The 57,671-nt window shown below is 53.9% G+C and carries 53 protein-coding genes and 1 pseudogene; 29 read left to right on the forward strand and 25 right to left on the reverse strand.

The annotated features are described in order from the left end of the window. Positions 1-128 (reverse strand): annotated as a pseudogene (locus C3708_RS20580) (IS481 family transposase); the annotation flags it as partial. Positions 129-345: 217 nt separating this feature from the next. On the opposite strand from C3708_RS20580, the gene malZ reads away from it, so the two are divergent. From malZ to C3708_RS20600, 4 genes are all read left to right on the forward strand, one after another. Then, a complete protein-coding gene (gene malZ, locus C3708_RS20585) occupies positions 346-2,163 on the forward strand; it encodes a maltodextrin glucosidase (protein WP_103950102.1) in 1,818 nt (605 codons plus the stop codon). 200 nt (positions 2,164-2,363) lie between these two features. Further along, positions 2,364-3,005 (forward strand): hydrolase, encoded by a 642-nt coding sequence (locus C3708_RS20590; RefSeq protein WP_095280967.1) that lies wholly within the window; start codon positions 2,364-2,366, stop codon positions 3,003-3,005. A gap of 53 nt (positions 3,006-3,058) precedes the next feature. Beyond that, a complete protein-coding gene (locus tag C3708_RS20595) occupies positions 3,059-3,604 on the forward strand; it encodes an antibiotic biosynthesis monooxygenase (RefSeq protein ID WP_103947630.1) in 546 nt (181 codons plus the stop codon). Positions 3,605-3,624: 20 nt separating this feature from the next. Beyond that, positions 3,625-5,493 (forward strand): amidohydrolase, encoded by a 1,869-nt coding sequence (locus C3708_RS20600; protein ID WP_103950103.1) that lies wholly within the window; start codon positions 3,625-3,627, stop codon positions 5,491-5,493. 161 nt (positions 5,494-5,654) lie between these two features. Here C3708_RS20600 and C3708_RS20605 read toward each other — a convergent pair whose 3' ends face one another. Together C3708_RS20605 and acpH are read right to left on the reverse strand one after the other, a co-directional pair. Beyond that, positions 5,655-6,257: a peroxiredoxin gene (locus C3708_RS20605; RefSeq protein ID WP_012016277.1), complete on the reverse strand. Its 603-nt coding sequence runs from the start codon at positions 6,255-6,257 to the stop codon at positions 5,655-5,657. A 127-nt stretch (positions 6,258-6,384) separates the two neighbouring features. Next, positions 6,385-6,966, reverse strand: coding sequence for an ACP phosphodiesterase (acpH, locus tag C3708_RS20610; RefSeq protein WP_095280970.1), 582 nt, complete (start codon positions 6,964-6,966; stop codon positions 6,385-6,387). A 91-nt stretch (positions 6,967-7,057) separates the two neighbouring features. Here acpH and queA point away from each other — a divergent pair, with 91 nt between their 5' ends. The 6 genes from queA (at position 7,058) to C3708_RS20640 (ending at position 14,015) form a co-directional block, all read left to right on the forward strand. Next, the gene (gene queA / locus C3708_RS20615) at positions 7,058-8,128 is read left to right on the forward strand and encodes a tRNA preQ1(34) S-adenosylmethionine ribosyltransferase-isomerase QueA (protein WP_103947628.1); all 1,071 of its coding nucleotides are present in this window, start codon (positions 7,058-7,060) and stop codon (positions 8,126-8,128) included. A gap of 54 nt (positions 8,129-8,182) precedes the next feature. Beyond that, a complete protein-coding gene (gene tgt, locus C3708_RS20620) occupies positions 8,183-9,310 on the forward strand; it encodes a tRNA guanosine(34) transglycosylase Tgt (protein ID WP_095280972.1) in 1,128 nt (375 codons plus the stop codon). 21 nt (positions 9,311-9,331) lie between these two features. Further along, positions 9,332-9,664 (forward strand): preprotein translocase subunit YajC, encoded by a 333-nt coding sequence (yajC, locus tag C3708_RS20625; protein ID WP_095280973.1) that lies wholly within the window; start codon positions 9,332-9,334, stop codon positions 9,662-9,664. A 26-nt stretch (positions 9,665-9,690) separates the two neighbouring features. After that, positions 9,691-11,538, forward strand: coding sequence for a protein translocase subunit SecD (secD, locus tag C3708_RS20630; protein ID WP_095280974.1), 1,848 nt, complete (start codon positions 9,691-9,693; stop codon positions 11,536-11,538). A gap of 10 nt (positions 11,539-11,548) precedes the next feature. Continuing rightward, a complete protein-coding gene (gene secF, locus C3708_RS20635) occupies positions 11,549-12,520 on the forward strand; it encodes a protein translocase subunit SecF (protein ID WP_095280975.1) in 972 nt (323 codons plus the stop codon). Positions 12,521-12,629: 109 nt separating this feature from the next. Beyond that, positions 12,630-14,015, forward strand: a complete 1,386-nt coding sequence (locus C3708_RS20640) for a Xaa-Pro peptidase family protein (protein ID WP_103950104.1) — start codon at positions 12,630-12,632, stop codon at positions 14,013-14,015. A 77-nt stretch (positions 14,016-14,092) separates the two neighbouring features. On the opposite strand, the gene C3708_RS20645 is transcribed toward C3708_RS20640, so the two are convergent. Together C3708_RS20645 and C3708_RS20650 are read right to left on the reverse strand one after the other, a co-directional pair. Further along, on the reverse strand, positions 14,093-14,971 hold the full coding sequence (locus C3708_RS20645; RefSeq protein WP_095284190.1) for a nucleoside-specific channel-forming protein Tsx: 879 nt from the start codon (positions 14,969-14,971) through the stop codon (positions 14,093-14,095). Between the two features lie 267 nt (positions 14,972-15,238). Then, positions 15,239-15,778 (reverse strand): DUF3251 domain-containing protein, encoded by a 540-nt coding sequence (locus C3708_RS20650; protein WP_095280977.1) that lies wholly within the window; start codon positions 15,776-15,778, stop codon positions 15,239-15,241. A 153-nt stretch (positions 15,779-15,931) separates the two neighbouring features. On the opposite strand from C3708_RS20650, the gene nrdR reads away from it, so the two are divergent. The 5 genes from nrdR (at position 15,932) to thiL (ending at position 19,536) form a co-directional block, all read left to right on the forward strand. Continuing rightward, complete coding sequence (gene nrdR, locus C3708_RS20655) at positions 15,932-16,381, forward strand: transcriptional regulator NrdR (protein ID WP_064325018.1); 450 nt, start codon at positions 15,932-15,934, stop codon at positions 16,379-16,381. Between the two features lie 4 nt (positions 16,382-16,385). After that, the gene (gene ribD / locus C3708_RS20660; RefSeq protein ID WP_103950105.1) at positions 16,386-17,489 is read left to right on the forward strand and encodes a bifunctional diaminohydroxyphosphoribosylaminopyrimidine deaminase/5-amino-6-(5-phosphoribosylamino)uracil reductase RibD; all 1,104 of its coding nucleotides are present in this window, start codon (positions 16,386-16,388) and stop codon (positions 17,487-17,489) included. Between the two features lie 87 nt (positions 17,490-17,576). Next, complete coding sequence (gene ribE, locus C3708_RS20665) at positions 17,577-18,047, forward strand: 6,7-dimethyl-8-ribityllumazine synthase (protein ID WP_095280979.1); 471 nt, start codon at positions 17,577-17,579, stop codon at positions 18,045-18,047. Positions 18,048-18,068: 21 nt separating this feature from the next. Next, on the forward strand, positions 18,069-18,488 hold the full coding sequence (gene nusB, locus C3708_RS20670; RefSeq protein WP_095280980.1) for a transcription antitermination factor NusB: 420 nt from the start codon (positions 18,069-18,071) through the stop codon (positions 18,486-18,488). Between the two features lie 76 nt (positions 18,489-18,564). Beyond that, the gene (gene thiL, locus C3708_RS20675) at positions 18,565-19,536 is read left to right on the forward strand and encodes a thiamine-phosphate kinase (RefSeq protein WP_103950106.1); all 972 of its coding nucleotides are present in this window, start codon (positions 18,565-18,567) and stop codon (positions 19,534-19,536) included. Positions 19,537-19,665: 129 nt separating this feature from the next. On the opposite strand, the gene C3708_RS20680 is transcribed toward thiL, so the two are convergent. The 4 genes from C3708_RS20680 to xseB all read right to left on the reverse strand — a co-directional run bounded on the left by C3708_RS20680 (position 19,666) and on the right by xseB (position 23,738). Next, positions 19,666-20,640 carry an aldo/keto reductase gene (locus tag C3708_RS20680; protein ID WP_103950107.1) on the reverse strand — a complete coding sequence of 325 codons (975 nt, stop codon included), beginning with the start codon at positions 20,638-20,640 and terminating at the stop codon, positions 19,666-19,668. A 68-nt stretch (positions 20,641-20,708) separates the two neighbouring features. Continuing rightward, entirely contained in the window at positions 20,709-22,571 is a 1,863-nt protein-coding gene (gene dxs, locus C3708_RS20685) for a 1-deoxy-D-xylulose-5-phosphate synthase (protein WP_103950108.1), read from the reverse strand. 24 nt (positions 22,572-22,595) lie between these two features. Further along, positions 22,596-23,495: a (2E,6E)-farnesyl diphosphate synthase gene (ispA, locus tag C3708_RS20690; RefSeq protein ID WP_103946810.1), complete on the reverse strand. Its 900-nt coding sequence runs from the start codon at positions 23,493-23,495 to the stop codon at positions 22,596-22,598. After that, positions 23,496-23,738 (reverse strand): exodeoxyribonuclease VII small subunit, encoded by a 243-nt coding sequence (gene xseB, locus C3708_RS20695; protein ID WP_100777420.1) that lies wholly within the window; start codon positions 23,736-23,738, stop codon positions 23,496-23,498. 192 nt (positions 23,739-23,930) lie between these two features. Here xseB and thiI point away from each other — a divergent pair, with 192 nt between their 5' ends. Then, complete coding sequence (thiI, locus tag C3708_RS20700; RefSeq protein WP_095280986.1) at positions 23,931-25,379, forward strand: tRNA uracil 4-sulfurtransferase ThiI; 1,449 nt, start codon at positions 23,931-23,933, stop codon at positions 25,377-25,379. Positions 25,380-25,523: 144 nt separating this feature from the next. Next, positions 25,524-26,249 carry a GntR family transcriptional regulator gene (locus C3708_RS20705; RefSeq protein WP_095280987.1) on the forward strand — a complete coding sequence of 242 codons (726 nt, stop codon included), beginning with the start codon at positions 25,524-25,526 and terminating at the stop codon, positions 26,247-26,249. Between the two features lie 27 nt (positions 26,250-26,276). Here the strand turns inward: C3708_RS20705 and C3708_RS20710 are convergent, their stop codons facing one another. The 5 genes from C3708_RS20710 to panE form a co-directional block, all read right to left on the reverse strand. Beyond that, positions 26,277-26,999 carry a glucosamine-6-phosphate deaminase gene (locus C3708_RS20710; RefSeq protein ID WP_103950109.1) on the reverse strand — a complete coding sequence of 241 codons (723 nt, stop codon included), beginning with the start codon at positions 26,997-26,999 and terminating at the stop codon, positions 26,277-26,279. A 9-nt stretch (positions 27,000-27,008) separates the two neighbouring features. Next, the gene (locus C3708_RS20715) at positions 27,009-28,319 is read right to left on the reverse strand and encodes a 6-phospho-beta-glucosidase (protein ID WP_103950110.1); all 1,311 of its coding nucleotides are present in this window, start codon (positions 28,317-28,319) and stop codon (positions 27,009-27,011) included. A gap of 12 nt (positions 28,320-28,331) precedes the next feature. Next, a complete protein-coding gene (locus C3708_RS20720) occupies positions 28,332-29,600 on the reverse strand; it encodes a PTS sugar transporter subunit IIC (protein WP_103950111.1) in 1,269 nt (422 codons plus the stop codon). A gap of 217 nt (positions 29,601-29,817) precedes the next feature. Next, positions 29,818-30,411, reverse strand: coding sequence for a protein deglycase YajL (yajL, locus tag C3708_RS20725; RefSeq protein WP_103950112.1), 594 nt, complete (start codon positions 30,409-30,411; stop codon positions 29,818-29,820). Then, on the reverse strand, positions 30,374-31,285 hold the full coding sequence (gene panE, locus C3708_RS20730; protein ID WP_103950113.1) for a 2-dehydropantoate 2-reductase: 912 nt from the start codon (positions 31,283-31,285) through the stop codon (positions 30,374-30,376). The genes yajL and panE overlap by 38 nt, the downstream gene beginning before the upstream one ends. Before the next feature lie 127 nt (positions 31,286-31,412). Here panE and C3708_RS20735 point away from each other — a divergent pair, with 127 nt between their 5' ends. Then, a complete protein-coding gene (locus C3708_RS20735) occupies positions 31,413-31,904 on the forward strand; it encodes a YajQ family cyclic di-GMP-binding protein (protein ID WP_103950114.1) in 492 nt (163 codons plus the stop codon). A 31-nt stretch (positions 31,905-31,935) separates the two neighbouring features. Here C3708_RS20735 and C3708_RS20740 read toward each other — a convergent pair whose 3' ends face one another. The 8 genes from C3708_RS20740 to C3708_RS20775 all read right to left on the reverse strand — a co-directional run bounded on the left by C3708_RS20740 (position 31,936) and on the right by C3708_RS20775 (position 40,876). Beyond that, on the reverse strand, positions 31,936-33,297 hold the full coding sequence (locus tag C3708_RS20740; protein WP_103950115.1) for an MFS transporter: 1,362 nt from the start codon (positions 33,295-33,297) through the stop codon (positions 31,936-31,938). A gap of 214 nt (positions 33,298-33,511) precedes the next feature. Then, on the reverse strand, positions 33,512-34,399 hold the full coding sequence (cyoE, locus tag C3708_RS20745) for a heme o synthase (protein WP_095280995.1): 888 nt from the start codon (positions 34,397-34,399) through the stop codon (positions 33,512-33,514). 11 nt (positions 34,400-34,410) lie between these two features. Then, a complete protein-coding gene (locus tag C3708_RS20750; protein WP_064325048.1) occupies positions 34,411-34,737 on the reverse strand; it encodes a cytochrome o ubiquinol oxidase subunit IV in 327 nt (108 codons plus the stop codon). Then, positions 34,737-35,351 (reverse strand): cytochrome o ubiquinol oxidase subunit III, encoded by a 615-nt coding sequence (locus tag C3708_RS20755; RefSeq protein WP_095280996.1) that lies wholly within the window; start codon positions 35,349-35,351, stop codon positions 34,737-34,739. The genes C3708_RS20750 and C3708_RS20755 overlap by 1 nt, the downstream gene beginning before the upstream one ends. Further along, positions 35,341-37,332, reverse strand: coding sequence for a cytochrome o ubiquinol oxidase subunit I (cyoB, locus tag C3708_RS20760; protein ID WP_095280997.1), 1,992 nt, complete (start codon positions 37,330-37,332; stop codon positions 35,341-35,343). Before cyoB ends, C3708_RS20755 begins: the two co-directional genes overlap by 11 nt. A gap of 16 nt (positions 37,333-37,348) precedes the next feature. Continuing rightward, positions 37,349-38,296 (reverse strand): cytochrome o ubiquinol oxidase subunit II, encoded by a 948-nt coding sequence (gene cyoA / locus C3708_RS20765; RefSeq protein WP_095280998.1) that lies wholly within the window; start codon positions 38,294-38,296, stop codon positions 37,349-37,351. Positions 38,297-38,775: 479 nt separating this feature from the next. Further along, entirely contained in the window at positions 38,776-40,251 is a 1,476-nt protein-coding gene (gene ampG / locus C3708_RS20770; protein ID WP_103950116.1) for a muropeptide MFS transporter AmpG, read from the reverse strand. 46 nt (positions 40,252-40,297) lie between these two features. After that, positions 40,298-40,876, reverse strand: a complete 579-nt coding sequence (locus C3708_RS20775; protein WP_095281000.1) for a lipoprotein — start codon at positions 40,874-40,876, stop codon at positions 40,298-40,300. Between the two features lie 305 nt (positions 40,877-41,181). Here C3708_RS20775 and bolA point away from each other — a divergent pair, with 305 nt between their 5' ends. From bolA to C3708_RS20825, 9 genes are all read left to right on the forward strand, one after another. Next, on the forward strand, positions 41,182-41,499 hold the full coding sequence (gene bolA, locus C3708_RS20785) for a transcriptional regulator BolA (protein WP_095281001.1): 318 nt from the start codon (positions 41,182-41,184) through the stop codon (positions 41,497-41,499). Between the two features lie 332 nt (positions 41,500-41,831). Beyond that, complete coding sequence (gene tig / locus C3708_RS20790) at positions 41,832-43,130, forward strand: trigger factor (protein ID WP_095281002.1); 1,299 nt, start codon at positions 41,832-41,834, stop codon at positions 43,128-43,130. 260 nt (positions 43,131-43,390) lie between these two features. Beyond that, on the forward strand, positions 43,391-44,014 hold the full coding sequence (clpP, locus tag C3708_RS20795; protein ID WP_003021624.1) for an ATP-dependent Clp endopeptidase proteolytic subunit ClpP: 624 nt from the start codon (positions 43,391-43,393) through the stop codon (positions 44,012-44,014). 127 nt (positions 44,015-44,141) lie between these two features. After that, complete coding sequence (gene clpX, locus C3708_RS20800; RefSeq protein ID WP_095281003.1) at positions 44,142-45,416, forward strand: ATP-dependent protease ATP-binding subunit ClpX; 1,275 nt, start codon at positions 44,142-44,144, stop codon at positions 45,414-45,416. A gap of 181 nt (positions 45,417-45,597) precedes the next feature. Further along, positions 45,598-47,952 carry an endopeptidase La gene (lon, locus tag C3708_RS20805; RefSeq protein WP_095281004.1) on the forward strand — a complete coding sequence of 785 codons (2,355 nt, stop codon included), beginning with the start codon at positions 45,598-45,600 and terminating at the stop codon, positions 47,950-47,952. A gap of 210 nt (positions 47,953-48,162) precedes the next feature. Then, the gene (hupB, locus tag C3708_RS20810; protein ID WP_010428111.1) at positions 48,163-48,435 is read left to right on the forward strand and encodes a nucleoid-associated protein HU-beta; all 273 of its coding nucleotides are present in this window, start codon (positions 48,163-48,165) and stop codon (positions 48,433-48,435) included. Between the two features lie 211 nt (positions 48,436-48,646). Continuing rightward, positions 48,647-50,521, forward strand: coding sequence for a peptidylprolyl isomerase (ppiD, locus tag C3708_RS20815; RefSeq protein ID WP_103950117.1), 1,875 nt, complete (start codon positions 48,647-48,649; stop codon positions 50,519-50,521). A gap of 148 nt (positions 50,522-50,669) precedes the next feature. Continuing rightward, complete coding sequence (locus C3708_RS20820) at positions 50,670-51,056, forward strand: helix-hairpin-helix domain-containing protein (RefSeq protein ID WP_103950118.1); 387 nt, start codon at positions 50,670-50,672, stop codon at positions 51,054-51,056. Between the two features lie 98 nt (positions 51,057-51,154). Next, positions 51,155-51,553 (forward strand): YbgC/FadM family acyl-CoA thioesterase, encoded by a 399-nt coding sequence (locus tag C3708_RS20825; protein WP_095281007.1) that lies wholly within the window; start codon positions 51,155-51,157, stop codon positions 51,551-51,553. 42 nt (positions 51,554-51,595) lie between these two features. On the opposite strand, the gene queC is transcribed toward C3708_RS20825, so the two are convergent. From queC to C3708_RS20840, 3 genes are all read right to left on the reverse strand, one after another. Beyond that, on the reverse strand, positions 51,596-52,291 hold the full coding sequence (gene queC / locus C3708_RS20830) for a 7-cyano-7-deazaguanine synthase QueC (protein WP_095281008.1): 696 nt from the start codon (positions 52,289-52,291) through the stop codon (positions 51,596-51,598). A gap of 66 nt (positions 52,292-52,357) precedes the next feature. Next, the gene (locus C3708_RS20835) at positions 52,358-54,058 is read right to left on the reverse strand and encodes an SgrR family transcriptional regulator (protein ID WP_103950119.1); all 1,701 of its coding nucleotides are present in this window, start codon (positions 54,056-54,058) and stop codon (positions 52,358-52,360) included. A gap of 24 nt (positions 54,059-54,082) precedes the next feature. Continuing rightward, positions 54,083-54,988 carry a LysR substrate-binding domain-containing protein gene (locus C3708_RS20840; protein WP_095281010.1) on the reverse strand — a complete coding sequence of 302 codons (906 nt, stop codon included), beginning with the start codon at positions 54,986-54,988 and terminating at the stop codon, positions 54,083-54,085. A 191-nt stretch (positions 54,989-55,179) separates the two neighbouring features. Here C3708_RS20840 and C3708_RS20845 point away from each other — a divergent pair, with 191 nt between their 5' ends. Beyond that, positions 55,180-56,376: an MFS transporter gene (locus C3708_RS20845; RefSeq protein ID WP_103950120.1), complete on the forward strand. Its 1,197-nt coding sequence runs from the start codon at positions 55,180-55,182 to the stop codon at positions 56,374-56,376. Beyond that, a complete protein-coding gene (locus C3708_RS20850; RefSeq protein ID WP_103950121.1) occupies positions 56,366-57,550 on the forward strand; it encodes an amidohydrolase in 1,185 nt (394 codons plus the stop codon). The genes C3708_RS20845 and C3708_RS20850 overlap by 11 nt, the downstream gene beginning before the upstream one ends. Positions 57,551-57,671: the final 121 nt, after the last annotated feature.

Raw genomic sequence — 57,671 nt, forward strand, 5'->3', positions numbered from 1 at the left:
GTAGCGGGCGAAATGCCGTAGTGACGGCAAAGAGAACGGATGTTCGCCCCGTCTTGCGAGGCGAACAGAACAAACTCGGTACGTAATGACATGGTATCTCTCGCATCCCAGGGCATAAGCGACTCCAAAAACGGGTTCGTATGCCTTAGTTGTAAGTGTCTACCATGTCCCCGAACAAGTGTTCATGATGTCCCCGGACCGTACAGGGAGAGGGTCAGGGTGAGGGCATCGGGCTGCACCGATCCCTCCTCCCTCCACCTCATCCCCCAATAAACCTTTTCATGATGAGTTATCCTCCACTACGCTGTGGCAAGGTGGCCTCAATTTCATCAAAGGGGATTCGTGATGTTGAACGCCTGGCACCTTCCGGTTGCCCCATTTGTTAAGCAAAACAAAGATAATTTAGTGATTACGCTCTGGCTGACAGGAGAAAATCAGCCGGAGCGCGTCATGCTGCGCGCCGAAGTCGATAACGAAGAGACGGCGCTGACGATGCACAAACTGCGCAGTCAGCCGCAGCCTGGCGTCACCGCCTGGCGGGCGACTATCGATCTGTCTCAGGGGCAGGCGCGTCGACGTTACAGCTTTAAGCTGCTGTGGAATAACCGCCAGCTGTGGTTTACCCCGCAGGGCTTTAGCCGTTTTCCTCCTGCGCGGCTCGAGCAGTTTGCCGTCGATTATCCGGACCACGGCCCGCAGTGGGTCAACGATCAGGTCTTCTATCAGATCTTCCCCGATCGCTTTGCCCGAAGCCAGCAGCGCACGACGCAGCAGGATCAGGTTTATTACCACCATGCGGCAGGCCACGACATTATCCGTAAAACCTGGGACGAACCGCTGACGGCGCAGGCGGGCGGCTCGACGTTTTACGGCGGCGATCTCGATGGGATCAGCGAAAAACTGCCGTACCTGAAAAAGCTGGGTGTGACGGCGCTGTACCTGAATCCGGTGTTTAAGGCCCCGAGCGTACACAAATACGATACCGAAGATTATCGCCATGTCGACGGGCAGTTTGGCGGCGATGAGGCCTTGCTGCGTCTGCGGGAAAACACCCGCCGCGAGGGGATGCGCCTGATCCTCGACGGCGTGTTTAACCACAGCGGGGATTCTCACGCCTGGTTTGATCGTCATAACCGCGCCACTGGTGGGGCCTGTCACAACCCGGAATCCGCCCAGCGCGACTGGTACAGTTTTAACGAAGAGGGCCGGGCGCTCGACTGGTTGGGTTATCCCAGCCTGCCGAAACTCGACTTTCAGTCGCCGACTCTGGTGGAGGAGATTTACGGCGGGGAAGACAGCATCGTTCGCCACTGGCTGAAAGCGCCGTGGAACATGGACGGCTGGCGGCTCGACGTGGTGCATATGCTCGGTGAAGCGGGTGGCGCGCGAAACAATCTTCAGCACGTGACTGGCATCACTCAGGCAGCAAAAGCTGCAAAGCCCGACGCCTTTGTGTTCGGCGAGCATTTTGGCGATGCGCGTCAATGGCTTCAGGCCGATGCAGAAGATGCCTCGATGAACTATCGCGGGTTTACCTTCCCAGTGTGGGGCTTCCTCGCCAATACCGATATCTCTTACGATCCGCAGCACATCGATGCGGAAACCTGCATGGCGTGGATGGACAACTATCGCGCCAGCCTGTCGCATCAGCAGCAGCTGCGGATGTTTAACCAGCTCGACAGCCACGATACCGCGCGCTTTAAATCCCTGTTGGGCAAAGACGTGGCGCGCTTGCCGCTGGCCGTCACCTGGCTCTTTACCTGGCCGGGCGTGCCGTGCATTTATTACGGCGACGAAGTGGGGCTGGACGGCAACAACGATCCGTTCTGCCGCAAGACTTTCCCGTGGGAGAGCGAGAAGCAGGACAAAAACCTGCTGGCGCTGTATCAACGTCTGGCGAAATTGCGTAAGCATAATCAGGCGCTGCGCTACGGTGGTTGTCAGGTGGTCTATGCGCACAATCATGTGGTGGTGTTTGCCCGCGTCTATAACCAGCAGCGCGTGCTGGTGGCGATCAACCGTGGCGAAGCCTGTGAAGTGGTGCTCGATGATTCCCCACTGCTCAATCTCCAGACCTGGCAGTTGAAAGAGGGTAAAGGCGATATACAGGAAGGCGTGCTGTCGCTACCTGCGATTTCCGCCTCTATCTGGTTCGGTAATTAACGCTTTTCTGCAACGGGCATTTGCCGCTCGTTGCAGAATATTCCCGCATGTTGTTCTGTTTAATTAAACAGAGCGGACAAATATCTTTAATATCCCGTCAATCAATACTCGCTATACTCAATTTGCTTTATCAGTCAGGGCCCGACCTCATATAGCATACATTTAGTTTTCTTTTAACATCTTGATTAAAAGGTACATTTATGTCTATCCGCGAACTGATTGACCCATCAAACTCGACGCTTATTTTTATAGACCACCAGCCGCAAATGTCTTTTGGCGTGGCGAATATTGACCGCCAACTCCTTAAGAATAATACGGTTGCGTTGGCGAAAGCGGGCAAAATATTTGATGTGCCGGTTATCTATACCTCGGTCGAAACAAAAAGTTTTAGCGGTTATATCTGGCCGGAATTACTGGCGGTTCACCCGGATGTGAAGCCGATTGAACGCACCTCGATGAACTCCTGGGAAGATGATGCGTTTGTTGCGGCGGTTAAAGCAACGGGCCGCAAAAAACTCATCATCTCGGCCCTGTGGACCGAAGTGTGCCTGACCTTCCCGGCGCTGATGGCGCTGGACGAAGGGTTCGAAGTCTACGTGGTGACCGACACCTCCGGCGGCACTTCTGTGGATGCCCACGAACGCTCCATCGACCGCATGGTGCAGGCTGGTGCGGTTCCGGTGACCTGGCAGCAGGTGCTGCTGGAGTACCAGCGCGACTGGTCTCGCAAAGAGACTTACGACGCGGTGATGGATCTGGTGCGTGAGCACAGCGGCGCTTACGGGATGGGCGTCGATTATGCCTATACCCTGGTTCACGGCGCGCCTGAGCGTAAAGCCTAACCCTCCCGGCGGGTCGATTTGACCCGCCATTTTCATCAGACCTGGACATCCTCATGGCGCAAAATTCACATGTGACGCTGGTGATCACCCATACCTTGCTGGCAGGACAGGCGGCGCGCTACGAACAGTGGCTCGGCAAAATCATGCCCGTTGCCGCGGAATTCCCCGGACATCTTGGCGCGAATGTCATTCGCCCGACAGAAGGACAGAATCTGTGGACGGTCATCATTCGCTTCGACACCATCGAGCATTTATACGCCTGGACGCAGTCCGACACGCGTTCGGTACTGGTGAAGGAAATTGAACCGCTGCTAGCCGAAGGGGATAAAACGGAAGTGCGCACCGAGGCCGCGTTCTGGTTTACGCCGCCGGAAACGCACGTGCGTAAACCCAAGCAGTGGAAACAGTTTCTGGTCACGCTGATGGTTATTTTCCCCAGCACGCTTGTGGTGCCGCAACTCACCGGGGCGTTACTTCCAGGCCTGAAAGGGTCTCTTTTCCTGCATTTGATTAACGATGCTTGTGTGGTCGCGCTGGTGGTCTGGCTGTGGATGCCCATCGTGACCCGCCTGTTCGCCGGGTGGCTGAAAAAAGCCTGACCGGCTCAAAGGAGTACGTTATGTCTCAAACTGCCACACTGATCTTAACCAAAGGTCAGATCCACACCCTGGATCGTGAAAATCCGCTTGCCGAAGCGGTGGCTATTGCCAACGGCAAGATCCTCGCCACCGGCAATCACGATCGGGTGATGAGTTATGCCACTGAAGGCACGCAAATTGTCGATCTGAAAGGGAGCACGGTGATTCCTGGACTCAACGATTCGCACCTGCACCTGATTCGTGGTGGGCTGAATTACAACCTCGAACTACGCTGGGAAGGCGTGCCATCCCTTGCCGATGCCCTGCGGATGCTCAAAGAGCAGGCCGATCGCACCCCGACACCGCAGTGGGTACGCGTGGTCGGCGGCTGGAGTGAATTTCAGTTTGCCGAACGGCGGATGCCTACGATTCAGGAGCTGAACGACGCCGCGCCAGACACGCCGGTGTTTGTGCTGCATCTCTACGATCGCGCGCTGCTCAACCGCGCGGCGCTGAAAGCCGTCGGCTACACCAAAGAGACGCCGAACCCGCCGGGCGGTGAGATCGTGCGGGACAACAACGGCAACCCGACCGGGATGCTGATCGCCAAACCGAACGCGATGATCCTCTATTCGACGCTGGCGAAAGGGCCGAAACTGCCGCTGGAACAACAGGTAAACTCGACTCGCCAGTTTATGCGTGAACTCAATCGTTTAGGATTAACCAGTGCGATTGATGCGGGCGGCGGTTTCCAGAATTACCCGGAAGATTACGAAATCATCGAAGAGCTGCATGCCAAAGAGCAGATGACGATCCGCATCGCCTATAACCTCTTTACCCAGCGTCCGAAGCAGGAGCTGGAAGATTTCGAGCGCTGGACCGATATGCTCAAACCGGGGCAGGGGACTGACTTCTATCGCGCCAACGGGGCGGGTGAAATGCTGGTCTTCTCGGCGGCGGATTTTGAAGACTTCCTCCAGCCGCGCCCGGATCTGCCGGAAGGGATGGAAGACGAGCTGGAACGCGTGGTGCGTCATCTGGTGGAGCAGCGCTGGCCGTTCCGTCTGCATGCGACGTACGACGAGTCCATCAGCCGTATGCTGGACGTGTTCGAGAAAGTGAACCGCGATATTCCGTTTAACGGCCTGCACTGGTTCTTCGATCACGCAGAAACCATTACTGAGCGCAACATCGAACGCGTCAAAGCGCTGGGTGGTGGCATCGCGGTGCAGCATCGCATGGCGTTCCAGGGTGAGTATTTTGTCGATCGTTACGGTAAAGAGGCGGTGAAACACACGCCGCCGGTGGCGAAAATGCTGGAGCTGGATGTGCCGGTAGGTTTAGGCACCGATGCCACTCGTGTGGCGAGCTACAATCCGTGGACCGCGCTGTACTGGCTGGTTTCCGGTCGCACTGTTGGCGGATTGTCGATGTATGACGACAGCAACCGCCTGCCACGTGATATCGCACTGGAACTGTGGACGGCGGGCAGCGCGTGGTTCTCCAGCGAGCAGGGCAAGAAAGGACGCATCGTCGAAGGGCAGCTCGCGGATCTGGTGGTGTTGTCGAAAGATTACTTCAGCGTGGCGGAAGAGGAGATCAAAGGCATTGAGTCGGTGTTGACGGTGGTGGGCGGGAAAGTGGTGTACGCCGCCGGGCAGTTTAGCCCGCTGTCGCCGCCGCCGATCCCTGTTCTGCCCGAGTGGTCACCGGTGGTGAAGGTGCCGGGGCATTATCGCTCTGCGCCGCCGGTTGCCTCAAATGTCGGTGCTGTAGTGCAGATGCATCAGTGCATCGGTAGCTGCGGTGTGCATGGGCATCAGCACGGCATTGCTCGCCAGTCTGGCATTCCGGTGTCGGACGACCAGGCGTTCTGGGGCGTACTGGGGTGTTCGTGTTTCGCGTTTTAGTGTGACAATTTACGGTTTTGTAGGCCGGATAAGGCGAAGCCGCCACCCGGCGCAAGGGCGGGATTGGTGCGGCCTGGTGCCCTCACCCCAACCCTCTCCCACGGGGAGAGGGAGAAACAAAAAAGGCTCGCATTTGCGAGCCTTTTATCATCCGTTGCCGATTACAGGCTGGATACGTTCTCAGACAGGTATTTAGCCACGCCGTCCGGAGACGCGTTCATGCCTTCTTTCCCTTTTTCCCACTGAGCCGGGCACACTTCGCCGTGCTCTTCGTGGAATTGCAGCGCGTCAACCATGCGCAGCATTTCGTCAACGTTACGGCCCAGTGGCAGATCGTTTACTACCTGGTGACGCACAATGCCGTTCGCGTCGATCAGGAAGGAGCCGCGCAGTGCCACGCCAGCGTCTGGGTGTTCGATACCGTATGCCTGCTGGATTTCACGTTTGATGTCCGCAACCATTGCGTATTTCACTGCACCGATGCCGCCTTTGTCGACAGGGGTGTTACGCCATGCGTTGTGTACAAATTCGGAGTCGAAGGAAACACCGACAACTTCAACGCCACGTTTCTGGAATTCTTCGTAACGTTTGTCGAATGCGATCAGTTCTGATGGGCAAACGAAGGTGAAGTCCATTGGCCAGAAGAACAGAACGGTAGCTTTACCGTTGGTGTGCTGTTTGAAGTTGAAGTTCTCAACGATTTCACCGTTACCGAGAACGGCAGCAGCTGTAAAATCCGGAGCCGGACGAGTGACCAGAACCATGTGATTCTCCTGTAGTTACTGAGGTTATTTGGAACGCAACGCGGGCCAGTATAGAGAGTGTTCAGGGTTAAGACAAAGAGGCACGGGCAATCGTTCAGCCAGTTTTTACCTATCAATCACACTTCTATTAAAGTTGTTTGTTTTTCGCCTGCGCCATCATACGCGGATAGAACTGCCAGAAGCGAGCTTCCAGTGCATCATAATGGGTATCCAGATCCTGCCAGGAGTCGCGCAGGGCATCGAGTCGCGGACGACGACTGGCCATGCCGTTCAGCACCCGCTGGATAAACTCCATATCGCGATAGCGCTCAAGCCAGCGTTCAGACCACAGATAATCATTCAGATTCACAAAGCGCGGCGGCGACTCCGGCAAAATTAACGCTACCTGCGAATGGGCATAGCGGACAAATTCAGGTAGTGGCATGTCTGGCGACAGTTGCGCCCAATGGCGAGACAGAAAGTGATCCCACATCACATCCAGCGTAATGGGTGCGACGCGCCGCGTTTCGGGACGAAACCACGCTTTGGCTTCTTTCACTTCCGGTAGGTTATCGGTCAATACATCAATGCGACGATGCATGAAAATACCGTCCACCACCTCGGCAGAATAGTCGTCTGCCGGGTTGCCGCGAACAAAATCGGCCAGCAAATTACCGGAAAGTGAGCTGTCAGCGAGGTGGGCGAGGTGCAGGTGAGCGAGAAAATTCATGCGTTTTGGTATCCGGATACGGCTAGTTGTTGCAGCAAAGAGGTGTGAGCACTAGACTAAGCCGCCTGTTTTTAAGTCACGAGTATAAGTCATGCGCGTCGCCGATTTCTCCTTTGAATTACCTGAATCCCTGATTGCCCACTATCCGCAGCCGGAGCGCAGTGGTTGCCGCTTGCTGTCACTGGACGGGCCAACGGGCGCGCTGACGCACGGTACTTTCACCGATTTGCTCGACAAGCTCAACCCTGGCGATCTGCTGGTCTTTAACAATACCCGCGTGATCCCGGCGCGCCTGTTTGGCCGTAAAGCCAGCGGCGGCAAGATTGAAGTGCTGGTTGAGCGCATGCTCGATGACAAACGTATTTTGGCACATATTCGCGCCTCCAAAGCGCCAAAGCCGGGTGCGGAACTGCTGCTGGGCGATGATGAAAGCATCAACGCGACGATGACGGCCCGCCACGGCGCGCTGTTTGAAGTCGAGTTTAATGATGAACGCCCGGTGCTGGATATTCTGAATGCTATCGGCCACATGCCGCTGCCGCCGTATATCGACCGCCCGGATGAAGATGCTGACCGCGAGCTGTATCAGACGGTCTACAGCGAAAAACCAGGCGCTGTCGCGGCACCGACCGCCGGTCTGCACTTTGACGAACCGCTGTTGGAAAAACTGCGTGAGAAAGGCATCGAGATGGCGTTTGTGACGCTGCACGTCGGCGCGGGGACCTTCCAGCCGGTGCGCGTAGACTCTATCGAAGATCACATCATGCACTCCGAATATGCCGAAGTGCCGCAAGAGGTGGTTGACGCAGTACTGGCGGCGAAAGCGCGCAACAGCCGTGTGATTGCCGTCGGCACCACGTCCGTTCGATCGCTTGAGAGCGCAGCGCAGGCGGCAAAAACTGACCTGATCGAGCCCTTCTTCGGTGATACGCAGATCTTCATCTATCCAGGTTATCAATACAAAGTGATTGATGCGCTGGTGACTAACTTCCATCTGCCTGAATCGACTTTGATTATGCTGGTGTCGGCATTTGCCGGTTATCAGAACACTATGAATGCCTATAAGGCTGCGGTAGAACAAAATTATCGCTTTTTTAGTTACGGTGACGCGATGTTTATCACGTACAATCCGTCCGCTATTCAGGAACGCGTTGGGGAATAACTTCCGCTACGCTTGGTTTACACGTCGGACTGTTTTTCTGACGCGGGAGAAAAAATGAAATTTGAACTCGATACCACCGACGGACGCGCTCGCCGTGGCCGCCTGGTGTTTGATCGCGGCGTCGTTGAAACGCCAGCATTTATGCCTGTCGGCACCTACGGCACCGTAAAAGGGATGACGCCGGAAGAAGTTGAAGCCACTGGCGCACAGATTATCCTCGGTAACACCTTCCACCTGTGGCTGCGCCCAGGCCAGGAAGTGATGAAACTGCACGGCGATCTGCATGATTTCATGCAGTGGAAAGGCCCGATCCTCACCGATTCCGGCGGTTTCCAGGTGTTCAGCCTCGGTGATATTCGTAAGATCACCGAACAGGGCGTGCACTTCCGTAACCCAATCAACGGCGATCCGATCTTCCTCGATCCCGAAAAATCCATGGAAATTCAGTACGATCTCGGCTCAGACATCGTGATGATCTTCGACGAATGTACGCCATATCCTGCGGACTGGGATTACGCGAAGCGTTCGATGGAGATGTCATTGCGTTGGGCGAAACGTAGCCGCGACCGTTTTGACGGCCTTGAAAACAAAAATGCACTGTTCGGTATTATTCAGGGCAGCGTTTACGAAGATTTACGTGATATCTCTGTTAAAGGTCTGGTAGAGATAGGTTTTGATGGCTACGCTGTCGGCGGTTTGGCTGTGGGTGAGCCGAAGGAAGACATGCACCGTATTCTGGAGCATGTTTGCCCGCAAATCCCAGAGGATAAACCACGATACCTGATGGGTGTGGGTAAACCAGAGGATCTGGTAGAAGGCGTGCGTCGTGGCATCGATATGTTCGACTGCGTCATGCCGACCCGCAACGCGCGTAACGGCCACCTGTTTGTGACCGATGGTGTGGTGAAAATCCGTAACGCGAAGCATAAAAATGACACCAGCACGCTTGATGCCGAGTGTGATTGCTATACCTGTCGTCATTATTCTCGCGCGTATCTGTATCATCTTGATCGTTGCAATGAGATTTTAGGCGCGCGTCTCAATACCATTCATAACCTTCGTTATTATCAGCGTTTAATGGCTGGTTTACGTAAGGCTATCGAAGAGGGTAAATTAGAGAGCTTCGTGACTGATTTTTACCAACGTCAGGGTCGTGATGTTCCACCTTTGAACGTTGACTAATTTAATAATGAGGGAATTTGAATGAGCTTTTTTATTTCTGATGCGGTAGCAGCAACTGGCGCACCGTCGCAGGGCAGCCCGATGTCTCTGATTCTGATGCTGGTGGTGTTTGGTCTGATCTTCTATTTCATGATCCTGCGTCCACAGCAGAAACGCACCAAAGAACACAAAAACCTGATGAGCTCCATCGCGAAAGGCGATGAAGTGCTGACGAGTGGCGGTCTGGTGGGTCGCGTGACGAAAGTGGCTGAAACCGGCTACATCTCTATCGCGCTGAACGATACCACTGAAGTGGTTATCAAACGTGACTTCGTTGCTGCCGTACTGCCGAAAGGCACGATGAAGGCGCTGTAATCTAACTTTTCCCATAGGGAACTGCCGTGTTAAACCGTTATCCTTTGTGGAAGTACATCATGCTGGTCGTCGTGATTATCGTCGGCCTGCTGTACGCACTTCCCAACCTGTATGGTGAGGATCCGGCCGTTCAAATCACTGGCGCGCGCGGTGTCGCCGCCAGTGAGCAAACGCTGATCCAGGTCCAGAAAACGTTACAAGAAGAAAAAATTACCGCTAAGTCTGTGGCACTGGAAGAGGGCGCAATTCTTGCTCGCTTCGACACCACCGACACGCAGCTCCGCGCACGTGAAGCGCTGATGGGCGTGCTGGGTGACAAATATGTCGTGGCGTTAAACCTTGCTCCTGCAACCCCGCGTTGGTTAGCCTCCATCAATGCAGAGCCGATGAAACTCGGTCTTGATCTGCGTGGCGGCGTTCACTTCCTGATGGAAGTGGATATGGATACCGCGCTCGGCAAGCTGCAGGAACAGAACATTGATAGCCTGCGCAGCGATCTGCGTGAAAAAAGCATTCCTTACACCACCGTGCGTAAGGAAGATAACTACGGTCTGAGCATTACGTTCCGTGACGCCACGGCGCGCGATCAGGCAGTGGATTATCTGACTGCTCGTCACCGCGATCTGGTGATTTCTCGCCAGGGTAGCAATCAGCTGCGTGCGGTCATGACCGATCAACGTCTGAGCGAAGCGCGTGAATATGCGGTTCAGCAGAACATCAACATCCTGCGTAACCGTGTGAACCAACTGGGTGTTGCTGAGCCACTGGTGCAGCGCCAGGGTGCTGACCGTATCGTGGTTGAGCTGCCGGGTATTCAGGATACCGCGCGTGCCAAAGAGATTTTGGGTGCGACGGCAACGCTGGAATTCCGTCTGGTGAACACCAATGTGGATCAATCCGCAGCGGCGTCCGGGCGTGTACCGGGTGATTCCGAAGTGAAACAGACCCGTGAAGGCCAGCCAGTTGTGCTGTACAAACGCGTGATTCTGACCGGTGACCATATCACCGACTCCACTTCCAACCAGGATGAATACAATCAGCCGCAGGTTAACATCTCGCTTGATAGCGCAGGTGGTAACATCATGTCCAACTTCACGAAGGATAACATCGGTAAACCGATGGCGACCCTGTTCGTGGAGTACAAAGACAGCGGTAAAAAAGATGCCAACGGTCGTGCGATTCTGGTGAAAGAGGAAGAGGTGATTAACATCGCCAACATCCAGTCTCGCCTGGGTAACAGCTTCCGTATTACCGGTATCAACAACCCGAACGAAGCGCGTCAGCTCTCTCTGCTGCTGCGTGCCGGTGCGCTGATTGCGCCAATTCAGATTGTTGAAGAACGCACCATTGGTCCTACTCTGGGTATGCAAAACATCACTCAGGGCCTGGAAGCGTGTCTGGCTGGTCTGGCGGTATCCATCATCTTCATGCTGTTCTTCTATAAGAAGTTTGGCCTGATTGCGACCTCCGCGCTGCTGGCAAACCTGGTGTTGATCATCGGGATTATGTCTCTGCTGCCAGGGGCGACGCTGACTATGCCGGGTATTGCGGGTATCGTTCTAACCCTTGCGGTGGCGGTCGACGCCAACGTATTGATAAACGAACGTATCAAAGAAGAACTGAGCAACGGTCGCTCCGTACAACAGGCGATTGATGAAGGCTATAAAGGCGCTTTCAGCTCCATCTTCGATGCGAACGTAACAACACTGATTAAGGTTCTGATCCTGTACGCAGTGGGTACCGGCGCGATCAAAGGCTTTGCTATCACTACCGGTATCGGTGTGGCAACGTCGATGTTTACCGCTATTGTCGGCACCCGTGCCATCGTGAACCTGCTGTATGGCGGCAAGCGCGTCAAAAAGCTGTCTATCTGAGGAGTGCGTTGTGGCACAGGAATATACTGTTGAACAATTGAACCACGGCCGTAAAGTCTGGGACTTTATGCGCTGGGACTACTGGGCCTTCGGCATTTCAGGTTTCCTCCTGATTCTGTCGATTGTCATTATCGGTGTCCGTGGGTTTAACTGGGGTCTGGATTTCACCGGTGGTACGGTGATTGAAATCTCTCTGGAAAAACCGATTGATATGGACCATATGCGCGAATCCCTGCAGAAAGCGGGCTTCGAAGAGCCGCTGCTGCAGAACTTCGGCAGCAGCCGCGACATCATGGTGCGTATGCCTCCGGTTCACGATGCCAATGGCAGCCAGGAGCTGGGCAGCAAAGTTGTTAAGGTCATTAACGACACCACCAGCCAGGAAGCGACGGTTAAGCGTATTGAATTCGTTGGCCCAAGCGTAGGTGCGGATCTGGCTCAAAACGGTGCGATGGCACTGCTGGCGGCGTTGATCTCAATCCTGGTATACGTTGGTTTCCGCTTCGAATGGCGTCTGGCGGCGGGTGTAGTTATCGCCCTGGCGCACGACGTGGTCATTACGATGGGCGTGCTGTCGCTGTTCCACATTGAGGTTGACCTGACTATCGTGGCATCGTTGATGTCGGTTATCGGTTACTCACTGAACGACAGCATCGTGGTCTCTGACCGTATTCGTGAAAACTTCCGTAAGATTCGTCGCGGTACGCCGTACGAAATCTTTAACGTGTCGTTGACCCAAACGTTGCACCGTACGTTGATCACCTCCGGGACAACCTTAATGGTTATCCTGATGCTGTTCCTGTTTGGCGGCCCGGTTCTGGAAGGCTTCTCGCTGACCATGCTGATCGGTGTGTCCATCGGTACAGCGTCCTCTATCTACGTCGCGTCCGCGCTGGCGTTGAAACTGGGCATGAAGCGTGAGCACCTGCTGCAGCAGAAAGTTGAAAAGGAAGGGGCGGATCAGCCGTCCATCCTGCCGTAACGGCAACAGCATTCTGATTACGGAATCCCGGTCGCAAGGCCGGGATTTTTTTATTACAGCTCCAGCCAATTTGGTTACTCTCCTTGTAGACGTCAAACGACATGGAGTATTGCCGATGGTCACCCTCTCTTCTGTTCCCCAGCCTGCCGTCTGGCACGGCGTTCCTTCTGTAATTCTGAGTGACGAAACCCTGCTTCAACGTAAAGCAAAAGTGCTGAGCAATATGCGCCAGCTTGGGCTTGATACGCTGATTGTCTACGCTGACAAAGAGCACGGCGGCAACTTTGAGTATCTCACGGGTTTTATCCCCCGCTTTGAAGAAGCGCTGCTGGTGCTGCATTCGACGGGCGAAGCTGTTCTGGTGCTGGGGAATGAAAACCTGAAGCTCGCGACCCACGCGCGACTCGATAATCGGGTTGTCCACGCGCCGTGGTTCTCACTGCCTAATCAGCCGATGAACAATCAAAAATCGCTGCCGGAACTGCTGACAGAAGCGGGCGTGACGGCGGGTAAAACGCTAGGGCTGGCGGGCTGGAAGCTGTTTACGGGCGTGGGCGATGATGTGAACCAGATGTTTGATTTACCGGCCTTTATCGTCGATGCGATTCGCCAGGCGGGTGAGGGAACGCTGCAACTGCGTAATGCTACCGGCATTTTTATCGACCCTGACGGCGGAGCCCGCACAACCAACTCTGCCAATGAAATCGCGCACTACGAATATGGCGCGAACCTGGCTTCCACGGCGATCCTCACGGCGCTAAACGCCATCGCACCCGGTAAAACCGAAAAAGAGATCGCTTCTCTGCTGGCGGCAGAAGGTCAGCCGAACACTGTGGTGACGATCGCGGCGACGGGCGATCGCTTCGCCCACGCCAATCTCTACCCCAGCGACAAGGTCATTCAACGCGGGGACAAATTCTCGCTCACCACCAGCTACAAAGGCGGTTTAAGCAGCCGGGCGGCTTACGTCGTGGCGGATGCATCGGAGCTTGCGCCCGCGGTAGCGGACTATCTCGACGTGGTGGCAAAACCCTATTTTAGTGCGGTGGTCGCCTGGCTTGAACATCTGCATATCGGGATGCGCGGGGGGGAGATGTATGACCTGATCGAACGGTTTTTGCCAAAAGCGGAATATCACTGGCACCTGAATCCAGGGCATCTGGTGGCGGATGAAGAGTGGCTTTGCTCGCCGATTGGCCCGAAATCAGACGCTCTCTTGCGAAGCGGGATGATGCTGCAGATCGATATTATTCCTTCCCGAGCGGGGTATGCCGGGGCAAGCATTGAGGATACGGTGGCGCTGGCGGATGAGCCGCTGCGTCAGAAGCTTGCGAGTGAGTATCCTTCGCTTTGGGAGCGGGTGGTGGCGCGCCGTAAGTACATTGGGGAGCATATCGGCATCAGGCTGCCGGAAGAGGTGCTGCCGATGTCTAACACCGTGGGCTATTTGCGTCCGTGGCTGCTGGATCAGGGACGGGCATTGACCTGCAAATAGCAAAAAGCCAGCAGTTAGCTGGCTTTTGCTGCCGGATGACGCTTTGCTTATCCGGCCTACGGTTCGTGCGGTTGTAATTAGAAGTTGTAACCTACAACCAGGTAACCACCCCAACCGGTAGAGCGGACGTTCTCTTTCATCCATGCCAGGTCGGCATCGTCGTTCCACTGACCACCGTTATGCCAGTAACGGGCAACCACAGAGTAATGCCAGTGATCGTAGTTCAGTGCCAGAATGTGGCTGGAGGCAATGGAATCATTGGTACGTTGTTTAATACCATTCTCAGCATACTGGCTCTTATCGCCCAACTCTGAACCCCAGTCGAAGTTCGTAAAGCCGATATAGCTCAGGTTACCGCCCCACAGCTGGGTGATCGGGACGAAGTATTTAACTTTGAAACGGTAGCCATCCCACTCGTTTTCGTTCTCGGCCAGGTAGTTCTGCCACTGGTATTTAGCATACACGTTCATGGACAGGCTCATTGGCAGACCGGTGTCGATGTCCGTGCCCAGACCCATGTACCAGGTGCTCTGACGACCAGATGCGTTGCGGCCCATGTCGTAGATGTAGTTGTTCGCGAAATACCACTCTTTGAACGGACCGAAGCTCAGGTCTGCACCGGTCAGCTTGTCGATAGAGAAGCGCGGTTCAATTTCCATGAACAGCGGAGAACCGTGGTTCCAGATACCTTTCGCATCGGTGTTACCGCCGAAGAAGACCGGTGCATCCATGTAGCCATAGAAATCAAACCAGTCTTTTTTGGCGAAAGCTTCGTATTCCAGGTAGGTATCGTTGCGGAGTTGTGGTCCGAAGCGGGTGTGATAGCTGCCCACCACGTTAACGCTCTGATGCCACCAGTCGGAAACATATTCAGGTTTTGAATTTTCAGCTGCGTTAACAGCGAAAGAGGAAGAAAGTGCCAGAACTGCACCGGCCGCTAATAATGTTTTTTTCATAATCATGCCACTGATTGAAAATCCCTTCCGGGATGTGAAAGATGCGCGAATTGCGTTTCTAAATATTTCGTGTTTCTGCGGAGCCTATTATAGGAATCCCTGCTCACAAAAATATGTGTTGTTTCACATATCTCTCATGTGCGTAATCGATTGCGTTCACGTTTGCGTACTTTAAACTGCGGGGATTGTAGCGGCAATCATTCATGTTGCCAATATTTGCGAAATGTAAGGGAGGGCGGAACGCGGTAAGCGTTCCGCTGGGAAGTGTTACTGAACGGCGGGTTGAATGTCGTGGATACGAATGAAACCTAACTGTTCCGGCGTTGTGCCGTTCAACTGTAGCGGGATATCGACATCGCTGGGTGCCAGTACGCTGGCCGGAGCTGTCACCAGCTGATTTTGCACGTTCACTTCCTGGTAGCTCTCGGTCGTGCCCTGCAATTGGCCCCACTCGACAGTGCCGCTAAACGCCGGTAGTGGATCGTTGGACTGGCCCTGAATACGCAGAGTCGCACGCGTACCGTCGGCGTTTGGCGCGACGTTGACCAGCGACATCCGCAGCGTGCCGATTTGGCTTTTCAGCAGTGCAGGCGTGTTTGCGCCCGGCAGGAGGTAAACGCCGCTGCTGGATTTGGCATTCAGTGCATTTTGCTGGGTGATCTTAACCGTTTCCTGATTCAGCTTGGTCATTGCCGTATTGAGCGTGTTGACGCTCTGTTTCATCTGGCGAACTTCGCTTTGCTGGGCGCAGGCACTGAGGGTGAAGAGGCTTCCCACCACGAGAATTCTTAGGTAACGTCTTGTCATTGCGTTTAATTCCTTGAAATAACGGATTGTCCTAATGGTAGTCAGTAACCTGCCGTCAGGTATAGATCCTTTGTCTCAAAAACGCTCTTCCTTTGTTGTCGGCCCAGTTCAGGGTAAAATAGAGTTCAGTTAACCAGATAGCCAGGACACCGTATGCATTGCCCATTCTGTTCCGCTGTGGATACCAAAGTAATCGACTCTCGTCTTGTAGGTGAAGGCTCCTCGGTCCGCCGTCGTCGGCAGTGTCTGGTGTGCAACGAACGTTTCACCACCTTCGAAGTGGCTGAGCTGGTCATGCCGCGTGTGGTGAAAAGCAACGATGTACGCGAGCCGTTCAACGAAGAGAAACTGCGCAGAGGGATGCTAAAAGCACTGGAAAAACGGCCAGTCAGCGCAGATGACGTCGAAATGGCGCTGAACCACATCAAATCGCATCTGCGCGGCACTGGCGAACGTGAAGTGCCGAGCAAGATGATCGGCAACCTGGTGATGGAGCAGCTTAAAAAGCTCGATAAAGTGGCCTACATCCGCTTCGCGTCTGTCTATCGCAGCTTCGAAGACATCAAAGAATTCGGCGAAGAGATCGCCCGCCTACAGGATTAAGCGCATGCAAGATGAGATTTACATGGCGCGAGCGATGAAGCTGGCGCAGCGCGGTCGATTCACCACCCATCCTAACCCCAATGTCGGCTGCGTGATTGTTAAAGACGGCGAGATTGTCGGCGAAGGTTTTCATTATCGCGCCGGTGAGCCGCACGCCGAAGTCCATGCCTTGCGCATGGCGGGCGAGAAAGCGCGTGGTGCAACGGCCTATGTAACGCTGGAGCCATGCAGCCATCACGGGCGCACGCCGCCGTGCTGCGAAGCACTCATTGCAGCGGGTATTGCGCGCGTCGTCACGTCCATGCAGGACCCGAATCCGCAGGTAGCAGGGCGCGGATTATATCGCCTGCAACAAGAGGGCATCGATGTCAGCCACGGGCTGATGATGAACGATGCCGAGGCATTGAATAAAGGTTTTCTCAAGCGGATGCGTACCGGCTTTCCGTACATTCAGCTAAAACTCGGCGCATCCGTTGACGGGCGTACGGCGATGGCCAGCGGTGAAAGCCAGTGGATTACTTCTACTCAGGCAAGGCGCGATGTGCAACGTCTGCGCGCGCAAAGCCATGCTATTCTCACCAGCAGTGAAACGGTGCTGGCGGACGATCCGGCGATGACCGTGCGCTGGGACGAGCTCGACGCCGATACCCAGGCGCTCTATCCGCAGGAGAATCTGCGCCAGCCGCTGCGCATTGTGCTGGATCGTCAGAATCGTGTGACGCCCGCGCACCGCATCGTGCAGCAGCCTGGAGAAACCTGGATTGCGCGCACGCAGGAAGACAGCCGCGAATGGCCGGACGCGGTACGCCATTTTATGGTGCCAGAACATAACGGCCACATCGATTTAGTGGTGATGATAATGCTGCTCGGCAAACAGCAGGTGAATAGCATCTGGGTCGAAGCGGGTCCGACGCTTGCCGGTGCGCTGTTGCAGGCAGGGCTGGTGGATGAACTGATTGTGTACGTTGCGCCTAAACTGTTAGGTAGTGATGCGCGCGGCCTGTTTGTGCTGCCCGGCCTTGAAAAACTGGCCGATGCACCTCAACTCAAATTTAGTGAAATTCGGCAGGTTGGCCCGGACGTGTGCCTGCATTTAACCCCTGCGTGAGGCTTTCTGAAATAGAGAAGCAGTGCGTGAAGTATTATGATAAAATCCGCCCCCCTGCGGGGCCAAATGAACCCGTAAAGGAAGAGTATGAACATTATTGAAGCTGCTGTTGCTACCCCGGACGCTCGCGTCGCCATCACTATTGCGCGTTTCAACAACTTCATTAACGACAGCCTGCTGGATGGTGCGATTGACGCCCTGAAACGTATTGGCCAGGTCAAAGATGACAATATTACCGTTGTTTGGGTTCCAGGTGCCTACGAACTGCCGTTGGCAGCGGGTGCTTTGGCGAAAACCGGTAAATATGACGCGGTGATTGCGCTGGGTACGGTAATTCGTGGCGGCACTGCTCACTTCGAATACGTTGCGGGTGGTGCAAGCAATGGTCTGGCGCACGTGGCACAGGATTCTGAAATCCCTGTCGCATTCGGCGTGCTGACTACCGAAAGTATTGAACAAGCCATCGAACGCGCTGGCACCAAAGCCGGTAACAAAGGTGCAGAAGCTGCACTGACCGCGCTGGAAATGATCAACGTATTGAAAGCCATTAAGGCCTGATTTTTTTGTAAGGGGAATTCCGTGAAACCTGCTGCTCGTCGCCGCGCCCGTGAGTGTGCCGTCCAGGCGCTTTACTCCTGGCAGTTGTCCCAGAACGACATCTCTGATGTTGAATACCAGTTCCTGGCGGAACAAGACGTCAAAGACGTTGACGTCCTGTACTTCCGTGAACTGCTGTCGGGAGTGGCGACTAATAGCGCGTATCTCGACGGTCTGATGAAGCCGTACCTGTCCCGTCTGCTCGAAGAGTTGGGTCAGGTTGAGAAAGCAGTGCTGCGCATCGCGCTGTTTGAGCTGTCTAAACGTCAGGATGTGCCATATAAAGTGGCCATCAACGAAGCTATCGAACTGGCGAAAACCTTCGGTGCTGAAGACAGCCACAAATTTGTGAATGGCGTGCTGGATAAAGCCGCACCTGCGATCCGTCCCCACAAAAAGTGATCCGCAAACCGGAGTTTCGCACCGCCGCCTGGCTGTGCGGCTCCGGTTTTTTATTTTATTTGCTGAGGCATAACGTATGGCATGCGGCGAATTCTCCCTGATTGCCCGTTATTTTGACCGTGTTCGTACCTCCCGTCTTGATGTTGAAACGGGCATTGGCGACGACTGCGCACTTCTTAATATTCCCGAAAAACAGACCCTGGCGATCAGTACCGACACCTTAGTGTGCGGGCGTCACTTCCTCGCGGATATCGATCCTGCCGATCTGGCGTACAAAGCGCTGGCGGTCAACGTGAGCGATCTGGCGGCGATGGGTGCCGATCCGGCATGGCTGACGCTGGCCCTGACGTTGCCGAACGTCGATGAAACCTGGCTTGAAGCCTTCAGCGACGCGCTGTTTGAACAACTCAACTATTACGATATGCAGCTGATTGGCGGTGATACTACGGCTGGTCCGCTGTCGATGACGCTGGCGATCCACGGTTATGTGCCGATAGGTCGCGCGTTGAAACGCTCGGGCGCGAAGCCGGGCGACTGGATTTATGTCACCGGTACGCCGGGCGACAGCGCCGCGGGGCTGGCGATTTTGCAGGACCGCCTTACTGTTAACGACGCAGACGATGCGGCGTATCTGGTGAAGCGCCATTTGCGCCCGACGCCGCGGATTTTGCACGGTCAGGCGCTGCGTGAACGCGCCAGTTCGGCGATCGATTTGTCCGATGGTTTGATTTCCGATCTCGGCCATATTCTGAAAGCCAGCGGCGTGGGTGCGCGTGTCGATCTTGATGCTTTCCCGCTCTCGGAGCAAATCCGTAAACACGTCGAACCTGAGCAGGCGCTGCGATGGGCGCTATCAGGCGGCGAAGATTACGAGCTGTGCTTTACGGTTCCAGAGCTAAATCGCGGTACGCTGGATGTGGCGCTGGGGAACCTTGGTGCGCCGTTCACCTGTATCGGGCAGATTTTGCCGGAAAGTGAAGGGATGCAGTTTGTGCAAAACGGCACGCCAGTTGCGCTCGACTGGAAAGGCTACGATCACTTCGCGTGAGTTTGTGCGGCCTGTTGCCCGGTGGCGCAAGGTAAAAGTAAAACGGCAACATCGTTGCCGTTTTTAATGTTTTCTCCCTCTCCCAGTGGGAGAGGGCCGGGGTGAGGGCATCAGGCCGCACAATAGAAACTACTTGAACCCCACCACCGGATGCTGCTGATACGGAGTCTCCAGCTCGGCGATCTGATCCGGCGTAAGCGTCAAATCTACCGCATTCAACAGCTCGTCCAGTTGCTCCTCGCGCGATGTACCGATAATCGGTGCCGCAACCCCGCGTTTGCTCAGTAACCACGCCAGCGCCACCTGCGCGCGCGTAGCGCCCGTCTCCTCGGCGATACCCGCCAGACGTTCGGCGATCAGCGCATCACTGGCTTCGGTGTCGTTATACAGATTCTTCCCGACTTCATCGGAAACGGAACGTGCGGTGGTTTCACCCCACGGACGGGTCAAACGCCCGCGTGCCAGTGGGCTCCAGGGGATCACCGCCACGCCCTCCTGATAGCAAAGCGGCAGCATCTCGCGCTCTTCTTCGCGATAAATAAGATTGTAATGATCCTGCATGGTCACAAAGCGCGCCCAGCCGTGCTGCGCCTGCAAATCCAGCGCCTGGGCAAACTGCGAGGCGTGCATTGACGACGCGCCGATGTAACGCGCTTTACCCGCTTTCACCACGTCGTTCAGGGCTTCGAGCGTCTCTTCAATCGGCGTGTTGTAATCCCAGCGATGGATTTGCAGCAGATCGACATACTCCATGTTCAGGCGTCGCAGGCTGTCATCAATGGATCGCAGGATTTGCGCGCGGGAAAGCCCTTCAGCCAAATCGCCGGATGGATAATAAACTTTGGTGGCCACAACTACCTCGTCGCGACGGGTAAAATCACGCAGCGCGCGGCCGACAATCTCTTCGCTGCTGCCGTCGGAATAGCTGTTCGCGGTATCGAAGAAATTAATGCCGCCGTCAATGGCGTGTTTGATAATGAGACGGCTGCTCTCTTCCGGGAGCGTCCAGGCGTGGTTTCCCCGTGCGGGTTCACCAAAGGTCATACAGCCCAGACAAAGACGGGAAACCTTAAGATCTGTTTTTCCTAATGCATTGTATTGCATGCTTCCACTCCTGCTGATTGCTTAAAACACATCCTTTAAGCATAGCAGGAGGGAAAAGAGGAGGGATATTACGCCAGCCAGCTGAGGATTTTGGCTTCGATACCGGCGGCATCCAGGCCAATCGCCGCGCGGGCTTCGTCCTGAGTGCCTTGTGGAATAAAGTGGTCTGGCAGACCGAGATTCAGCACCGGAACCACCTTGCGATGGGCCATCAGCACTTCGTTCACGCCGCTGCCCGCGCCGCCCATAATGGCATTCTCTTCCAGCGTTACCAGCGAATCATGACTCGCTGCCATCTCCAGAATTAATGTTTCATCCAGTGGTTTCACAAAACGCATGTCCACCAGCGTCGCATTGAGGGATTCCGCGACTTTAGCCGCTTCTGGCATCAGTGTGCCGAAGTTGAGGATCGCCAGTTTTTCACCGCGACGCTTCACCAGGCCTTTGCCGATCGGCAGTTTCGCCAGCGGTTCCAGCTCAACGCCGACCGCATTGCCACGCGGATAGCGCACCGCGCTCGGACCATCCTGGTAGTGATAGCCGGTAAACAGCATTTGGCGGCACTCGTTCTCGTCGCTCGGCGTCATCACCACCATGTCCGGGATGCAGCGCAGGAAGGAGAGGTCAAATGCGCCCTGGTGCGTTTGTCCGTCTGCGCCGACGATGCCAGCGCGGTCGATAGCAAAGAGCACCGGCAGCTTCTGGATCGCGACGTCGTGAATCACCTGATCGTAGGCGCGCTGCAGGAAGGTGGAGTAGATCGCCACAATCGGCTTATAACCACCAATCGCCAGACCGGCGGCGAAAGTGACTGCGTGTTGTTCAGCAATAGCCACGTCAAAATACTGATCAGGGTATTTTTTGGAGAACTCAACCATGCCGGAGCCTTCGCGCATGGCGGGAGTCACGGCCATCAGCTTATTGTCTTTGGCCGCTGTTTCGCACAGCCAGTCGCCGAAGATTTTCGAATAGCTCGGCATCCCGCCGCTGCTTTTTGGCAGACAGCCGCTGGTCGGGTCGAATTTCGGAACGGCGTGGAAGGTAATCGGATCTTTTTCCGCTGGCTCGTAGCCGCGCCCTTTCTTGGTCATGATGTGCAGGAACTGCGGGCCTTTCAGGTCGCGCATGTTTTTGAGCGTGGTGACCAGGCCCAGCACGTCGTGTCCATCGACCGGACCGATATAGTTAAAGCCCAGCTCTTCAAACAGGGTGCCGGGCACCACCATGCCTTTGATATGTTCTTCGGTGCGTTTCAGCAGCTCTTTGATTGGCGGAACGCCGGAGAAGACTTTTTTGCCGCCTTCGCGCAGGCTGGAATAGAGCTTGCCGGAGAGCAGTTGCGCCAGGTGGTTATTGAGCGCGCCGACGTTTTCCGAGATCGACATTTCGTTGTCGTTGAGGATAACCAGCATATCGGGCTTGATATCGCCCGCGTGGTTCATCGCCTCAAACGCCATACCCGCCGTGATCGCGCCATCGCCAATCACGCAGACGGTGCGACGCTGTTTGTTCTCTTTTTCTGCCGCGACGGCAATGCCGATACCCGCAGAGATCGACGTTGAAGAGTGGCCAACGCTTAATACGTCGAACTCGCTCTCACCGCGCCACGGGAACGGGTGCAGACCGCCTTTCTGACGAATTGTGCCAATCTTATCGCGACGACCGGTGAGAATTTTGTGTGGATAAGCCTGATGGCCGACATCCCAGATCAACTGGTCAAACGGCGTGTTATAGACGTAGTGCAGCGCAACGGTCAGCTCCACCGTGCCAAGCCCGGAGGCGAAATGTCCGCTGGAACGGCTCACGCTGTCGAGGAGATAACGACGTAATTCGTCGCTCAGCTTCGGCAGGCTATCTTTCGGCAACAGACGTAACTCCTGGGTGGAGTCAACCAACGCCAGTGTCGGGTATTTGGCAATATCAAAACTCATCAAAGGCTCATCGAGATTTATAGTTTATTTATCACGCTGGATTATATAGTCCGCTAGCGCTTCCAGTGCCGAGGTATCCAGTGATTGTGCTGCCAGCTGATTCAGCGACTGGCGGGCATCATCGATCAGGTCCCGGGCTTTACGTTGGGCTTGCTCAAGTCCCAGCAGGGCGGGGTAGGTACTTTTGCCAAGTTGCTGGTCTGCGCCCTGACGTTTTCCCAATGTTGCAGTATCGCCCACCACATCCAGAATGTCATCCTGAACCTGGAAAGCCAGGCCGATACTTTCAGCGTACCTGTCCAGAACGGGCAGCGCTTTACGCCCTTGTTCACCCGCGCTCAGTGCGCCCAGGCGAACGGCTGCGCGAATCAACGCCCCGGTTTTATGGCGGTGAATGCGTTCCAGCTGTTCCAGATTAACCTGACGACCTTCCGCCTCCAGATCTAACGCCTGGCCGCCGCACATTCCGGCGATCCCGCTGGCCATCGCCAGTTCGGAGACCATCGCCAGACGATCGCGGTCGGACACTTCTGCCATCGGCGCATCGCTCAGAATCGAGAACGCCAGGGTCTGCAACGCATCACCCGCCAGAATGGCATTGGCTTCGCCGAACTTAATGTGGCAGGTTGGCTGGCCGCGACGTAAATCGTCGTCGTCCATTGCCGGTAAATCATCGTGGATCAGCGAATAGGCGTGGATGCATTCAACGGCGGCCGCTGGCGCATCGAGCGTGTTATCGCTGATGCCAAACATATTACCCGTGGCGTACACCAGGAACGGGCGCAGGCGTTTTCCACCTAAGAGTGCGCCATAGTGCATGGCTTCAACCAGTGGAGTGTTCTGAAAAGGCTGTGGTTCGATAAAACGACGCAACGCATCGTTGGCACGCTCCACGCAAACCTGAAGCTCTCTGGAGAAATCCATTTACTCAGCGTCCGGTGTAAAAGGGGTTGTGGCGGCATCTTCGCTATCGGAAAGCAGGATCTGCACGCGTTGTTCCGCCTGCTGCAATTTGACCTGCCCCTGGCGCGCAAGCTGCACGCCGCGTTCAAATTCATTGAGCGCGTCTTCCAGTGGCAAATCGCCACTTTCCAGACGGGTGACAATTTGCTCCAGTTCACTCAGCGCAGTTTCGAAGCTGGCTGGTGCGTCATTTTTCTTCGGCATAGTGAATGTTAACTCTCATGTTTTCAGCTCCGTCATGGTAACGGACTCGGGCAGATAAGCAAATAACGCGCAATGTGCACAGGAGGCACACGATGGTGGTATACTTCTGCGCCTGGATGCAGCCACCAATGTGGGCTGCTGTACTCTTTCCATCACAAGCCTTTACTGGCTTGCCTAAGAAACATTGCCGCCATGAAGTTTATCATTAAATTGTTCCCGGAAATCACCATCAAAAGCCAATCTGTGCGTTTGCGCTTTATTAAAATCCTGACCGGAAACATTCGTAACGTTTTAAAAGATTATGACGAAACGCTTGCCGTGGTTCGTCACTGGGATCACGTTGAAGTCCGCGCGAAAGACGAAAATAAGCGTCTGGATATTCGCGATGCGTTGACCCGCATTCCCGGTATTCACCATATTCTGGATGTGGAAGATGTTCCTTTCACCTCGCTGCACAATATTTTTGAACTGGCGCTGGCTCAGTACCGCGATCAGATCGAAGGCAAAACCTTCTGCGTGCGCGTGAAGCGTCGCGGCAAACATGAATTCAGCTCGATCGAAGCCGAGCGTTATGTCGGCGGCGGTCTGAACCAGCACGTTGAAACCGCGCGCGTAAAACTGACCAACCCGGAAGTGACCGTCAATCTGGAGATCGAAAACGATCGCCTGTTGCTGGTCAAAGGCCGTTACGAAGGTATCGGCGGTTATCCGATCGGCACGCAGGAAGATGTGCTGTCGCTGATCTCCGGTGGTTTTGACTCCGGTGTCTCTAGTTACATGCTGATGCGTCGCGGCTGTCGCGTGCATTACTGCTTCTTTAACCTCGGCGGCGCGGCGCATGAAATCGGCGTTCGTCAGGTGGCGCATTACCTGTGGAACCGTTTTGGCAGCTCCCACCGCGTGCGTTTTGTCGCGATCAACTTCGAGCCAGTGGTTGGCGAAATCCTCGAAAAAGTGGATGACGGCCAGATGGGCGTGGTGCTGAAACGTATGATGGTGCGCGCGGCGTCTAAAGTGGCCGAGCGCTACGGCGTGCAGGCACTGGTCACCGGCGAAGCGCTGGGTCAGGTCTCCAGCCAGACGCTGACTAACCTGCGTTTGATCGATAATGTTTCCGATACCTTGATCCTGCGTCCGCTTATCTCCCACGACAAAGAGCACATCATCGACCTGGCGCGTAAAATCGGTACCGAAGATTTTGCCCGTACGATGCCGGAATACTGCGGTGTGATTTCGAAAAGCCCAACCGTGAAAGCGGTGAAGGCGAAGATCGAAGCGGAAGAGCAGAACTTCGATTTCGAGATCCTCGACAGAGTGGTAGCGGAAGCGACCAACGTCGATATCCGTGAAATCGCGCAGCAGACCGATCAGGACGTCGTTGAAGTCGAAACGGTCACCGGTTTTGGCGCGAACGATGTGATTGTCGATATTCGCTCCAGCGATGAACAGGACGCCAGCCCGCTGAAAGTCGAGGGCGTTGAAATTGTCTCTCTGCCTTTTTATAAGCTGAGCACTAAGTTTGGCGATTTGGAGAAAGACAAAACCTATCTGTTGTGGTGTGAGCGCGGTGTAATGAGCCGTCTGCAGGCGCTTTATCTGCGCGAGCAAGGTTTCACCAATGTGAAGGTGTATCGCCCGTAGTAAAATGCCCGGTGGCGCTGCGCTTACCGGGCCTACAAAAATGCATCGTAGGCCGGGTAAGGCGTAGCCGCCACCCGGCTTTTTTATTTCTAAATTATGCACACATGGTAAAGTAACGATCCGTCAGGACGTCGTGAGGGAATCATGCATAAATACCTGGAAATAAAAGAGAAGATTAAAAAGGATATTCTCGACCAGAAATATAAAATCGGGGAAAGCATTCCATCCGAGCGTGACCTCGCAAGCGTCTATAACGTGACGCGGGTGACGGTGCAAAAAGCGATGGCGAATCTGGTTCAGGAAGGGTATATCGAGCGCATTCATGGCAAAGGCATGTTTGTGCTGAAAAACACCGACAGCAATATCTATATCCTCAACAATGAAAAGAGCGACAGCATCCTGGGTTTTTCTCGTGAATTTCAGGGACGCGTGAATGTCACCAGTCGCTTAATCACCTTTACGACTATTCACGCCGATACCGCGCTAGCACAACATCTTGAGATTAAGCCTGGCGACGATGTCTATTTTATCCGCCGCGTTCGCCTCCTCGATGGTCAGCCTGTTCTGGTCGAAGACACTAATATTCCTCTGCAAACTATTGCTGATATTCCCCAGTCCGTTCTTGAAAAGGGGTCCCTGTATGGTTATATCGAAGAGTACACCGGTAAAAAAATCAGCGACGCAGATTCCCTGATTGAAGCGGCGCTTTTCGACCGCGAATTAGCAAAACTGCTGGATATTACGCCCGGACAGGCGATGCTGAAAATTACCGAAGTTACCCGCCTCAGCGATAAAAAAGCCTTTAACTATTCGATAAGCTACAACCGCGCAGATCTGTTCCGAGTCAAAAATATGCGTATTGAAAGATGACAGGCGCAGTCGCGCCTGTCGGACCGATTAAAGCAGCGTCGCGGCGGGTTTATCCACCAGCATCTGCACCTGCGGATGGTTTTTAAGCAGCGTTGCTGGAATACTGGCGTCGATATCTGAGCGCAGCGTTCGCGCCACGATAGCGGCTTTTTTCTCCCCGCTGGCCATCACAATCACTGACTTCGCCGCCAGAATTGTTTTCATCCCCAGGGAAATCCCTTGTTTCACGTCGCGCGCCTGTCCGAAATATTTCACGGAAACGGACTGAGTGACTTCATCGAGATCGACCACGTGACACTCCGTATCAATGGCCGCGCCTGGCTCATTGAAACCGATATGCCCATTCATACCGATCCCCAGCACAATCGTATCAATTCCACCGTGTTCGCTGATGAAGCGATCCACGCGGCGGCACTCCTGCGCCGGGTCGGTGGTTAAGCCGTCAAAGAAGCAGATTTGTTCATCGCGAAGCGTCAGGCGGCTGAAGAAATGCCCCCAGACCATTTCCCGACAGCTTCCTTTGTCTGCTTTGCCCAACCCTAACCACTCGTCCAGGCCGACAAAAGTGGCATGGGAAAAATCGACTTTCCCTTCTTCGCTGGCACGTACAAGGGCATCAAACACGCCGAGCGGCGTATCGCCTCCGGCAATACAGATCAATGCATTGGGTTTACGCGTGAGGGTGTCGATCACGCGCTGGGCCACGGAGGCGCTGAGCGCCGGGTAATCTTCAACAATTTCAATGTTCATCGCAGTTCCTTAGCGTTTGTACTGAGGTAAATAAGCGTGGTTCACTTCCAGATACTCGTCGAGGATCTGCTCGGCAATGGCGGCGGAAGGCACAATAGGGTTGATGCTCAGCGCCAGCAGGGCGGTGGCGTAATCCCCGGTGACGGCGGCTTCGACGGTGAGCTCTTCGTAGGCTTTGACGCTCTGGATCAACCCGCGAATTTTCACCGGTAGCCTGCCATAGGCCAGCGGATGAGCACCGTTTTTATCAATCACGGCGTTGGTTTCCAGGGTGACGTGATCCGGCAGATCGGGCGTTGCGCCGTTGTTGACGGTGTTTACCACGTGGACTTCTTTTTTGTCGTTGAAAATAGAGCTAATGATCGAGCAGGCTGTGTCCGAATACCACGCGCCGCCGCGCTGCTCGAGCTCTTTCGGCTTGTGGTTCAGGTTCGGGTCCTGATACAGCTCAAACAGCTTTTTCTCAATCTCACGGGTTTGCTCGCCGCGCGTGCCTTTTTTCTCTGAATCGTGGATCGCCGTTTCCGTCATTTCGCGGGTCAGGAAGTAGTATTTCAGATAGGAGATCGGGTACATATGCAGCGCGCGGGCAAAGCGTGCGGTAAAGCCGATATCCGGGATGTTTTTCAGCGAGTTATTGGCGCTGCCGACGGCCAGTTTCTCGATAAAATCGTCGGTGAGATCGTCACCTTTCACGTAAATTTTATCGGCAAAAATCAGGTGGTTCAGACCGATAATGCGCGCGTAAATATCCGCTTTTTTGACGTCATAGGCTTTGGCGATATCCATCATCATGCTGTTCGCGCCGCTGCAAATCCCGATGGTTTTGATCGCCGAGTGGCGGGTGATGGCTTCGGTCACGATGCCCGCCGGATTGGTGAAGTTAATCAGCCACGCATTCGGACACCATTTTTCCATCGCTTTGCAGATATCCAGCAGCACGGGAATGGTACGCTGAGCTTTCATAAATCCACCGGGACCGGTGGTTTCCTGGCCGAGCACGCCGTATTTCAGCGGGATTTTCTCATCATTGATACGCGCATCCAGGAAGCCGACCCGCAGCTGGGTGGTGACGAAATCGGCGTCTTTCAGCGCCGCCTCACGGTCCAGCGTCAGGTGAATATTCATCGGAATGCCTGCGTCTTTCACCATGCGCTGGGCGAGTTTGCCGACAATTTCCAGTTTCTCTTTCCCTTCCTCGATATCCAGCAGGTAGAAATCAGTGACCGGCAGTTCGTCGTAGCGTTTGATAAATCCATCGATCAATTCCGGCGTATAGCTTGAGCCGCCACCAATCGTGACAATTTTGAGCTTTTTCATCGTGAATCCTTTTTACAAGATGGGATCGGGAAGTTTTTCTGCTTCACGGCGCGAATGTTCTTCCGCCGCTTCGGTTTCTAACTGTTTGCGTTCAGCGAGCTTGAAAAACGGCAGCCAGACGAGGGCTGAAATGGCAATGGTGCACACCGACCAAATTACGGCAGGGATATTGCCGCCAGTGACGAACCACGCGGCGAAAATGGGCGGCATGGTCCACGGAATTTGCAGCACCGGGCGGCCAATGATGTCGAAATACATCAGGGCATAGGTTGAAATACAGAGAATCATCGGGGTGAGGGTGAAAGGGATCATTAGCAACGGGTTGAAGACAATCGGGCAGCCAAATATCACCGGCTCGTTGATGCAAAATATCGCGGAGGGCAAAGAGAGTTTGCCGACCGATTTATACAGCTTGCTGCGCGAGCGCATCATCGCCATCACTAACCCGAGCGTTGCGCCGGTGCCGCCGAGACACATAAAGACGATATAGAACCCGTCGGCGGTGATATGAGGAATCGGCTGGTGGTGCAAATAGGCCTGCGTATTTTCAGCGATATATTTCAGGAAAATCGGCGCGGTGATCCCCGAAAGTACGTTATCCCCGTGAATCCCGCAGCACCACAGCAGCGAAATTAAAAAGATTAAGACCAGCATGCCGGGCAGCGAACCTAAGCCGGTGACCAGCGGGCTGAGAATAAGGGTAAAAAACTGATTAATATCGAAGTTAAGAATGACCCTAACGAACCAGATAAGTGTAATCGCGACAGCCGCTGGAATCAGGCTCGCGAAAGATTGCGCTACCGCAGGGGGAACGCCGTCGGGGAGTTTGATCACCACGTTATGATGGATAAACAAGCGGACAATTTGCACCGTCAGAATCGACAATATAATCGCTGAGAAAAGCCCGGCGGCACCGAGATTATCAACGTTGAGCTGGTACTTATCGTTGAGCTGCGCCAGCAGAAACACCACCATCGTGACAATGGCGCAGGTTAAGGCGTTGAGACTGTACTCTTTCGCCAGGTTATAGCTGATGCCAATAGCCGAGATGAGCCCGATTGCCCCGAAAGTCACCGCAACTGGCGCGCTTAGTTTCTCGGCGTATGGGCCCAGCCAGTCGGTCCAGCCGGGAATTGGTAAATTCGCCAGGATCAGAAACAGGCTGCCGGTGATAGTGAAAGGGAGCGTCAGGGCGATACCGTTGCGCACCGCCACCAGTATTTTGTTTTCACCGACGCGAATCAGGACAGGAATGACTCTGTTCTCAAGAAATGTAATCACATTGCTTACTCCAGAAGAGATTTCTGTTCTTCGCCATTATTCATTTCCTTATCGAGTGTGAGGCGAAGTCCTTAACTGGTATATACCAGTTTGAGTGAGTTTTTCACGGATTGGACACGATGAGAAGCCATCTTAGAAAGAAAGATAGGAAGTGTGATAACTGCCGCAATTATGTGCAAAGAGAGGAAGGCTGGCATTGAGCCAGCCTGAGGGAGGATCAGGACTCGTAGTAGTTATAAATCCCAGCGGGCATCACCAGCGATGACGCTACTTCGTAGGCTTTTTCACGCCCTACCAGCAGGTCGATAATTTTGAGCGCAAAATCAATCGATGTTCCCGGTCCCTGGCTGGTCAACAGATTAACGCGCGGGTCCCAAACTACCCGTTTATCAACCCATTGCCCTTCCGGGATACGGTCTTTCAGGGTCGGGAAACCGGTCATATTGCCGAGTGGGAAGAGATTGTGCGGAACCAATACGGTGCCTGCTGCTGCGCAGATGGCGGCGACTATGCGCCCGGAAAGGTGAAACTGGCGGACGGTTTCGACCAACAGAGGACTGTCGCGAAAACACTCTGCGCCTTTCAGACCACCAGGTAGAATAATGATGTCGTAATCGCCGTCAGCCACTTCAACCAGCGGCGCATCAGCCAGCAGTTTGACGCCGCGCGAGCAAACAATCGCCAGATTGCCATCGCTGGCGACGCTGGCCGTTGTGACGCTGATCCCGCCGCGCACCAGCAAATCAATGGTGGTGACCGCTTCCGTTTCTTCGCTACCAGGGGCGAGGCATATCAGTGCCGACGCGCTCATACTCACTCTCCTTACGTTTTACCCTGTCATACAGTTGAACATTTTCCGGCACGTTGATGCCATGCGCGCGGGCGCGTTTGAGCAGGTAGCCGGTAATGTAGTCGATTTCGGTGTGCCGCTGCGCGCGCACGTCCTGCAACATCGATGAGATGTTTTCTGCCGTACTATCGATAATCTGTTCGACGTAATAACGGATATCATCTGCCGAGGTGTGGATGCCTTCGCGCTCTATCACCGCCGCCACTTCAGCACACAGCGCGGCCACTTCCAGCGGGTGGTTTTTGAGTTCACCGTTCGGGCAGTCCAGAAGCGCTGTCAGCGGATTGATCACGCAGTTAACCGCCAGTTTACGCCATAGCTGCGGGCGAATGTTATTGTGCCAGGCGACGTCGGGCAGCACGTGTTGCAGCACATCGGCGAGATAGCTGTAATCGCCGTCCTGCGCGCGCGCCGGGCCCATATGGGTGACGCCGCTCGCCACGTGGACGATGATGTTCCCGTCACGACGGGCCGCATGGGTGGTGATTGCCATCAGTAGCGGCTGGGGGATGCTTTTCAGTTCGTCGATAGTACCCATGCCGTTATGGACCAGCAAAATCGGCGTGGTGCGGGGAAGGGTGGCGGCCAGCGCTTTGACGGCATCCGAAACCTGCCAGGCCTTGAGCGTGACCAGCAACAGGTCGCTTTGCGCCAGAAAATCAGGATCGTTGGCGGTGAGCGATTCGTTAAAGATACTTCCATCTTCACTGATCAGGTTTACACTGCAATACGGCTGGGGGACGCGTAGCCAGCCTTGTACCTCGTGTCCATGTTTGCACAATGCGGTGAGCCAAAGCTGGCCCAGGGCTCCGCATCCGAGCACGGTAATTTTCATTGTTCCTCCTCACCTGCAACTGCGCCAGGCGTGTCGGTTAAGTATAGCGCCGTCAGCTAAGCTTCTGTTGAGTTATGCCTCGTTGCGGGTATTATGCAACGCAACAAAAGTAAAGGGAGAAGAAAAGATGCCATCTTTCGATATTGTTTCAGAAGTTGATATCCAGGAAGTCCGTAACGGCGTGGATAACGCTAGCCGCGAAGTTGAATCACGTTTCGATTTTCGTGGTGTAGAGGCGAGTTTTGAGCTGAACGACGCGAATAAGACCATCAAGGTGCTGAGCGAGTCTGATTTCCAGGTCAACCAGTTGCTTGATATTCTGCGCGGCAAGCTGTTAAAGCGCGGCATTGAAGGAACGTCTCTCGATGTGCCGGAAGAGTTCGTGCACAGCGGCAAAACCTGGTTTGTTGAAGCTAAGCTTAAACAGGGCATTGAAAGCGCGATGCAGAAGAAAATCGTTAAGCTTATCAAAGACAGCAAGCTGAAAGTGCAGGCGCAAATTCAGGGTGAAGAGATTCGTGTGACTGGCAAAGCGCGCGACGATCTGCAGGCAGTCATGGCGCTGGTGCGCGGTGGCGACCTGGGTCAGCCGTTCCAGTTTAAGAACTTCCGCGATTAAAACGAAAATGCCCGGCAAGCCGGGCATTTTTTCAGGCTTTGATGGCCTGTTCCACTTCGAAGCGATTCGTTACTTTACTGTCAATTTTGACGTAAGCGCTGCGCTCTTCCGGGACGATAAACACTTCACTTATCCCTTCTGTGGCTTCCAGTCGCTGTTTCAGTGTATCGCTGATCTCAACATCGTCTGGGATTTCAACCCGCAGGCTGCTGACATAGCGCGGCTCTTTCATGGTGCTGGCGACCAGCAGCCAGAGCATTGCCAACAGCGCGCCTGCGAGAAACACGGTCTGCGAATCAAATAATCCGTCTACCCAACCGCCGAGCGAGCCGCCTATCGCCACGCCAAGGAACTGGCTGGTGGAATAAATGCCCATCGCCGTACCTTTGTATCCGGCGGGGGATTCTTTGCTGATCAGCGACGGCAGCAGGGCTTCCATCAGGTTGAAGGCAAGGAAGAACAACTGCACGCCCAGGACCAGCTCCCAGAAGTGCGGTCCGGAGCCCCAGAGAACAATTTCTGCGATTAACAGCAATGCCACACAGCCCAGGAACACGCGCTTCATGCGGCGTTTCACTTCGGCGTAGATAATAAAAGGCACCACGGAGATGAAGGAGACAAGCATCGTCACCAAATAAATCTTCCAGTGCTCAGCCGCCGGGAAGCCGGCTGCTGCCAGCTGGCCGGGCAGGGCGACAAACGTAGACATCAGCAGAATGTGCAGACACATAATGCCGAAATTGAGTTTGAGCAGACGCGGTTCGACGATGACTTTACTGAAGCAGCCTTTCACCATGCCCGATTCGCGGTTCAGAACGTGATTTTTACTCTCCGGTACGACCCAAATAGTTAGCGCAATACCGACGGTGGCCAGCACGGCAATCATCCAGAAAAGGGCATTCAGGCCAAGTTTGTGGGTAATGATCGGGCCGAGAACCATCGCAATAGCGAAGGTGACGCCAAAGCTGACACCGATAAAGGCCATCGCTTTGGTACGGTTCTGTTCGCGGGTTAAATCAGAGAGCAGCGCCATGACGGCGGCAGCAATGGCCCCTGAACCTTGCAGCGCACGGCCCAGAATTATGCCCCAGATTGAGTTCGACAGCGCGGCAATCACGCTACCGAGCACAAAGATCATCAGGCCGCCGACGATCAGCGGTTTACGACCGACGCGATCGGAGAGCAGGCCGAAGGGAATCTGGAATACCGCCTGGGCCAGACCGTAGATACCAATCGCCAGACCAATTAATGCCTCGCTGGCACCCTGAAGTGCCATACCATAGGTGGTCAGAACAGGCAGGACCATAAACATGCCGAGCATGCGCAGCGAGAAAACAGTCCCTAAACCCCAGGTCGCGCGCAGTTCGCCTGGTGTCATTTTATAATCGTTCATTACCACCTCAGTTCAAAAGCAGGCACTAGTGTAGGCGGGGTGTTAAGTGCGGTAAATAGGTGTTTGTTTAAGAGATATTACGGGGTGCAAATCATTGCCGGGTGGCGGCTTCACCTTACCCAGCCTACCGAACCCGTAGGCTCGTGCAAGCGTAGCGCCGCCGGGCAAAAAAAAAGCCGGGTTATCATCACCCGGCTTTTTCAAATCAGCGTTTTTACCAGACGTAAGTCAGCAGATTGTGTGAATCCGGCACCATAAAGTCGACGGACATCATTACGGACAGCGAAGTGATAGCGACAATCGAGAACACAAACAGCTTACGTGCCCAGACTTTATCGTCTTCCACCTTGTAACCGCGTAGCGCCATACCGAGCCACCAGACGCTCACCGCAGCGGCCACCACCAGATATTTGTATCCAGCGTAACCACCCAGAGAAAGCATCAGTGTCGCGACGGCAAAGGCAATGATGTACAGCGTGATGTGATTCTTGGCGACTGAAATGCCTTTCACGACCGGCAGAACCGGGATGTTCGCTGCCTGATAATCCTTAAAGCGGAAAATCGCGATGGCGTAGGAGTGCGGCATCTGCCACAGGCTAAAGATAGCCAGCAGGATGAGCGCACCGCTGTCGAACTCGTTCGTGACGGCGCAGTAGCCAATCACCGGCGGCGCAGCGCCGGAGAGAGAACCAATCAGCGTACCGTAGACGGAGTGACGTTTCATATACAGGCTGTAGACGCCCACATACACCACGAAACCCATCACCCCCAGCCAGCAGGCCAGAGGGTTAGCACCAAACCACAGCAGCATAAAGCCAGCAATACCCAGCAACGTGGCGTACACCAGCGAGACGGTAGGGGATATCAGGCCTTTGACAAGCACCCGATTCTTGGTCCTTTCCATCTTCCTGTCGATATCCATGTCGATGTAGTTGTTAAATACACAACCGGACGCAACCACCAGCGACACTCCGATAAGCGTGGATGCAAAGAGGGTGTAATCAATGCTGCCCTTAGAGGCCAGCAGGAACCCTCCGATCACGGAGATCAGATTGCCGAAGATGATGCCTGGTTTCGTTACTTGCAGGTATTGCTTAAACATACTCGCCGCTCTTAGTGAACCATCATGTTGTAGTTGAGGTTCCACATAATCCAGATGGAACCGACTACCAGGATAGCGATGATAATCACGGTAAAGACGAAGGCCGTCATGTTCCAGCCTTCATCGGATTTGGTGTTCATGTGCAGGAAGCAAACCAGATGCACCAGAATCTGCACCACAGCAGAGATCAGGACTGTGCCCAGAATCACCGTGTGAGAAGCTGTTCCGCTCATCACCATCCAGAACGGGATTGCCGTCAGGATGATCGACAGGATGAAACCTGTCATGTAGGTTTTTACGCTACCGTGGGAAGCGCCATGATCGTTAGTATGACTCATTACATCGCCCCCATCAGATAGACAACCGAGAACACACAGATCCACACCACGTCCAGGAAGTGCCAGAACAGACTCAGGCACATGATACGGGTGCGGTTAGTATTGGTCAGGCCGCGACGATAAACCTGGAACATCAGCACCGCCATCCAGATAAGACCGGATGTCACGTGCAGACCGTGAGTACCTACCAGCGCGAAGAACGCGGACAGGAAGCCACTGCGATCCGGGCCCATGCCTTCAGCAATCAGGTGATGGAATTCATAGAGTTCCATCCCGATAAATCCAGCACCAAACAGCCAGGTCAACGCCAGCCAGGAAACGACCTGGCTCTTGTTGTTTTTGTACATGGCGATCGCCGCCATGCCGTAGGTGATGGAGCTGAATAACAGCAGAGCGGTTTCGACCAGAACGAACGGCAGTTCGAAAATGTCCTTGCCAGTCGGGCCGCCCGCTGTGCCGTTCACCAGAACGGCATAGGTCGCGAACAGACAGCAGAACAGAATGCAGTCGCTCATCAGGTAGATCCAGAAGCCGAAGACTTTCATCGGCCCTGTATCGTGGTGCGCGTGGTCATGCGCATGGGCAGTTGGGTGCGCCAAAGTATCAGTTGCCATTTTTCAGCCCCGCTTTAGAAATCTCATCGAAATGCTGGTTTTCCAGTTTTTCGACTTCACGGACTGGTACGTAGTAGTCCACGTCCTCGTCAAAGCTCTTCACAATCCAGCTGATGATCACGCCCGCGAAGCTCGCGATCGCCAGCCACCAGATGTGCCAGATCATGGCGAAGCCAAACACCGTTGCGAAGGCGGCAATCACAATGCCCGCGCCGCTGTTTTTCGGCATGTGGATCTCTTCGTAATGCTCAGGTTGCTTGTACGCTTCGCCTTTTTCTTTCATTTCCCAGAATGCGTCGCGCTCATGGATCTGCGGCACAATGGCAAAGTTATAGAACGGAGGCGGGGAAGAGGTTGCCCACTCCAGCGTACGGCCACCCCACGGGTCACCGGTCAGGTCACGGTTCTGCTCGCGGTCGCGAATAGAGACGTAGAACTGAATCAGCTGACAGGCGATACCCATCGCAATCAACACCGCACCACAGGCTGCAATCACCAGCATCGGGTGGAACTGCGGATCAATCTGCTGGCTCAGGCGACGGGTCATACCCATGAAGCCCAGCACATACAGCGGCATAAATGCGACGAAGAAGCCGACAATCCACAGCCAGAACGCGCGTTTGCCCCAGGTTTCGTTCAGCGTGAAGCCGAACGCTTTTGGCCACCAGTAGGTTACGCCAGCGAAGCAGCCGAAGACGACGCCGCCGATGATAACGTTATGGAAGTGCGCAATCAGGAACAGACTGTTGTGCAGTACGAAGTCAGCACCTGGTACCGCCAGCAGTACGCCGGTCATCCCACCTACAGAGAAGGTAACGATGAAGCCGATGGTCCACAGCATTGCTGAGTGGAACACGATACGGCCCTGATACATGGTGAACAGCCAGTTGAAGATCTTCACCCCGGTCGGAATGGCGATAATCATGGTGGTAATACCGAAGAAGGCGTTTACGTTCGCGCCCGCACCCATAGTAAAGAAGTGGTGCAGCCAAACGATGAACGACAGGACGGTAATACACACGGTTGCCCACACCAGCGAGGTGTAACCAAACAGACGTTTACGCGAGAAGGTTGCGGCGATTTCGGAGAACACACCGAAGACCGGCAGAACCAGAATGTACACCTCAGGGTGACCCCATGCCCAAATCAGGTTGATGTACATCATCATGTTGCCGCCCATATCATTGGTGAAGAAATGGGTGCCCAGATAGCGATCCAGGGTCAGCAACGCGACGGTAACCGTCAGAATTGGGAATGACGCGATAATCAGGATGTTGGCGCACAGAGATGCCCAGGTAAATACCGGCATCTTGAACATGGTCATGCCAGGGGCACGCATCTTGATAATGGTCACGAAGAAGTTAATACCGGTCAGGGTCGTACCGATACCGGAGAGCTGAATCGCCCAAATCCAGTAATCGACGCCTACGCCAGGACTGTATTCAATTCCCGAAAGCGGTGGGTATGCCAGCCAGCCGGTCTGTGCGAATTCGCCCACACCCAGTGACAGGTTAACCAGAATTACACCGACAACCGTGAACCAGAAGCTCAGGTTGTTCAGGAACGGGAACGCTACGTCGCGCGCGCCGATTTGCAACGGCACAACCACGTTCATCAGACCGATAACCAGCGGCATCGCCACGAAGAAGATCATAATCACGCCGTGCGCGGTAAAGATCTGATCGTAGTGGTGCGGAGGCAGGAAGCCAGCTTCACCTGCCGAAGCAAGGACCTGCTGGCTACGCATCATGATAGCATCGGCAAAGCCACGAATTAACATGACGATACCGACGATGCAGTACATGATACCGAGTTTTTTGTGGTCAACCGAAGTCAGCCACTCATTCCACAGGTAGCTCCACTTACCGAAGTAAGTGATCAGGCCCAGTAAGGCCGCGCCACCAATGATAATTGCAGCAATCGTAACCACGATAATCGGTTCATGGTACGGCACTGCATCCAGTGTCAATTTTCCGAACATTTTCTTCCTCGGCCCCTTAGTGAGAGGTTTCCGCGTGGCTCATGTCCATGCCTTCCATACCTTCGTGCGAGCTGTGCTCACCTTCTGGCTGAGTCATGTTCATGCTCTTCCCGTGGTCCATAAATTTGTTCACAACGTCTTTAAACAAATCAGGTTTCACGTTAGAGAAGTATTCCACCTTGTTGTATTCGCTAGGTGTCGCCACTTTATCGAATGCCGCCATGTCAGACATGGTGTTGGTAGACTGTTTCGCTTTTTCGACCCACTGGTCGAAAGCGGCACGGTCCGGCGTTGCGATAGCTTTGAACTTCATACCTGAGAAGCCCGGGCCACTATAGCTGGCGGAGATACCATCGTAGGTGCCTGCTTCATTCGCGATCAGGTGCAGGTTAGTCTGCATACCGGCCATCGCGTAAATCTGGCTGCCCAGACGCGGAATAAAGAAGGAGTTCATCACGGAGTTAGAGGTCACTTTGAACTGCACCGGAGTGTTCGCCGGGAAGGCGATTTCATTCACGGTAGCAATGCCCTGTTCCGGATAGATGAAGAACCATTTCCAGTCCATGGAGACCACTTCAATGGTAATCGGTTTTTCATCGTGAACCAGCGGTTTGCTCGGCTCAAGCGCGTGAGTGGTTTTCCACGTCAGCACGGCAAGGAACAAGATGATCAGAATAGGGACCGTCCAGACCACAGCTTCCACTTTATTGGAGTGTGACCAGTTAGGGCTATACTTCGCATCTTTATTGCTTGCACGGTACTTCCAGGCGAAACCTACTGCCATCAAAATGGCGGGGATAACGACAATCATCATCAGGCCGAAGGCCGTCAGAATCAACGAGCGTTGTTCCAGTCCAATCTGTCCTTTGGGGTCGAGAAGCGCAGAATCACAGCCACTGAGTAAAACAGTGCCTGCAAATAACGACAACCATCCCAAACTTTTATTGTATTTCCTAAGTGTCATTTAACGACCTCAATTCCACGGGGACCTGGTGGCGTTTAAAGTGTGGGGGCATTTTACGGGAAGGTTACATTACTGTAAACATCATTAGCCCTGTGTCAGGAAGGTGTTACTGGGTTCTGCCGCACGTGTCACATGTGTTGCAAATTATGTCTACTTTTAAGACAAAAGCCCCACGGGACGGGAGTTATAACGAAAGGGCCCATAAGGATACCCCAAACAGGGCAATTGGTATAACCATTGTTAAAAATAAACAATAAATTAACAAAAAAGCATCAATAAAAAGACAATTGAAATACGAAAATTTAATCTTCCCAAAGCTGAATCGTTTAATGAAAAATAGCGAAACGCTGAGGGTTCCTATAATTTCCGAAACCTATCCCGCACAAAACAACAAATATTTTTTTCAGCTGGCGTCGGTTATTTCACCGTTATAATTACATGGCGTTATTACCACGGGAAATAACCTTTCGGTTTTTGCTTCAGGTCAGCTGGGTTTTACGCAACGCCATGAAATCGAGAAGACCCCCGGTGACGATACCGAGGACCGCAAGCAGTCCGCCGACTTCCAGGAGTATTGCTTCGAACGGCAGGGCGAGTGGTGTGGACGCGTTGATAATCAACACGATCAGCCATAGCGCCAGGAGTACGCAGCCGATCATTAACAGTCGCAGTGCATAGTGATAGGCGCGCTGATATTCCGTTCGCGGCATAAAATGTTCTGTTTGCTGGGTATATTCCAGCGTCTGGCGGCAGACCAGCAAAAGCAATATTCCCGGCACGGCCGCAATCACGGAGAAGAGATAAAACGTTGGCCAACCGTGGGCCTCAACAAACCAGCCCGCAATCGGCCCGACATACACACGGCCAACAGCGGAAAGTGCAGAGAGCAGCGCAAACTGGGTCGCGGAAAACGACTTATTGCACAACGTCATGAGCAGCGCGACAAACGCCGCTGTTCCCATCCCGCCGCACAGGTTTTCAAAGAAAACAGCCGTGCCCATGCTGAACATATTTTTATCAGTGATAGAGAGCAGCCAGTAACCCGCGTTGGACGCACCCTGCAAAATGCCGAAGATAAGCAGGGCGCGGAACAGCGACAGACGCTGCATTAATACCCCGCCGTACAGCGCACCAAGAATCGTCGCAAACAGACCGAGCGTTTTGTTCACCACCCCCACTTCACCCGCATCGAAGCCTACGCCGCGAATCAGGAAAGTGGTGGTCAGGCTCATAGCAAAAGCATCGCCGAGCTTATAAAGGACGATCAGCAGTAAAATCAGCCAGGCATTGTTGCGCCCGAAGAAGTCTCGCAGTGGCTCGGCGACAGCCTGCTCGAGCGAACGAGGAACGGGGATAACATCGCTAGGCTCAGGGGCAAAAAAGGTTGTGATAATGCATGGGATCAGCAGGGCTGCCATCAGCCAGTACATTCCCTGCCAGCCGAGATAGCGGTCGGCCAGCCAAAGCGCTAATCCACCGGAAACCAGCATTCCCAGACGATAGCCCAGCACGCTGATTGCCGCACCGGCGCCGCGCTCTTCAGCCGATAACACATCCGTTTTCCAGGCATCAAAGACGATATCCTGCGAGGCGGAACAAAAGGCGATGACTACCGCCAGCGCCGCCATCCAGCGCAGTTGGGTTGACGGCTCCAGGAACCCCATTGCGGCGATCGCCAGCAACAGCAGAATCTGTGTCATCACCAGCCAGCCTCGACGACGACCGAGGAATGGCGGGGTATAGCGGTCCATCACCGGTGACCATAAAAACTTAAAAACGTAGGCCTGGCCGACAAGGGAGAAGAAACCGATGGTTTTGAGATCGATATTCTCGACCGTCATCCAGGCCTGAAGCGTGCCGGAGGTGAGGGCGAGAGGTAAACCGGAGGCGAAACCAAGGATCAGCAAAATGGCTGATTTAGGCTGCTGGAAAATGCGCAAGTAATGACTGGACATGTTTCTATATGACTGACCCGGCGAGGTGCCGGGTCAGTGTGCGGGATTAGCGCGCGTTCTGCTTGATGAATTCGTGAATGCTGGTGTCCTGCGCCATATCGGCGATGGTGTCAGTCAGCACACTATTTACCGCATTAGCAATGTTCTGGTTAGACGCCTGGAAGGCACCTTCAACCGAGTAGCTTGCGCGGTAGTTTTTGTTCATTTTATTGCCGTTCTTCGCGGTAGCGATGATGGCGATATCGGCTTTGGTGGAGATATTGTAACGCACGTTGCCTTGAGAAACGTCGGCATACAGATTGTTCACAATGATCTGCAGATCAACTGCACCGCTTGGGCCGACCATATAACCACGAGAAGTCATCTGTTTTTCCAGAACTTCTTGCAGCAGGAAACGCAGGTCGCGGGAGGCTGTGAGCGTGACTTGCTGGTTATCGCGAGTCACTTTTGCCAGCGCTTGATCCTGACGCTGATCGGCTCCGTTGATGCTCACGGTAACGCCCATCAGGCTTGGGTCCTGCTGTGGCAGAGTAATTTTTGGCGAGACGTCAATGGTGGTTGGCGGAGTGGCACAACCAGCCAGCATGAAGAGTGCTACCAGCGGAAAGAAGAGTTTTTTTAACATTTCAGGTTCTCAACGGATCGTTAGCATATAGAGCGAAAAATTGCCGCCATCATAACATCGCCAACGGCAAGGGGAAGTGGTCAACGCATGTAAATTCATCGTCTTGTCCGAAATCTGACCACCATGTGCATTTTCCTCACTGCATCTAAGGCAAAAGGTATGAGTGACACAGTAAACTTCATCCGTTTGAATGAGGAAATCAGACGAAAGCTAAATATTTGTTGTCTTGATGTAATGGAAGCGGTAAAAGCGGCTAACATTTAAAGGGATGGGTGACATCTCAGCGTTGTCAGAGGAGTAATATCATGATGATACGTGAACAGATCGAAGAAAAACTAAGGACAGCGTTTAATCCCGTGTTCCTCGAAGTTGTCGATGAGAGCTACCGTCATAATGTGCCGGCCGGTTCTGAAAGCCATTTCAAAGTCGTACTGGTTAGCGACCGCTTCGCAGGGGAACGTTTTCTGAATCGTCACCGTATGATCTACGGAACGCTGACGGAAGAACTCTCCTCTACAGTGCATGCGCTGGCCCTTCATACCTACACCATTAAAGAGTGGGAAGGGTTGCAGGATACCATTTTCGCTTCTCCACCTTGTCGAGGTGCAGGAAGCATCGCGTAAACAATCCGGGTTGCAACCGTTGGAGTTTTTCCAGTATGTTGCATACAGAATGATGTCAAAGCGGCCTGCGGGCCGTTTTGTTTTGTCTGCGTTTTGAACGTGTGGGGCGAAATTTAGGCCAAAAATAGCCTTAAATTGTGAAAAAAGCCGCAGCAAGATGCCCCAACCGTTCTCGACTCACCCAAGTGATGCCGCTATAATGCAGCGTCTTAATGAATGTCTTCGGGATGATTCTGGCGACAGGGAATGTGAATCTGCTAAAAGTGAGCATCCCGGTATTGCGAGACAAATTCAGAGTTGACCGAGCACTGTGATTTTTTTGAGGTAACAAGATGCAAGTTTCAGTTGAAACCACTCAAGGCCTTGGCCGCCGTGTAACGATTACTATCGCTGCTGACAGCATCGAAACTGCTGTGAAAAGCGAGCTGGTCAACGTAGCAAAAAAAGTACGTATTGACGGCTTCCGCAAGGGTAAAGTACCGATGAATGTCGTTGCTCAGCGTTATGGCGCTTCTGTTCGCCAGGACGTGCTGGGTGACCTGATGAGCCGCAACTTCATTGATGCCATCATCAAAGAAAAAATCAATCCAGCTGGCGCACCGAACTACGTTCCGGGCGAATACAAACTGGGCGAAGACTTCACTTACTCCGTTGAGTTCGAAGTTTATCCAGAAGTTGAGCTGAAAGGTCTGGAAACCATCGAAGTTGAGAAACCTGTTGTCGAAGTGACCGACGCTGACGTTGATGGCATGCTGGACACTCTGCGTAAGCAGCAGGCGAACTGGAAAGACAAAGACGGCGCTGTTGATGCAGAAGACCGCGTAACCATCGACTTCTCCGGTTCTGTAGACGGCGAAGAATTCGAAGGCGGCAAAGCGTCTGACTTCGTACTGGCGATGGGCCAGGGTCGTATGATCCCAGGCTTCGAAGACGGTATCAAAGGTCACAAAGCTGGCGAAGAATTCACTATCGACGTGACCTTCCCGGAAGAGTACCACGCTGAAAACCTGAAAGGTAAAGCAGCCAAGTTCGTTATCAACCTGAAGAAAGTTGAAGAGCGCGAACTGCCAGAACTGACTGAAGAATTCATCAAACGTTTCGGCGTTGAAGATGGTTCCGTAGCCGGTCTGCGTGCAGAAGTGCGTAAAAACATGGAACGTGAGCTGAACGGCGCTGTGCGTAACCGTGTGAAATCTCAGGCTATCGAAGGTCTGGTGAAAGCGAACGAAATCGACGTTCCTGCAGCACTGATTGACAGCGAAATCGACGTTCTGCGTCGCCAGGCTGCACAGCGCTTCGGTGGCAACCAGCAGCAAGCGCTGGAACTGCCTCGTGAACTGTTCGAAGAGCAGGCTAAACGCCGCGTTGTTGTTGGTCTGCTGCTGGGCGAAGTGATTCGTACCCACGAGCTGAAAGCTGACGAAGACCGCGTGAAAGGCCTGATCGAAGAGATGGCTTCTGCTTACGAAGATCCACGTGAAGTGGTTGAATTCTACGGCAGCAACAAAGAGCTGATGGACAACATGCGCAACGTTGCCCTGGAAGAGCAGGCCGTTGAAGCCGTTCTGGCTAAAGCCAAAGTGTCTGAAAAAGCCACTTCTTTCAACGAACTGATGAACCAGCAGGCGTAATTTCGCCCCAACGGTTTAAAGTTTGAACGAAAACCCGTTGCCTTCTGGTGACGGGTTTTTTTTATCGCAGTAATAGCCCAGGAAGAGTGCTAAAACGCCCTTTCAGTGTTAGCGTTACAGCAAAAGATTGTTATGCTTGAAATATGGCGATGCCGTCCCCATAAGTGTGTAATCACGATGAATGAGACTGGCTGATAATCCGTCCATAAGGTTACAATCAGTACAGCAGGTATTTTCCAATTTTTATCCAGGAGACGGAAATGTCATACAGTGGCGAACGAGATAACTTTGCACCCCATATGGCTCTGGTGCCAATGGTTATTGAACAGACCTCTCGCGGGGAACGTTCTTTTGATATCTATTCCCGTCTGCTCAAGGAACGCGTAATCTTTCTGACCGGCCAGGTGGAAGACCACATGGCAAACCTGATCGTGGCGCAGATGCTGTTCCTGGAAGCGGAAAACCCGGAAAAAGACATTTACCTGTATATTAACTCCCCAGGCGGTGTCATCACTGCCGGGATGTCCATTTATGACACCATGCAGTTCATCAAGCCTGACGTCAGCACCATTTGTATGGGGCAGGCGGCATCTATGGGGGCGTTCCTGCTGACGGCAGGCGCGAAGGGCAAACGTTTCTGTCTGCCAAATTCCCGCGTGATGATTCACCAGCCGCTGGGCGGATACCAGGGTCAGGCGACAGACATTGAAATTCATGCGCGTGAAATCCTGAAAGTGAAAGGGCGCATGAATGAACTTATGGCGCACCACACGGGTCAATCACTTGAGCAGATCGAGCGTGATACCGAGCGCGATCGCTTCCTCTCCGCATCAGAGGCAGTTGAGTACGGCTTAGTCGACTCCATTTTGACCCATCGTAATTGATGCCCACGGCGCGAGTGTGCCGCTATACTAAGGTAGGGCGGCACTTTGCTTGATTGCGACTTGCGCCTGAGAATGGCATTTGCGTCGTCATGTGCGGCACAAAGAACTTAAAAAGAGGTTTGGACTCATGACAGATAAACGCAAAGATGGTTCGGGCAAACTGCTGTACTGCTCTTTTTGCGGCAAGAGCCAGCATGAAGTGCGTAAACTGATTGCCGGGCCGTCCGTGTATATCTGCGACGAATGTGTCGATTTATGTAACGACATCATCCGCGAAGAGATTAAAGAAGTAGCGCCTCATCGTGAGCGCAGCGCATTGCCGACCCCGCACGAGATCCGTCATCATCTTGATGATTATGTGATCGGCCAGGAACCGGCTAAAAAAGTGCTGGCAGTTGCAGTGTACAACCACTACAAACGTCTGCGTAACGGCGATACCAGCAATGGCGTTGAGTTGGGCAAAAGTAACATTTTGCTGATCGGGCCAACGGGTTCCGGTAAAACGCTGCTGGCTGAAACGCTGGCACGCCTGCTGGATGTTCCGTTTACTATGGCAGATGCCACCACATTGACCGAAGCCGGTTATGTGGGTGAAGACGTTGAAAACATCATTCAGAAGCTGCTGCAGAAGTGCGACTACGACGTACAGAAAGCACAGCGCGGTATCGTGTATATCGATGAGATCGACAAGATCTCGCGTAAATCCGATAACCCATCTATCACCCGTGACGTGTCGGGCGAAGGTGTACAGCAGGCTCTGCTGAAACTGATCGAAGGTACGGTTGCCGCTGTTCCGCCGCAGGGTGGTCGTAAGCATCCGCAGCAGGAGTTCTTGCAGGTAGATACCTCCAAGATCCTCTTCATCTGTGGCGGTGCGTTTGCAGGCCTGGATAAAGTGATCGCTAACCGCGTAGAAACCGGCTCCGGCATTGGTTTTGGCGCGACGGTGAAAGCCAAGTCTGAGAAAGCGAACGAAGGCGAACTGCTGTCGCAGGTCGAGCCAGAAGATTTGATCAAGTTTGGTCTGATCCCTGAGTTCATCGGTCGTCTGCCGGTGGTGGCAACGCTGAATGAGCTGAGCGAAGATGCGCTGATTCAGATCCTGAAAGAGCCGAAAAATGCGCTGACCAAGCAGTATCAGGCATTGTTCAATCTGGAAGGCGTGGATCTGGAATTCCGTGACGAAGCGCTGGTCGCTATCGCCAAGAAAGCGATGGTCCGTAAAACGGGTGCGCGTGGTTTGCGCTCTATCGTTGAAGCGGCGCTGCTCGATACCATGTACGATTTACCGTCCATGGAAGATGTCGAGAAAGTGGTGATCGACGAGTCCGTTATCAGCGGCCAAAGCAAACCAATGCTGATGTATGGCAAGCCGGAAGCCCAGCAGGCATCTGGCGAATAATTAGCCAAACCATACAAGCAGTTAATCAAAAAGGGGGGATTTTATCTCCCCTTTTATTTTTCCGTATTCATAGCGTTGAATGTGTGGGAAACATCCCCATATACTGGTTACATGTTTATGGTTGTGTAACACAGTGACATGACCTGCTTACCTGGCGGACACTAAACTAAGAGAGAGCTCTATGAATCCTGAGCGTTCTGAACGCATTGAAATCCCCGTATTGCCGCTGCGCGATGTGGTGGTTTATCCGCACATGGTCATACCCTTATTTGTAGGGCGGGAAAAATCTATCCGTTGCCTTGAAGCCGCCATGGATCATGATAAAAAAATCATGCTGGTTGCGCAGAAAGAAGCATCAACGGATGAGCCGGGTGTAAACGATCTTTTCACCGTCGGGACCGTGGCCTCTATTTTACAAATGCTGAAGCTGCCTGACGGCACCGTGAAGGTGCTGGTAGAAGGCTTGCAGCGTGCGCGAATCACCACTCTTTCTGACGACGGCGAGCACTTCTCTGCGAAAGCGGAGTACCTTGAGTCTCCTGCGCTCGACGAGCGTGAGCAGGAAGTGCTGGTGCGCACCGCGATTAGCCAGTTCGAAGGCTACATCAAGCTCAACAAAAAAATCCCACCAGAAGTGCTGACGTCGCTCAATAGCATCGACGATCCTGCACGTCTGGCAGATACCATCGCTGCACACATGCCGCTGAAGCTGGCTGACAAACAGTCTGTGCTGGAGATGTCCGACGTGAATGAACGTCTGGAATATCTGATGGCGATGATGGAATCTGAAATCGATCTGCTGCAGGTTGAGAAACGCATTCGCAACCGTGTCAAAAAGCAGATGGAAAAATCCCAGCGCGAGTACTATCTGAACGAGCAAATGAAAGCCATTCAGAAAGAACTCGGCGAGATGGACGACGCGCCGGACGAAAACGAAGCGCTGAAGCGTAAGATCGACGCGGCGAAAATGCCGAAAGAGGCAAAAGAAAAAGCCGAAGCTGAACTGCAGAAGCTGAAAATGATGTCTCCGATGTCGGCTGAAGCGACCGTGGTTCGCGGCTATATCGAATGGATGGTTCAGGTTCCGTGGAACGCGCGTAGCAAGGTCAAAAAAGACCTGCGTCAGGCGCAAGAAATCCTCGACACCGACCATTACGGCCTCGAACGCGTCAAGGATCGCATCCTTGAGTACCTCGCGGTTCAGAGCCGTGTGAACAAACTTAAAGGCCCGATTCTGTGCCTGGTAGGGCCTCCTGGTGTGGGTAAAACTTCTCTGGGTCAGTCCATTGCTAAAGCCACCGGACGTAAATACATCCGTATGGCGCTTGGCGGCGTGCGTGACGAAGCAGAAATTCGCGGTCACCGTCGTACTTACATCGGCTCTATGCCGGGTAAACTGATTCAGAAAATGGCGAAAGTGGGCGTTAAAAACCCGCTGTTCCTGCTCGATGAGATCGACAAAATGTCCTCGGACATGCGTGGCGATCCGGCGTCTGCTCTGCTTGAAGTGTTAGATCCAGAACAGAACGTGGCGTTCAGCGATCACTACCTGGAAGTCGATTACGATCTCAGCGATGTCATGTTCGTAGCGACCTCTAACTCCATGAACATTCCGGCACCGCTGCTGGATCGTATGGAAGTGATCCGTCTTTCCGGTTACACCGAAGACGAAAAACTGAACATCGCCAAACGTCACCTGTTGTCGAAACAGATTGAGCGTAACGCGCTGAAAGAGAGCGAAATTACAGTCGACGATAGTGCCATTATCAGCATTATTCGTTACTACACTCGCGAAGCGGGCGTGCGTAGCCTTGAGCGTGAAATCTCGAAACTGTGCCGTAAGGCGGTTAAACAGCTTCTGCTGGATAAAACGCTGAAACACATTGAGATTAACGGCGACAATTTGCACGAATATCTGGGCGTACAGCGCTTCGATTACGGCCGTGCCGATAATGAAAACCGCGTCGGTCAAGTGACGGGTCTGGCATGGACTGAAGTGGGCGGCGATCTGCTGACCATCGAAACCGCCTGTGTTCCAGGCAAAGGTAAGCTGACCTATACCGGTTCTCTGGGTGAAGTCATGCAGGAGTCCATTCAGGCGGCGCTGACTGTGGTCCGTGCGCGTGCGGAGAAACTGGGTATCAACCCGGACTTCTACGAAAAACGCGACATCCACGTCCACGTTCCAGAAGGGGCAACACCGAAGGACGGTCCAAGTGCGGGTATCGCGATGTGTACCGCGCTGGTTTCTTGCCTGACGGGTAACCCGGTGCGAGCTGATGTCGCCATGACCGGTGAGATCACCCTGCGTGGTCTGGTGCTGCCAATCGGTGGTTTGAAAGAAAAACTGCTGGCTGCGCACCGCGGTGGTATCAAAACCGTATTGATCCCGCATGAGAACAAACGTGATCTGGAAGAGATTCCTGACAATGTTATCGCCGATCTGGATATCCATCCGGTGAAACGCATTGAAGAGGTTCTGAGCCTCGCGCTGCAGAATGAGCCCTCTGGAATGCAGGTTGTAACCGCAAAATAGTGACCTCGCGCAAAGAGCGTTAAGAAAAACAAGGCTGGCAGGTGATTTCTTACTTGCCAGCCTTTTTTTGTATAGCTAATTTAGATTGCTGATTGGGTTAGCCATCAACAACGGGTGTTGTAAGGTCATGGCAGGCCTGATATAACTGCTGCGCGGTCGCGTCGTGAAGGATTCACGCGCGATATAAATTATAAAGAGAGGAAGAGAACAGTGAATAAATCTCAACTGATTGACAAAATTGCTGCGGGTGCTGATATCTCTAAAGCTGCGGCTGGACGTGCATTAGATGCATTAATTGCCTCTGTAACTGAATCTCTGCAGTCCGGGGATGACGTTGCGCTGGTAGGTTTTGGTACTTTTGCTGTTAAAGAGCGTGCTGCCCGTACTGGCCGCAACCCTCAGACCGGTAAAGAGATCACCATCGCTGCCGCTAAAGTGCCAGGTTTCCGTGCAGGTAAAGCACTGAAAGACGCAGTAAACTGATCGCTTTCTCGTTCAAGGGAAGTTGAAAAGTACAAGGGCGCATCATTTGATGTGCCTTTTTTGTTTGTCCAGCGCGACTTTATGTGACTTTATGCGCGTTGTGGGCTGACATTTACCCCTGTTTCTTGTCACAATACGACCTTACGCGCTGCGGTCAGGATTTTCCCCAGCGTGAGGTCACCAGTCACCTACAGCGGAGTGTGGTTTCACCATGATGGACAACTTACGCACGGCTGCTAACAGTCTCGTGCTCAAGATTATTTTCGGTATCATTATCGTGTCGTTTATTTTGACCGGCGTGAGTGGATACCTGATTGGCGGAAGTAGCAACTACGCCGCAAAAGTGAATGGCCAGGAAATTAGCCGGGGGCAGTTTGAAAATGCCTTTGCCGGAGAACGTAACCGCATGCAGCAGCAACTGGGCGAACAGTTCTCTGAGCTTGCAGCGAACGAAGGCTACATGAAAACCTTACGTCAGCAGACCGTGAATCGTCTTATCGACGAAGCGCTGCTGGATCAGTATGCCAAACATCTGGGCTTGGGCATCAGCGATGAGCAGGTTAAGAAAGCGATTTTCGTGACGCCAGCTTTCCAGAACAACGGCAAATTCGACAACACGCGCTATACCTCTATCGTCAACCAGATGGGCATGACCCCGGATCAGTACGCTCAGGCGCTGCGCAATCAGCTGACCACTCAGCAACTGATCAATGCGGTTGTCGGTACTGATTTCATGCTCAAGGGCGAAACTGACGAACTGGCCGCTCTGGTTGCTCAGCAGCGTGTGGTTCGCACCGCGACTATCGACGTCAATGCGCTGGCGGCTAAACAACAGGTCACAGACGAAGAAGTTAATGCTTACTATGAGCAGAATAAAAACAACTTCACCTCTCCTGAACAGTTCCGCGTGAGCTACATCAAGCTGGATGCCGCTGCGATGCAGGAAAACGCGTCTGACAGCGAAATCCAGTCTTACTACGATCAGCATCAGGATCAGTTCACTCAGGCGCAGCGTAACCGCTACAGCGTGATTCAGACCAAAACCGAGGCCGATGCCAAGGCGATTGTCGACGAGCTAACCAAAGGCGCTGATTTTGCCGCACTGGCGAAAGAAAAATCCACCGATATCATCTCTGCGAAAAATGGCGGTGATATGGGCTGGCTGGAAGATGCCACCACCCCTGATGAGCTGAAAAACGCAGGCCTGAAAGAGAAAGGTCAACTCTCTGGTGTGATCAAATCTTCCGTTGGCTTCCTGGTGGCGCGTCTGGATGATGTCCAGCCTGCCAAAACCAAGCCGCTGGCTGACGTTCGCGATGACATCGCGGCGAAAGTGAAGCAGGAAAAAGCGCTGGATGCTTACTACGCCTTGCAGCAGAAAGTGAGTGACGCGGCAAGCAATGACAACGAATCCCTGGCAGGCGCAGAACAGGCCGCTGGCGTGAAAGCCGTTGAAACAGGCTGGTTCGGTCACGATAACCTGCCAGAAGAGCTGAACTTCAAACCGGTTGCCGATGCTATCTTTAACGGTGGCCTGGTCGGTGAGAACGGCACGCCGGGCAGCAACTCTGACATCATTACCGTGGACGGCGATCGTGCGTTTGTGGTGCGCGTGGCGGAACATAAAGCTGAAGCCATCAAACCGTTGGATGCTGTGAAAGATCAGATTGCAACGCTTGTGAAGCACACCAAAGCGGAACAGCAGGCGAAGCTGGATGCAGAAAAACTGCTGACTGAGCTGAAAGCGGGCAAAGGTGATGCCGCGATGAAGGCGGCTGGTCTGAGCTTCGGCGAGCCGAAAACGCTGAGCCGTACCGGTCAGGATCCTGTTAGCCAGGCTGCGTTTGGTCTAAGCCTGCCTGCGAAGGATAAACCGAGCTTCGGCACGGCTTCTGACATGCAGGGCAACGTTGTTCTGCTGGCGCTGGATGAAGTCAAAGCAGGCACCATGCCGGAAGAGCAGAAAAAGGCGATGGTTCAGGGGATCACCCAGAACAATGCCCAGATCGCTTTCGAGGCACTGATGAGCAACCTGCGTAAAGACGCTAAAATCAAGCTGGGCGATATCATTACACAGCAGCAGTAATTACGGCGCTGCTCGCAGATTTTCGCAACGCTCTGCAACATTCAAAGGCCGCTTTCGCGGCCTTTTCCATTTCTGAAATCTGCTGTTTGTTCTTGTTTCTGTGGGCGGCTATCGTTGCCTGGCTGTCAACAAACAAGGAGATAACAGCATGAAACATGGAATCAAAGCACTTTTAATTACGCTCGCAATCGCCACGACAGGAATGAGTTTTAGCGCACTGGCGGCGACACCAGCGGCGAAAACACATGCAGTATCCACAACCGCAGAAGCTCCCGGCGCTGAACCGGGGGCTGCGCAAACTAAGGCAAAGGTCAGTGATAAAGCGGCCGAGGATGAAGGAACCAGGGTCAGTATCAATTCGGCATCGGCAGAAGATCTGGCTCGTGCCATGAACGGCGTTGGCCTGAAAAAAGCGCAGGCGATTGTCGGCTACCGCGATGAATATGGCCCATTTAAAACAGTCGACGACCTGAAGCAGGTGCCTGGGATTGGCAGCGCGCTGGTTGAGCGCAACCTCGCTCACCTGATGCTGTAATCACACAATAACTTGCAGAGTGGCAAAATTTTGCCAGGATAAAGAGGTCATACCAGTTATGATCTCTTACCCTATAACAACTTCAAGGTTAGTGCGCTATGCAGACTCAGATCAAAGTACGCGGTTATCATCTCGATGTTTACCAGCATGTGAATAATGCTCGTTATCTCGAGTTCCTCGAAGAAGCCCGCTGGGATGGGCTGGAGAACAGTGAAAGCTTCCAGTGGCTCACGGCACACAACATCGCTTTTGTGGTCGCCAATATCAACATCAACTACCGTCGTCCGGCCGTGCTTGGCGATCGCCTGACGGTGACCAGTCAGTTGCAACAGCTAAACGGTAAGAGCGGCGTGTTGAGCCAGGTCGTGACACTCGACCCGGAAGGGCAGGTTGTGGCCGATGCGCTGATTACCTTTGTCTGTATCGATTTGAAAACGCAGAAGGCGCTTCCGCTGGAAGGGGAATTACGCGAAAAGCTTGATCTGTTAATTGAATAATTTGCGACCGGGTGAAGGTGATTCACCCGGTCAAACAGCGGCTTACTTTAGTCCGGTCTTTTTCTTCATCAGCGCCATTACCCCAGGCTTATCGGCCAGATAATGATTCAGACCGTTGGCACGCAGGTTACAGGCGGCGCATTGACCACAGCCGTCGCCTTTGATGCCGTTATAGCAGGTCAGGGTTTCGTTGCGAACCAGGTCGAGTTTGCCCCAGTAATCGGCTAGCGCCCAGGTCTCGGCTTTATCCAGCCACATTAGCGGCGTTTCAAAGCGGGTTTCTTTCGCCATGCCGAGATCGACGGCGTGATTGAGCGCTTTCACGAACTCGTCGCGGCAGTCCGGGTAGCCGGAGAAATCGGTTTCACACACGCCGGTGATCACCGCTTCGGCTTTCACCTGGTAGGCGTAAATGGCGGTGAGCGTCAGGAACAGGATATTGCGGCCAGGCACGAAGGTATTTGGAATGCCGCTGGAATCTGGTTCATAGTCGGGGACAGGAATACTGTCGCGCGTCAGGCTGCTGACGGCCAGTTCGTTTAACAGTGTGACGTCCAGTACCTTGTGCGCGCGTGCGCCCAGTTTCAGCGCCAGTTCGCGGGCAACGTCGATTTCAGCGCGGTGGCGCTGACCATAATCAAACGTCACACAATGCACTTCATCATATTGTTGCAGGGCCTGAATCAGGCAGGTGGTGGAATCTTGTCCTCCGCTGAACACGACGACGGCACGTTTCATAAATAGTCTCAACAGTATCGGCAAAAACAATATGGTAACGCCTGGCAAGCTGGGCGACCAGCTTCTTCACGTGTTCGGGGCCGGCAGCCAGGCCTTAGAAAAATCAAACCAGCCACGTGTGTTCAGGCTAATCCCGTTCACCCCCGGCGGGGCGCTGATCTGATACTGATAGTTAAACAGCGGCGTCAGTACCGCATTTCCCATAAGGTGGCTGAATATTGACTGAAGACCTGCGTGACGAGTGTGCTCATTGACCTGTGTTTGTACCGAATCGAGTGTCGCCTGAAGGTGGGTAAATTGTGGTGCGCTTAACAGATGCGGCCACAGCGTATCGCAACGTAACCACTGCTCTAGCGTATATCCCGGCGCCTCACCGATCAGTCTGTCGCCCATCATCAGGTCGGCTTCGGCAAAATAGCTACAGCCATCCCAGGTTTTAGCATCGTGAAAAATGACCTTCAGCGTGCAGCCATGCTTTGCCAGGTACTGTTTTAACTGTTCAGCCATCGTATGCAACTCGACTGGCAGATGATAAATCAGAGTTAGTGTTTCGGGTAAAACGACGTTTTCGAGTGATGACCATTCGGGAATCGTCCACCCGGGCAGCAATTCGTGAGCCGGAGTGATCAGGTTTTCATCCAAGGGTAGCGTGTGCAGAAGGGTCGTATGATGGATGATATTGATTAACCGCCGCGCCTGAAGTTGACTTAAACGCGGGCTCTGTTTCAGCGTGAGATAGCAAAAGCCCAGGCTCGTGCTGCTGCTGACCAGGCGCAGATTGGCCAGTTCATCAGGTTCGCCGATGGCGATTTGCACCGGATGGCGACAGCTGGTGCCTAAATCCTGCTCGAACAGTTGCGGCGTTATCCAGAATTCAATCGCTTTGAGCAGCGGATGGCTGAGGTGATATTGCTCATGGCTCTCGAGGCGCACCAAATCCGGCTCAAACACCGTGAGACGAAACGGACCGCTGCCGATCAAGGGAAGATCGGGATGCACCAGACGACTGCAATAGCTTGCCAGACGATGCGCCAGCCAAAAATCCGGTTGATGCAACACAAAGGTCAGACACTGAGGATGCGTCACTTCAACGTGAAGCACGCTATTAAACAGGCGTCGTAGCGCGGGAAGGGCAAACAGCGCTGTCAGGCTCGATTGCAGTTGCGCTGTTTCGACCTTATCGCCGTTATGCCAGTGCAGCGTAGAGCGGATATAAAAATGCCAGCGCAATCCATCGGCAGACACCTCCCAGTGGTGGGCCAAATCGCCAACGGGTTCGCGGCTGTCGCCGTCGAATCGGGTCAGCCCGGAGAATACCTGGCCGACAAGATGCTGCTCCGCGCGCCCCGGTAAAAAGCCGGAATGGAGCGGGTCGAGCGAGCGGTAGTAGGGGATGCGCAGCGTCGGCGTGTCGTTCTGCCACTGCCCGCCGAGGAAAGGATGCAGTAACGCGCGCAGTTCCGGGGCATCCAACTGCGCCAGCTCCAGGGCGTCATGTTGCAGCCCACGCGTCAGCGCCTGCTCCATCATCTCATTGCGCAGGCTGTCGGGTGTGACGTGAAAGGTCAGGGTGCCGCGTTTGCCGCGCCCGGACTGGGCCTGCCAGCTCAGCCAGCCGGCCTCCTGAGCCTGGCGCAGCAGTGTTCGCACGTGCCGTTCGCTGCAAAAGCAACGCGTCGCCAGTTCGGCCACAGTAATTTGCTGTGGCTCACCGGCGGAAGGCAGCCAGAGACGTTGAAACTGATTCAGTCTGTTAAGTTGACGCATCGTCGCTGCCCTGGTGGTAAAAAGTTAATGCCAATGGTACGTCTGACAGTGTTGACGCAGCAGATCCAGCAAACGGCGTGCCGTAAATGTCAGCGGCGATTTTTGCGAATACAGCACGTGATATTCCGCCTGCGGCAGGCTGTCGATATTCAGCATACACAGCTGGTCCTGCAAGCCGAACGGGGCCTGCATCGCGCGCGCCACGATGGTCAGATAGTCAGACTTTAGCACCAGACTCAGCCCGGAGATCATTGAATCCGTGCGCAGGGGCGTTTGCGCCAACGGCGGCAGAAGTTCATTCACCGCTAGCTGCTGGTAATACCCCATATCGGTTTCTGGCAGCACCCAACGTGCATGCTGCAACGCGTCGAAGGTTGTCGCCTCTGCCAGCGGATGTCCTTTGCGGGCGATAATGCCGAACGAGGCATTGAACAGCGGCTCGCGCACCAGATCGTCCAGCGGGAACCCTGGCCCGGCAGTACCGACGGCGAAATCCAGCCGTCCCTCGCGCAGCGCCGGTAACAGCATCGACAGCTGTCCCTCTTTCACCAACAGCGTGGACTGGGGAAATTGCGCTTTGAAGGCGTCGTTTAGCGCCGGGAAAACCGTTACCGCGAGGAGTGAGGAGAACCCCATCGCCACCGCTCCTTGCGAGAACTGGTCGATCTGACGGATCTCATCGGCGGCCCGTTCCAGCTCCTCCAGAATAAATTGCATCCGCTGGGAAAATGCCCGCCCGGTTTCCGTTAGGGTCATCCCCTGGTTTCCGCGCACGATGAGGCGGGTCTCCAGCGTTTGCTCCAGTTCGCGCAACGTTCTGCTGACTGCGGGCTGAGATTGACCTAACGCCCGTGCCGCCCCGCGAATACTGCCGCTGCGGATAACCTGCTGAAACACCTTCAGTTGCTGCAACTTTGGCAAATAACGCAACGCCAGCCCCTATCAGTAAAAAGTATCACCTGTACAAAAATTGTATCTTATGGCGGGGTGGTAAAGCTGCTAACGTCGATGCAGATAAAACATAAAACGTTGTTGTTCAGTCTGTTATGTGATGCGTGTCGCATTTTACCTTCACCTGTCGATAACCCTCCGGCGAGGTGATAACAAAAGAGATATCGGCTATGAAGAATCGTTTTCTGATGATTTTCCTGCTCTTTGTCGGCTATGTGGTGGTGTATCTCGACAAAACGGTGATGGGCTTTGCTCTGCTGCCCATCGAACGAGAGTTTGACCTTCGTCCCGAGCAACTAGGTTACATTACCGGGATTTTCTTCCTCGCCTATTCACTGTTTCAGATTCCAGCGGGCTGGCTGAACGATCGGTTTGGCTACAAAAAAGTGCTGAGTATGTCGCTGTGTCTGCTCGGCGGCTTCGCTCTCTGCTTTGGTATGCTGGGTTTCGGTCTGGGGCTGCTGGTGACGTTCCGCTTTTTATCCGGCGTCGGTCATTCCGGCTATCCGTGTTCCTGCGCCAAAGCCGTTGTCTCTAATTTCCCTCTTGAAAAGCGCACCTTTGCCCAATCGATATTGCTCTCTTCGGCTGGCCTGGCCATGACCGCCGGTCCGCTGGTTGCCGTGTATAGCCTGAATTCGCTGGGCTGGCGCGGCTCTTTTTCGATTCTCGGCCTGCTGGCCTTCGCAATTGCCGTCGCGATTATGCTGTGGGTGCCCAATCCGGCGCCCGTGAAAGCGCGGGCCGGAGCTGTCACCGGTTATCGCACGTTGCTGAAAAACCCGATTGTGGTCCTGCTGTTCATCTCGATTTTTTGCATCAACATTCCGTCCTACGGCCTGATGGCGTGGCTGCCGAAGTATCTTGTGCAGCAGCGCGGCATGACGCTGGATATTTCCGGTTTGGTTGTCGCGGCGGGAGGGCTGGGGATCTGGATTTCGTCGCTGGCGACCGGCTGGCTGGTGGGGCGCTATATGCAGGGCAAAGAGCCGAAAGTGATTTTTTGCTGCGCGTTGCTCAGCGCGCTCTGCATCTGGCTGGTTTACGGTTCTACCTCGGCGCTTACCGCCGGGTTGTTCCTGTTCCTCGGCTACGTGTTCCTGATGGCTGCTTTCGTCACCGTTTTCACCTTACCGATGAAACGACTGCCGCCAGAGGTAATGGGCGCGGCGATGGGGATCATTAATACCGGTGGGACGCTGGGCGGATTTGTCGCCCCGATTGTGATGGGGTATCTGATCACTGTCAGCCACGGCTACCTGTCGACGTTTGTTTTTCTGGCGCTGGCAATGGTGATTGCCGGGCTTGCCATGCTGCCGCTGAAAACGCGCCAGGCATTAACTGAGGAGAAGTATGATGGCGTTTAATTTTGAAACGATGCTGGCTGAAGTGAAAGACGATGTTTTACGCTGGCGCAGACACATTCATGCTCATCCTGAACTCTCATTTCAGGAGCATAAAACGGCGGATTATATTGCCGACGCGCTGGCCGGTTTTGGCGGCCTGACGTTGACGCGACTGACACCCAATAGCGTAATTGCCGATTTGAAAGGGGCCTATGAAGGGCCGTGCTACGCGTTGCGGGCTGATATCGACGCGCTACCCATCCAGGAAGAAAACGACGAAGCGTTTTGCTCGACGGTACCGGGCGTAATGCACGCCTGCGGCCATGACGCTCATGCCGCGATGTTGCTCGGCGCGGCAAAAGTGCTGACGCAGTGTCAGTCGATGCTGCACGGTTCGGTACGCTTCATCTTCCAGCATGCGGAAGAGGTGCCGCCCGGTGGTGCACAGGAGCTGGTGGATCTGGGCGTTCTCGACGGCGTGGAGAAAATCTTCGGGCTGCATGTGATGCCTAATTTCCCAACCGGCGAAGTGGTGCTGAAAGAGGGCGTGTTTTGCGCTTCCACGGACAACTTCGATATCACCATTGAAGGCAAAGGCGGACATGGCTCGATGCCGCATCTCTGTATCGACCCGGTGACGATCGGTGCAGAAGTGGTGATGGCCCTGCAAAACGTAGTGTCACGCCGCACCGATCCGCTTCAGGTACCGGTACTGACCATCGCCACTTTCCAGAGCGGAGAGAGCTATAACGTGATCCCGGAGCGCGTCAAACTCGCAGGAACGCTACGAACTCACCACGACAGTGTGCGCCAGCAGGTGCCGCAGCAGATGGAGCAGATCATCACCGGGATCACCGCCGCGCACGGCGCACGCTTTACTCTGAGCTGGACGCGAGGCTACGCCAGTGGCAACAACCATCCCGATGCCTGTGTTATTGCACGCAAAGTGGTCAGCGATGCGCTGGGAGAGCAGGCATTACACGAGATGACTTATCCGCTGTTTGGTGGCGAAGATTTTTCGTCATACCAGCAAAAAGTGCCAGGCTGCTTCGTGTTTATTGGCAGCGGCAATCAGCAAATTGGCGCAACTTACGGTGTACATAATCCGCGATTCCGCCTGGATGAAGCGGCGCTCCAGATCGGCGTCAAACTCCATGTCGGTTTTATTCAACATCTGCTGCTCAATCAGGCCTGATTTTACTGCCTCAAGACGCTGCCCCGGCAGCGTTTTTTCATAAACCCGGAACAATAATCCTCATATATTCACTATTACTTCCGTATATTGCGGGCAATACTGATACCCAGATTAACCCCAT

This window comes from Lelliottia sp. 7254-16 (assembly GCF_002922995.1).
Classification (GTDB): Bacteria; Pseudomonadota; Gammaproteobacteria; order Enterobacterales; family Enterobacteriaceae; genus Enterobacter; species Enterobacter jeotgali.

Bases quoted from the DNA above. Each gene is read 5' to 3' on its own strand.
- malZ (WP_103950102.1), top strand. From the start codon at position 346: ATGTTGAACGCCTGGCACCTTCCGGTTGCCCCATTTGTTAAGCAAAAC.
- C3708_RS20590 (WP_095280967.1), top strand. From the start codon at position 2,364: ATGTCTATCCGCGAACTGATTGACCCATCAAACTCGACGCTTATTTTT.
- C3708_RS20595 (WP_103947630.1), top strand. From the start codon at position 3,059: ATGGCGCAAAATTCACATGTGACGCTGGTGATCACCCATACCTTGCTG.
- C3708_RS20600 (WP_103950103.1), top strand. From the start codon at position 3,625: ATGTCTCAAACTGCCACACTGATCTTAACCAAAGGTCAGATCCACACC.
- C3708_RS20605 (WP_012016277.1), bottom strand. From the start codon at position 6,257: ATGGTTCTGGTCACTCGTCCGGCTCCGGATTTTACAGCTGCTGCCGTT.
- acpH (WP_095280970.1), bottom strand. From the start codon at position 6,966: ATGAATTTTCTCGCTCACCTGCACCTCGCCCACCTCGCTGACAGCTCA.
- queA (WP_103947628.1), top strand. From the start codon at position 7,058: ATGCGCGTCGCCGATTTCTCCTTTGAATTACCTGAATCCCTGATTGCC.
- tgt (WP_095280972.1), top strand. From the start codon at position 8,183: ATGAAATTTGAACTCGATACCACCGACGGACGCGCTCGCCGTGGCCGC.
- yajC (WP_095280973.1), top strand. From the start codon at position 9,332: ATGAGCTTTTTTATTTCTGATGCGGTAGCAGCAACTGGCGCACCGTCG.
- C3708_RS20645 (WP_095284190.1), bottom strand. From the start codon at position 14,971: ATGAAAAAAACATTATTAGCGGCCGGTGCAGTTCTGGCACTTTCTTCC.
- C3708_RS20650 (WP_095280977.1), bottom strand. From the start codon at position 15,778: ATGACAAGACGTTACCTAAGAATTCTCGTGGTGGGAAGCCTCTTCACC.
- nrdR (WP_064325018.1), top strand. From the start codon at position 15,932: ATGCATTGCCCATTCTGTTCCGCTGTGGATACCAAAGTAATCGACTCT.
- ribD (WP_103950105.1), top strand. From the start codon at position 16,386: ATGCAAGATGAGATTTACATGGCGCGAGCGATGAAGCTGGCGCAGCGC.
- ribE (WP_095280979.1), top strand. From the start codon at position 17,577: ATGAACATTATTGAAGCTGCTGTTGCTACCCCGGACGCTCGCGTCGCC.
- thiL (WP_103950106.1), top strand. From the start codon at position 18,565: ATGGCATGCGGCGAATTCTCCCTGATTGCCCGTTATTTTGACCGTGTT.
- C3708_RS20680 (WP_103950107.1), bottom strand. From the start codon at position 20,640: ATGCAATACAATGCATTAGGAAAAACAGATCTTAAGGTTTCCCGTCTT.
- dxs (WP_103950108.1), bottom strand. From the start codon at position 22,571: ATGAGTTTTGATATTGCCAAATACCCGACACTGGCGTTGGTTGACTCC.
- ispA (WP_103946810.1), bottom strand. From the start codon at position 23,495: ATGGATTTCTCCAGAGAGCTTCAGGTTTGCGTGGAGCGTGCCAACGAT.
- xseB (WP_100777420.1), bottom strand. From the start codon at position 23,738: ATGCCGAAGAAAAATGACGCACCAGCCAGCTTCGAAACTGCGCTGAGT.
- thiI (WP_095280986.1), top strand. From the start codon at position 23,931: ATGAAGTTTATCATTAAATTGTTCCCGGAAATCACCATCAAAAGCCAA.
- C3708_RS20705 (WP_095280987.1), top strand. From the start codon at position 25,524: ATGCATAAATACCTGGAAATAAAAGAGAAGATTAAAAAGGATATTCTC.
- C3708_RS20710 (WP_103950109.1), bottom strand. From the start codon at position 26,999: ATGAACATTGAAATTGTTGAAGATTACCCGGCGCTCAGCGCCTCCGTG.
- C3708_RS20715 (WP_103950110.1), bottom strand. From the start codon at position 28,319: ATGAAAAAGCTCAAAATTGTCACGATTGGTGGCGGCTCAAGCTATACG.
- yajL (WP_103950112.1), bottom strand. From the start codon at position 30,411: ATGAGCGCGTCGGCACTGATATGCCTCGCCCCTGGTAGCGAAGAAACG.
- panE (WP_103950113.1), bottom strand. From the start codon at position 31,285: ATGAAAATTACCGTGCTCGGATGCGGAGCCCTGGGCCAGCTTTGGCTC.
- C3708_RS20735 (WP_103950114.1), top strand. From the start codon at position 31,413: ATGCCATCTTTCGATATTGTTTCAGAAGTTGATATCCAGGAAGTCCGT.
- C3708_RS20740 (WP_103950115.1), bottom strand. From the start codon at position 33,297: ATGAACGATTATAAAATGACACCAGGCGAACTGCGCGCGACCTGGGGT.
- cyoE (WP_095280995.1), bottom strand. From the start codon at position 34,399: ATGTTTAAGCAATACCTGCAAGTAACGAAACCAGGCATCATCTTCGGC.
- C3708_RS20750 (WP_064325048.1), bottom strand. From the start codon at position 34,737: ATGAGTCATACTAACGATCATGGCGCTTCCCACGGTAGCGTAAAAACC.
- C3708_RS20755 (WP_095280996.1), bottom strand. From the start codon at position 35,351: ATGGCAACTGATACTTTGGCGCACCCAACTGCCCATGCGCATGACCAC.
- cyoB (WP_095280997.1), bottom strand. From the start codon at position 37,332: ATGTTCGGAAAATTGACACTGGATGCAGTGCCGTACCATGAACCGATT.
- cyoA (WP_095280998.1), bottom strand. From the start codon at position 38,296: ATGACACTTAGGAAATACAATAAAAGTTTGGGATGGTTGTCGTTATTT.
- ampG (WP_103950116.1), bottom strand. From the start codon at position 40,251: ATGTCCAGTCATTACTTGCGCATTTTCCAGCAGCCTAAATCAGCCATT.
- C3708_RS20775 (WP_095281000.1), bottom strand. From the start codon at position 40,876: ATGTTAAAAAAACTCTTCTTTCCGCTGGTAGCACTCTTCATGCTGGCT.
- bolA (WP_095281001.1), top strand. From the start codon at position 41,182: ATGATGATACGTGAACAGATCGAAGAAAAACTAAGGACAGCGTTTAAT.
- tig (WP_095281002.1), top strand. From the start codon at position 41,832: ATGCAAGTTTCAGTTGAAACCACTCAAGGCCTTGGCCGCCGTGTAACG.
- clpP (WP_003021624.1), top strand. From the start codon at position 43,391: ATGTCATACAGTGGCGAACGAGATAACTTTGCACCCCATATGGCTCTG.
- clpX (WP_095281003.1), top strand. From the start codon at position 44,142: ATGACAGATAAACGCAAAGATGGTTCGGGCAAACTGCTGTACTGCTCT.
- lon (WP_095281004.1), top strand. From the start codon at position 45,598: ATGAATCCTGAGCGTTCTGAACGCATTGAAATCCCCGTATTGCCGCTG.
- ppiD (WP_103950117.1), top strand. From the start codon at position 48,647: ATGATGGACAACTTACGCACGGCTGCTAACAGTCTCGTGCTCAAGATT.
- C3708_RS20820 (WP_103950118.1), top strand. From the start codon at position 50,670: ATGAAACATGGAATCAAAGCACTTTTAATTACGCTCGCAATCGCCACG.
- C3708_RS20825 (WP_095281007.1), top strand. From the start codon at position 51,155: ATGCAGACTCAGATCAAAGTACGCGGTTATCATCTCGATGTTTACCAG.
- queC (WP_095281008.1), bottom strand. From the start codon at position 52,291: ATGAAACGTGCCGTCGTCGTGTTCAGCGGAGGACAAGATTCCACCACC.
- C3708_RS20835 (WP_103950119.1), bottom strand. From the start codon at position 54,058: ATGCGTCAACTTAACAGACTGAATCAGTTTCAACGTCTCTGGCTGCCT.
- C3708_RS20845 (WP_103950120.1), top strand. From the start codon at position 55,180: ATGAAGAATCGTTTTCTGATGATTTTCCTGCTCTTTGTCGGCTATGTG.
- C3708_RS20850 (WP_103950121.1), top strand. From the start codon at position 56,366: ATGGCGTTTAATTTTGAAACGATGCTGGCTGAAGTGAAAGACGATGTT.